The following is a 45,090-nucleotide window of genomic DNA, read 5'->3' as shown; positions in this document are numbered from 1 at the left end:
GGCCCCCGGGGGCGGCGCCCGGGGCCCCACCGGCGTACGGGTGGAAAGCGTGACCGTCCGCGGTGACCGCATCGCCGGGGTGCGGACCACGGCCGGGGATTTCAGCGCCGGGGCGGTGGTGTTCGCGACCGGGCTGGTGCCGCCGCCGTGGGACGGGAACGTCGAGCAGCGGTGGGTCAAGGGGCACATGGTGGCGGTGGCGCCGGGACCCTGGCGGCTGGGAAGTGTGCTGGCCGGGCCGCTCGGTGGCGGCACTCCCCTGGCCGACGGGAGCATCGTCTGCGGCGGGACGTTCGACGAGGACGACGACTCGCCTGAGGTGCGGCCCGAGGTCTCGGACCGGCTGGCGAAAGACCTGGCCACCGTCGTGCCCGCGGTGGGCGGCGCCGCGGTCGCCGCGCGGTGGTGCTGCTTCCGGCCGTACGTCGTGGGCCGCCAGCCGGTCGTCGACCGGTTGCCGGGCCTGGTCAACGGCTGGTTCGCGGCCGGCCACTTCACGACCGGCATGATGATGGCGGCCGGAACCGCCGGCGCCGTCGCCGAATGGATCACCACCGGCCACGCGCCGCATCTGGTACGAACCTTCGGGCTTTAACGCAGGCGGGCTTTCTGGATCTTGCCCATGGCGTTGCGGGGCAGGCTGTCGACCAGGTGGACCTGGCGCGGGCGTTTGTGGGCGGCCAGCCGGGCGGCCACGAACGAGATCAGGTCGTCCGGCGTGACCGGGTCGGCGACGACGAACGCCGTGATCTGCTCGCCCAGGTCGGCGTGGGGCAGGCCGATCACCGCGGCCTCGTGGACGGCCGGGTGCAGCAGCAGGGCGTCCTCGACCTCGCCCGCGCCGACCCGGTAGCCGCCGGTTTTGATCAGGTCGGTGGAGGCGCGGCCGACGATGCGGTGCCAGCCGTCCGGGGCGATCGTGGCGACGTCGCCGGTCGGATACCAGCCGTCGGCCAGCGGGGCCGGGTCGACGCCGCCGCCGCGCAGGTAGCCGGAGAGCAACGTCGGACCGTTCACCTGCAGGTGGCCGATGGTCGTGCCGTCGGCGGGAAGCACCTCGCCGGCCTCGTCGACCAGCCGCGTCCCGACCCCGGACACCGGCCGCCCGACCTGGCCGGCCCGGCGTTCGCCGTCGGCGCGGGCGCTCACCGTGATCAGGGTTTCGGTCATGCCGTACCGCTCGACCGGCGCCTGCCCGGTGAGCTCCCGAAGCCGGTCGAAGACCGGGGACGGGAGCGGGGCGCTGCCCGAGACGAGCAGACGGGCCTTCGAGAGTGCCCGGGCCGCGGCGGGAGCGGCCGCGATCCGGCTCCAGACCGTGGGGACGCCGAAATACATCGTGCCGGTGCTCCCGGCGTACGCCTCCGGGGCCGGCCGCCCGGTGTGCGTGAGTTTCGATCCCAGCCGAAGGGGTCCCAGGACCCCGAGGACCAGGCCGTGGACGTGATAGAGCGGCAGACCGTGGACCAGATGGTCGCCGGGGGTCCATTGCCACGCCTCGGCGAGCGCGTCGAGGTCGGCGGCGATCGCGGCCCGCGAGACCACCACGCCCTTGGGCGGGCCGGTGGTGCCGCTGGTGTATAGCACGAGGGCGGGCTTGTCCGCGCTCACCTCGGCCGGGATGTCACCGGCCCGCCGGGACCGGGTGACGGCGGGCATCAGGACGGCACCCGAGTCGCGCAGAATGTGGTCCCGCTCGAGGTCGCCCGCGTCCGGCGGGATCGGCACGATCGGCACGCCGGCCAGCAGCGCGGCCGTGACCGCGACCACGGTCTGGATGGTCGGCGTCGCGCGGACCGCGACGATCGGAACGCCGGAAAGGCCGGCGGCCACGGCCGCCGACCATCCGAGCAGTTCGTGCCGGGAGAGCGACCCCTCGGCCGTGGTGAGCACGGCCGGGACGTCGTCGGGCTGCGTCAGGGCGTCGAGAAGGGGCACCCCTGCACTTTAGTGACGCTCCTCAGTAACGGAATCGGGCGACCAGACCCTGCAGCTGGGCCGCGGTGGAGGCCAGCTCGTCGGCCGCGTGCCGGGTGTCGCCGACCGTGTCGGTGGTGCGGCGGGTCGCGTCGGAGACCGTGCCGATCGTCGCGGCGATGTTGCCCGCGCCGGCCGCCGCGTCGGAGAGCGTACGGTTCATCTCCTGCGTGGTCGCCGTCTGCTCCTCGACCGCCGAGGCGATCGTCAGCTGGATGCCGTTGATCCGCTCGATGATCGACGAGATCTCGCCGATCGCGGCCACCGCGCCGTCGGTGTCGGCCTGGATCGCCTGCACCCGCCGCGAGATGTCCTCGGTCGCCTTCGCCGTCTCCTGCGCCAGGTCCTTGACCTCGCCCGCGACGACCGCGAAACCCTTGCCCGAGTCACCGGCCCGCGCCGCCTCGATGGTCGCGTTCAGGGCCAGCAGGTTGGTCTGCTCGGCGATACTGGTGATCACCTTGACCACGGTCGCGATCTCGGACGACGACTCGCCGAGCCGGGCCACGATCGCGTTGGTCTGGGCGGCGACCTCGACCGCCTGGGCGGCCACCTCGGACGCCTCGGTCGTCGACACGCTGATGTCGCGGATCGACGAGCCCATCTCCTCCGAGCCGGCCGAGACGACCTGCAGGTTGTTGGAGACCACGTCGGCCGCCGACGCGACCGAGCCGGCCTGGGCCGACGCCTGGTTGGCGGCCTCGTCGACCGAACTCGACACCGCGGTGAGCTGTCCGGCCGCGTTGTGCAGGGTGGTCGCGTTGCCGGCCAGCTGGACGACGTCCTCGCGGAGGCGGGCGATCGCCCGGTCCAGTGAGGCGGCCATCTCGCCGACCTCGTCCTTGGTGGTCACCCCGGACGTACGGGTCAGGTCGCCCTCGGCCAGCCCGTCGGCCACGCTGGAGACGTTGCGTACGGTCCCGCGGACCCGGCCCGCCACCCGGAAGCCGATCAGGAGGCTGCCGATCACGCCGATCGCGAGCAGGATGCCGATCCACCAGCTCGCGGTCCGGGCCTTCGAGTCGGCCGTGGCCAGGCTCTCGTCGGACAGCGTGCTGGCCCGTTTCTGCAACGCGGTCTCGTCCGCGCCGAGCGCGCCGTAGAGGGCGTTGTACTTCTTCAGGGTGTCGGCGAACGCGGCGGCCGTGGTCGCCTGACCCCCGGAGACCGAGGGCGTGCTCATGAACGACAGGAAGGCCTGCCAGTCGTTCTGCGCCTTCGCCACCTCGGCCGCGGCGGTCGGGTCCGATCCGAGCGTCGACTGCAGGGTGGTGAGGGCGGTGGCGATCGCAGCCTGATCGGCCTTCATGCCCTGCTCGATCGTGTCCTTGATGGCCGGGTAGAGCTGCAGCGCCGACACGCTGCCGCCGTACGCCTCGATGTTCTTGCTGAACGCGCCGGAGGCTTCCTCGACGGCGATGGTCCGCCGCTGCGCGGCAGCCGAATCGGTGTTCTGCTGGTGAATCATGCTCAGCGCCAGCCCGCCGACGGCCACACCGCTCACCACAGCGGTCAGTACGGCGGTTCCGATCTTCGTCCGCAGGGAGCGGTCGTCGAACACCCCACTCAGTCCCATATGAGCCTCTTCCGGTCGCAGTCTTCGCGTCCCTGTTATCGGCATCACAATTTCTGAGCTGAGGATCCGGCCGACGGCCTAAGCGTGCCGCACGGCATCCTTCGCGAACTGCTGAATCGGAAACTATCTCCCCAGACACACGAACCCGGTCCCGGCCGCGGCCTGGGCCAAAGCCTCGGCCGGGGTCCGCCCGGCGGCGAGCCGGCGGTGAAGTCCGACCATCGCCTCGCTCGCCGCCTCATCGGCGACCCGGCACACGCTGGCGATCACGGTGGCGGTGCCGGCCGCCAGCAGCGCCGACGCCATGCCGAAACTCTCGTCGCCCGGCCGCACCTCACTCAACCCCAGTTCGCACCCGGCCAGCACGACCAGCTCGGGAGGCTCCTCCAGCCGCTGAAGGTCGTAGCCGAGGACCGGCCCGCCATGCAGTTCCAGGCTCGAGAACAGCGCGTTCTGCGCCTCGTGCCGGCCGTGGGTGGCCAGGTGGGCGACGGCGGCGCCGTCGATCGCGGCGAGCGTGGCGGCGGGCGTCGCGCCGGCCCCGGTGAGGACGGTCGCGCCGGGCCGGCGGCCGGCGATCGCCCGGACTTCGGACGGCCCGCGCTGGTTGCCGGGCCCGGCCACCAGGACCGTACGCCCATCGCCCCGTCGCCGACCGCGCCGGGCCAGCCACGCCGTCGCCGAGGGCGCCACGGTGACCGGCCTCCGGGCCAGTCCGGGCAGCACCGACCAGGGTGCGGTGGCCAGCAGCCAGGTCGTCGTCCCGGATCCGCCGCCGGATCGGATCGATCACGATCGCGGCCAGCCCCCTGGCGTCCTCCTGGGTCGCCTGGCCGACCGCCTTGGCCAGCCGCTCCGGCATGGCCCGCCCGGCCGCGGTGTCAAGGTCGGCCCGCAGCCGGAGAACCGCCTCCTCGGCCGCGCGGCGCTCCCCCAACTCGACGACCGTCGCCGTGTGCCGGCCGAGCACGACCGCGGCCAGCCGCTCGCCGGTGTCCAGGTAGGCGACCAGGACGGCGTCACCGAGAGCGGCCCTGATCGCGGCCGGCGTCGCGATCCTCGCCCCGGCCCGGGTCGCGCCCGGCACCGACCAGGACGCCTCACGGATCACCCGGCTCAGCTCCTCGGCCCGCGCCCGCAGCCTCGGCGACGGCCGGGTCCCCGTGAGCTCGGCCGTACGGATCGCCTGCCTCGTCTGCCGCAGGTCCTCCAGCGCCGCCGCCGTAACCGGGTCGGCCGGCGGCCGCACCGGTGGCAACAGAAGCGCCTGCGCCCGAACCCGTTCCGACCAGCGGAAGACAGCCCCGAACCGGCCGCTCTCCAGCGCCGCCCGGAGCCCGGCCCGCGCGAGGTCCCGTCCGTGCGCCGAAGCCCCGGTCTGCAGGTCGAGACACCCGAACCGGCCCCGCTGCCGGTGAAGCGTGACCATGCCGGCGGCGAGTTCCCGCTCGGCCCGGTCCGGTTGCCGCTTAGCACGGGCCAGTTCGGCGCGCGTCAGCCGCCACAGCAGCCGCGTGTCGAGCCGGTCGTGGCGCCGGGGCCGGCCGTAGCGCGCGATGAGCTGCTCGGCGGCCCTGTCCCGTCTGTCAGCGATGAGCGCGCGGGCCGTGACGAGTGCGGCGACCCGGGCGTCCTCGGGAAGTTTCAGCTTCTGTAGTTCGGCGGCGAGTCGCCGCCCCCGGGCCACGAATTCGCCATTGCCTGTGGACAACCGGCGAAGTTTGTCGGACCCGGGTGTTCTACTCGACCCCGCCCAGAACGGGGTGGGGGTGGACGCGGCCGTTGGGGTGGGGGTGGACGCGGCCGTTGGGGTGGGGGTGGACGCGGCCGTTGGGGGGGGGGTGGTGGGGGGCTCGGCTGCGGGGGTCAGCTCGGCTGCGGGAGTGGGCGCGGCGGCCGGCTCGGCTGCGGGGATCGGCACGGCTGCGGGAGTGGGCGCGGCGGTCGGCACGGCTGCGGCGATCAGCACGGCTGCGGACGTCGGCACGGCTGCGGGAGTCAGCTCGGCTGCGGGCATCGGCACGGCTGCGGACGTCGGCGCGGCGATCGGCACGGCTGCGGACGTGAGCGCGGCGGTGGGCTCGGCTGCGGAGATCGGCACGGCAGCGGAGTTGGGTGCGGCTGTGGACGTCGGCGTGGACGTGGGTGCGGACTTGGGCGCGGCCGCGGGAGTCGGCTCGGCTGCGGGCGCGGGTCCGGCTGCGAGGGTCGGCTCGGCTGGGGGCGTGGCGAGCTGGGCGGTTGCGCGGAGTGACAGCAGCGCGGCCAGTGCGGCGTGGCGGGGGTTGCCGCGGCGGCGGAAGGCGGCGCGGGCGGTGGCCGACCAGGTGGCCGCCGCGAGCGGGTTGCCGGCCAGCAGGGCGGCCTCGGCGCGTACCTGGAAGGCGTCGGCCCGGGTGTGGTCCTGGCCCTGGGCCGTGGCCTGGGCCAGGGCGGTGGCCAGGCAGCGGTCGGCCTCGCGGAACAGGCCGGCGGCGACCAGGGCGCGGGCGCGTTCGATGTCGACGACGGCCACCCGGCCCGGCACGACCGACTCGTAGACCGGGCGGATCGCCGAGAAGGTGCCGAGGGCCGTCGGGAGGTCGCCCGACACGTACTCGAGGCAGCCCAGGTTCATCTGGGCCACGGCCGCCATCATCGTCAGGTCGTGCCGGCGGGCCAGGGTCAGGGCGCGGCCGAGGTCTTCCCGGGCGGCCGACACGCGGCCGGTGTCGAGGCGGAGCAGTGCGCGGTTGTTCAGGGCCTTGACCAGGTCGAGCGGGTCGGTCAGGCCGGCTATGGCGCGGTCGAACTCGGGGGCGGCCCGGTCGGTGCGTCCGTTGCGGCGCAGCAGGACCGCGCGCTGGGCGTGCAGCAGCGGAAGAGCGGACGGCGGTAACAGCAGGGATGCCTCGTCGAGCAGGCGGAAGCCGAGGTCGACGCGGCCCCGCTCGGCTTCGGCCCAGGCGAGGCTGACGAGCAGGCGGCCGCGTACGGGATCGGGGTGATCGGCGGCGAGCCGGAGGGCCGCGCGGAGCCGGCGCACCGCCAGGCCGGGGCGGCCGTCCTCGCTGGCCGCCAGTCCGGAGTGGTAGAGGCGGTCGAACCGGGAGGTCAGAGCGCCAGCGATGGCGTCACCACCGACGGGGTGCCGTCCACCAGGAGCTGGGCCAGGCCGTGTGGCACCTCGTCGAAGACGAAGCGGCCGGTGGAGTCGGCGGTGATCGTGCGGACCGGCGCCGGTTCCGGGAAGCGTAGCGAGACCCGGGCCGCTTCGGCCGGGGCCAGCCAGCCGTCGATGCGGACGAGGTTGTCCGGGCGCTCGACCACGGTGATCATGACGGTGCGGCTGTCGGCGTCGAAGGTGATGGTGCGGGTGCGTTCGCCGGCGCGGGCGCCGCTGCCGGTGAATTCCTCGGCCGACAGGCGGGCCACCTGGGCGTCGAGGTCGTCCAGGGCGAGGGCGAAGAGCACCCGGTCGTCGAGGTCGGCCGGCGGTGGGTCGTAGCGGGCGATGCGGGACAGGATCTCGCGGTCCAGGGGATCGTCCATCATGTGCTCCAGGCCGGGTCGGCGAGGAGCATGTCGCGGAGTTTGGCCAGGCAGCGGCTTCGGGTCGGGCCGATGCTGCCGTGCGGCATGCCGAACGCCGACGCGATGACCGTGTAGTCGGGGCGGTCGACCTGGGCGACGATGCGCAGCAGGTCGCGGCAGCGTTCCGAGAGGCGTTCGAAGTGATGCCAGAGCACGCGGTCGCGCTCGTCGGCGAGCAGTCGTTCCTCGGGGGCCGGTCCGGAGGCGACCGCCGCCTCCAGGAACGGTGCCGGGTCGTCGGCCTCCCGCCGGGAGCGGGCCCGGCGCTGCCAGGCCTCGCGCCGGGTCGCGGTGATCAGCCACGCGGTGACCGCCCGCGGGTTGCGGATCTCGTCGAGCCGCCGGACCAGTTCCAGCCAGGATGTCTGCACCACGTCGGCGGCGTCCTCGGTGTTCAGGCCCTGGGCCCGGGCGACCCGCCAGAGCACCGGGTTGAGGACCCGGACGAGCTCGCGCAGCGACTCCCGGTCGCCGGCCCGGGCCCGTTCGAGGAGACCGCCGAGGTGCGCGTCGTCAGGCGACATGGGGGTGGGCGAGGTCGGCCGCTAAGACCGCGGCGGAGAACGAGGTGCCGCTCCATCGGCCCCACCCGTCGCCGGGGAGGATGCTGAGGGCGTTGACGCCCTCCCGGTAGCGGTCGACCCAGTCGCCGTGGTTGCTGAACTTCGCGTGGTATTCGCCGAAGCCCGCGCCGACCGCGGTCACGTCGTCGAAGAGGGCCGGATGGATGCCGCGGCTCTGGTGGTCGTTGCCGGCCGACGCCACGAACGCGACCCCCTGGCCGGCGAGCCGTTCGATCGGCGCCCGCAGCTCGTCGAGCGTGCGGTCGTCGTCCATCTCGTCGTCGGGTGACCGCCCGAACGGCATCAGGACCACGTCGACCGGACGGGTCCTGCGGTAGTCCTCGAGCCAGAGCAGGGCGTCGACCACATTCGACTCGTCGACCATGCCCTCGCCGTCCATCACGCGGATCGACAGCACCTGGGCGCTCGGGGCGTTCATCCGGATCAGTCCGGCGTTGAAGGTGGCGTGCCCGGCCTTCGGCTCCCCGGCCGGGGCCTCGGGTACGGGCGAGGACCACTGCCTGCTCAGTGCCGGGTCGTCCGGGTGCAGCACGAACGGATCGTCCGGGTCGGCGTCCGGCAGCCATTCGTGCTCGCGTACGCCGGAGTCGAACAGCGCGATGACCGGGCGCCGCAGGTGGCCGGCGGGCCGTTTCCAATCCGGTTTCGCCGGCGGCTCGTAGTCGGGCGGCAGTGGGGAGTAGAGCAGGCCGTGCCCCACGTCGTTGCCGATCAGGAACAGGTGGTGGTCGGCGAAGCCGCCGGGCGTCTCGCGAATCTGGTTGGTGCCGCTGAAGAAGACGAGCTGGGGCCGGGGATCGCCGGGCGCCCCGGCGGCGCGTAACACGGTGGACACCTCGACCGGGTCGTGCCCGCGCACGGGAACCACGGTCCGGCGGCCGAAAGTGCGGACGGGGCGGCCGAGCGGCCGCTTGTGGATCGCGCTGTCGATGATGTCGTTGAGACGTTCGATGTCGTCGGGGCTGTCCCCGGCGATCGTGATCGTATCCGCGCTGTACCGGTTGTCCATCTCCGCCTCCGGGACCTGGGGTCGACGTTGAGGGGGCAGTGCGACGGGCGTAGATACTGATCCTCGCGGATGCGGCACGCGGAATGCAGTCGCCTTTCGGCTAGGACTGCTCGAAGACCTTGTCCACCATGGCCAGCAGGGTGGTCGCCAGCAGCTGGTGGACCTGCGCGCGGGTCAGCACGCCCCGCTGCAGCCACTCCCGGGCGGTCGAGGTGCCGAGCCAGACGTACGACCGGGCCATCGCGTGCAGCGCCTCGGTGCGCCGCCCGGCGAACCCGGTCGCCTCGAGCACCCCGTCGGCGGCGGCGTCGATCGCCTCGCCGATCACCCGGTCGACGTCCGGGTCGCCGGCCATCCCGCCGGCGTTGATCGCGGACAGCCACGACGTCGAGTGCCGCGACACCACGTCGAGGAACCAGGTCACCAGCGCGTCGACCCGGGTCGGCAGGTCACCCTCGGGCAGGCCCGCGACGGCGCCGGACGGGACGGTCAGCATCACCCGGACCACTGCCAGGTAGAGGTCTTTCTTGGTGCCGAAGTAGTGGTTGATCAGGCCGCGCGCGACCCCGGCCCCGCGGGCCACATCGGTCGTGGAGACGTCGGCGTAGCCGCGCTCGCCGAACAGCCGGACCGCCACCGAGAGGATCTGCTGGCGGCGTGCGTCGGGCTCGAGACGACGCCGCTGACCTGCCTCGACACTCACAACGGAAACCTTACGACACGACCTTGTTGACAGTGTGCCAATAACCGGCGAGGGTGTTGGTCATGGTCACGCCCGGACTCGACGGGTACCGCCCGTCGTGGCAGCGGCCCGAGCACGACGATCTCGCCGAGCTGGCCCGCGCCTTCTTCACCAAAGAGGTCATCCCCCACACCTCGCGCCTCGAACAGCAGGGCCATCCCGATCGTGAGCACTACCGGCGGGCCGGCGAACTGGGCCTGCTCGGCCTGTCGGTGCCGGCGGCGTACGGCGGCGGGGACGGTGACTTCACGCACGAGGCGACGCTGTTGCACGAGCAGGCCCACACCGGCGAGGGCAGCCTCGGCCTGGCCGTGCACAGCGGCATCGTCACCGGCTATCTGGTCGCCTACGGAACCGAGGAGCAGAAGCGGCGCTGGCTGCCCGGGCTGTGCGACGGGTCGCTGGTCGGGGCGATCGGCATGACCGAGCCGGGCGGCGGCTCCGACCTGCAGGCGATCCGCACGCGGGCCGAGCGGGACGGCGACGTCTACATAGTGAACGGCTCGAAGACGTTCATCACGAACGGCGCCGTCGCCGACCTCGTCATCACGGCCGTCAAAACGGATGTGACCGGGAAGGCCGGCGGCATCAGCCTGCTGATCATGACGGAGTTCACCCGCGGCAAGAAGCTCAGCAAGATCGGCCTGCACGCCAACGACACCGCGGAGCTCTTCTTCGACGATGTGCGGGTGCCGGTCGCCGACCGCCTCGGCGAAGAGGGCACCGGCTTCTTCGCGATGATGCGGCAACTGCCCCAGGAACGGCTCGTCATTGCAGTGACCGCGGTCGCCGCCATGCAAAGGGCCGTCGAGCTGGCAACCGCGTACGCGAAAGAGCGTGAGGCTTTCGGGAAGCCTCTGATCGCCCACCAGAACACCCGGATGGTCCTGGCCGAGTGTGCGACGCGCACCCGGGTCTCCCGGGTCTTCCTCGACGACTGCATCGAGCGGCACCGGCGCGGCGAACTCGACGTGGCGACCGCCGCGATGGCCAAGAGCTGGCTCACCGAGGGCCAGTGCGAGGTGGTCGACCGCTGCCTGCAGATCTTCGGCGGCTACGGCTACACCACCGAATACCCGATCGCCCGGATGTACGCCGACGCGCGCGTCCAGAAGATCTACGGCGGCACCAACGAGATCATGAAGGAGCTGATCGCCCGTGCCCTCTGAGGCGTACGTCTTCGACGCGGTACGGACCCCGCGCGGCCGGGGCAAACCGGGCGGCGCCCTGCACGGGGTCAAGCCGATCACGCTGACCACCGGCCTGATCTCCGCTCTGCTGGCCCGCAACCCCGGTCTCGACCCGCGCCGGATCGACGACCTCGTGATGGGCATCGTCACCCCGGTCGGCGAGCAGGGCGGCGTGCTCCCCCGCTCGGCGGCGCTGCTCGCCGGCCTGCCCGACACGGTCGCCGGGGTGCAACTCGACCGGTTCTGCGGCTCCGGCCTCGAGGCGGTCAACCAGGCCGCGGCGCGCATCCGGGGCGGCTGGGAGCACCTGATCCTGGCCGGCGGCGTCGAGTCGATGTCGCGCAACCCGATGGGCTCGGACGGCGGCGCCTGGTTCCTCGACCCGGAGACCGCGCTGGCCACCGGCTTCGTACCGCAGGGCATCAGCGCCGACCTGATCGCGACGATCGAGGGGTTCACGCGGGACGACGTCGACGCGTGGGCGCTGCGGTCGCAGGATCTCGCCGCCAAGGCGTGGGCGGGCGGGCACTTCGCACGCTCGGTGATCCCGGTCCGCGACCCCAACGGCCTCGGCATCCTGGCCGTCGACGAGCACATGCGGCCCGACACGTCGCTGGCCGGGCTGGCCGCGCTCAAGCCGTCGTTCGCCGCGCTCGACGCCTTCGATGCCGTTGCGCTGCAACAGTTTCCGTGGGTGGAGAAGCTGGATCACGTCCACCACGCGGGAAACTCGTCCGGCATCGTGGACGGGGCCTCACTGGTCGTGATCGGCTCCGGAGCGATCGGCCACGAGCTCGGCCTGACGCCGCGGGCCCGCATCGCCGGCGCCGCGGTGACCGGCACCGATTCGACGCTGATGCTGACCGGGCCGGCCCCGGCGACCCGCAAGGCGCTGGCGGTCGCCGGGCTGAGCCTGGACGACATCGACCTGTTCGAGATCAACGAAGCCTTCGCGGCGGTCGTGCTCCGCTACATCCGCGACCTCGACATCGACCCTTCCCTGGTCAACGTCAACGGCGGCGCGATCGCCCTCGGCCACCCGCTCGGCGCGACCGGCGCGATGCTGCTCGGCACCGCCCTCGACGAACTCGAACGCCGCGACCTGCGCCGGGCCGTCGTCACCCTCTGCATCGGGGGCGGCATGGGCGTCGCCACGGTCCTGGAAAGGCTCTCATGATCTCCTACGAGCGGGGCGCCGACGGCATCGTGGTGCTGACGATGGACGATCCGGCGCAGAGCGCGAACACGATGAACGAACGCTACGTGGACGCCATGACCGCCACGATGGACCGGCTCGAGGCGGAACGCGACGAGGTCACCGGCGTCATCGTCACCAGCGGCAAGACCACCTTCTTCGCGGGCGGCGACCTCCCGCTCATGAGCCGGGCGACCCGCGAGGACGCTCCGCGCCTCGCAACCATGCTGGGCACGATCAAGAGAGACCTGCGGCGCCTCGAGACGTACGGGCGTCCGGTCGTCGCCACGATCAACGGGGCCGCCCTTGGCGGAGGGCTCGAGATCGCGCTCGCCTGCCATCACCGAATCGCCCTCGACACGCCGGCCACGCGCGTCGGCTTCCCCGAGGTGACGCTCGGACTATTGCCGGGCGCCGGCGGCGTCACGCGCACGGTCCGCATGCTCGGCCTCGCGCCGGCCCTGACCACGTGGCTCCTCACCGGCCACCGTCTCCGCCCCGCCGATGCCGCGGCCGCCGGCCTGATTGACGAGGTGATCCCGCCGTCAACATTGACTGCAGAATCAACATTGACGACATCAACACGTCCACACGACGCCGCGGCCGCGCCCACCAACGCCCAACCGACCGGCACCCAACCGACCGGCACCCAACCGACCGGCACCCAACCGACCGGCACCCAACCGACCGGCACCCAACCGACCGGCACCCAACCGACCGGCGCACCGGCATCAACATTGACGGAATCAACACGTCAACACGAGGCTGCCGCCGCGCCCACCAACGACCAACCGACCGGCGACCAGCCACCAAGCCCGGCGGCATCAACATTGATGGAATCAACACGTCAACATGTGCCGGCGGCTGCGCTCTCCGGTAGCCAGCCTCCGTTCTCGCCCGGGCGGTCGGCGGCGGGAACCGACGCGACGCGCGAGCGCCTCGCCCGCGTTGACGCCGCCCGCGGCGACGCCGCCCGCGTTGACGCCGCCCTCATCGAGCGGGCGCGGGCCTGGATCGCCGCCAACCCGGACGCCGCTCAGCCGTGGGACCGGCCCGGCTATCGCATGCCCGGGGGCACGCCGGCGTCGCCGAAACTCGCCTCGCAGCTGCCGGCCTTCGCGGCCACGCTGCGCAAACAGCTCAAGGGCTGTCGCCTGCCCGCGCCCGAGGCGATCCTGGCCACCGCGGTCGAGGGCGCGCAGGTCGACTTCGAGACCGCCCAGACGATCGAGACGCGGCACCTGATCACGCTGCTCACCGGGCAGATCGCCAAGAACATGATCGGGGCGCTGTTCTTCGACATGCGGGCGGTCAACGGTGGCCTGGCCCGGCCGCCGGCCCAGGTGCGGCCGGCGGCCAAGGTCGCGGTGCTCGGCGCCGGCATGATGGGGGCCGGCATCGCGTACGCCTGTGCCCGCGCCGGCCTCGACGTGGTGGTCAAGGACGTCTCGCTCGCCGCCGCCCGGCGCGCGGTCGCGTCGGGTGACCCGTCGGTGCTCGCCCGGATCACCCCGACCGACTCGCTGGACCTGCTGGCCGGCGCCGACGTGGTGATCGAGGCGGTCTTCGAGGATCCCGGGCTCAAGAAGTCGGTGTTCGCCGAGGTGCTTCCGGTCGTCGCCCCGGATGCCCTGCTCGCCTCGAACACGTCGACGCTGCCGATCACCGGGCTGGCCGCGGGCGTCGACCGGCCGGCCGACTTCATCGGCATGCACTTCTTCTCCCCGGTCGGCCGGATGCCGCTCCTCGAGATCGTGGCCGGCTCGTCGACCGGCGACGCGGCGGTGGCCCGCGCCTTCGACCTCGGCCGCCGCATCGGCAAGACGCCGATCGTGGTCAACGACGGGCGCGGCTTCTTCACCAGCCGGGTCATCGGCAAGTTCATCGACGAGGCCCTGCTCATGCTGGCGGCCGGTGTGCCCGCTCCGACGATCGAGCAGGCGGCGCTGCAGGCCGGCTATCCGACCGGGCCGCTCGCCCTCGCCGACGAGGTGAGCCTCGCGCTCGTGCAGCGCATCCACCGCGCCTCGGGCGCGTCGGGGCCCTCCCGGGAGCTGGTCGACACGATGGTCGACGGCCACGACCGGCCGGGCCGGGCGGGCGGGCGCGGCTTCTACGCGTACGCCGAAGGCCGCCGGACCGGTCTCTGGACCGGCCTCGCCGAGCTTGCCACCGCGGCCGGTTGCGAAGTTCCGTTCGGGGATCTGCAGGAACGGTTCCTATTCAGCGAGGCGATCGACGCGCGGAGATGCCTGGCCGAGGGCGTGCTGCGGACCGCCGAGGACGGCAACGTCGGCTCGATCCTGGGCATCGGCTTCCCGGCCTGGACGGGCGGCGTGCTCCGCTACGCCACGCAGCATCGCGACTTCGCCGGGCGGGCGCGCGAGTTGGCCGCCCGCTACGGTGACCGGTTCTCGCTCGCATGACCGCGCTCGCCGGAATCCGCGTCGTCGAACTGGCCGGGCTCGTGCCGGGGCCGTTCGGGTGCATGATGCTGGCCGACCTCGGGGCCGACGTGGTGCAGGTTTCCCGGCCCGGCCCCCGCGCGGTGCCGGTCGGGCCGCTCGACCGCGGGCGCCGCACCGTGACCCTCGACCTCAAGTCGCCGTCCGGGGTGTCGTCGTTGCTGTCGCTGGTTTCGCGGGCCGATGTGCTGGTGGAGGGGTTCCGGCCGGGGGTGGCCGAGCGGCTCGGGTTCGGGCCGCCGGTGTGCACCGCGGCGAATCCGGGCCTGATCTACGCGCGGATGACCGGCTGGGGCCAGGACGGGCCGCTCGCCTCCCGGGCCGGGCACGACATCGACTACATCGCCGTGTCCGGCGCCCTGGCCCCGCTCGGGCGCTCCGGCTCGCCGCCGCCGGCGCCGCTCAACTACCTCGGGGATCTGGCCGGTGGCGGCATGCTGCTGGCGGTCGGCGTGCTGGCGGCACTGGTCTCGCGGGCGCGCTCCGGACGCGGCCAGGTGGTGGACGCGGCGATGGTCGACGGGGCCGGGTTGCTGACCACCTTCCTGCACGGGGCCGTCGCGTCGGGCTTGTGGCCGGGGCCGCGGGGTTCCAACCTGCTCGACGGCGGAGCGCCCTTCTACGACACCTATGCCACCGCCGACGGCGGCTTCGTCGCGGTCGGGGCGATCGAGCCCCAGTTCTATGCGGCCCTGCTCGCCGGGCTCGGCCTGGACTCCGACCCGGCGCTGCCCGCCCAGCACGACGTTTCCGGCTGGCCCGAGTTGCGCGCCCGGTTCGCCGCCGCCTTCGCCACCCGGACCCGCGACGAGTGGGCCGAGGTCTTCGACGGCGTCGACGCCTGCGTGGCGCCGGTGCTGTCCCCTTCGGAGGCACCGTCCCACCCGCACCTGAAGTCCCGCTCGTCCTTCGTCGCGGTCGACGGCCTCACACAGCCCGCCCCGGCGCCCCGCTTCTCCCGGACCCCGGCCGCACCGCCCGCTCCCCCGGTCACCACCACCGTCGAGGCGGTGCTCGACTCCTGGTCCTAGACGGTCGGCGGCTGGTCGGGCCACGGCACCGCGTAGGCCGGATCTCCTCCGCCGGTCGCCCGGCTGAAACGCAACAGCTCGCGCACGATGCCGGCGTTGCCCATCGCCCATCCGACGTGGGGTTCGAGCGCGCTCGGCGTCGCGCGGTGCTCGTGGTTTGACCAGCGCACCCCGTCCGCGTCGACCGTCGCCCGGGCAGCCAGGTCGTCGACCAGCACACCGGCGAAACCGGACGGCTGCCCCCGCTCAACCGTCGCCCGAGAGGCCAGCTCGTCGGTGAAGCCGGACGGCTGCCCGAGCTCGACGTGCCGGTCGCAGGCCAGCGCGAGAACGCCGGCCGTCCCGCAGCAGCGGCCGTTGTTGTCCCAGAAGCCGGGGCGTACGCGGCGCGGCAGGCCGGAGTGGATGACCGTGTGCCAGCAGCGGTCGGCCCGGGCGGCCCAGGCGGCGTCGCCGGTCACGGCGCCGAGCAGCCGGAAGGCCTGGGCGTCGCCGGCCGGCCCGTTGCACCAGCCGTAGCTGTAGCGCTCGATCAGCTCGGGCCGGTGCGGCGGGTCGGAGTGCGGGACGAGGAAGCCGGCCGGCCGGGCCTCGTCCCGGGACACCACGTCGGCGGCGCCGGCCAGGGCCATCTCGATCAGGTCGGCGCGGCCGGCGGCTGAGCCGACGGCCGCTAGGGCGTACGCGATGCCCAGCGTTCCGTGCGCCATGTGGTGGGACCGCGGCGGGCTGGGGCGAACCGCCCAGTTGACTCCGCCGGCGGTCGGGTCGGCGGTGTCGAGGTACGGCCGGACCGCGAGGACGGCCAGTTCGAGGTCACCCGCGTTCAGGGCACCGAGCGCGATGCCGGCGTTGCCCCCGAGCAGCTCGAACATCGGGCCCCAGCGCTGCCCGTCGAAACGCGCACGCACGCGTTCCAGCGCCCGGTCCGCGGCCCGGTCCGCCGCCTCGTCGCCGAGCAGGCGGTGCACGGCGCGCAGGGCGAACGCCGTCCCGGTCAGACCGAAGTACAGCGAGCAGTCGTCCTGGTCGTCGACCGAGGCGGCCAGGGCGGCCGCCCCGCGCAGGGCCGCATCGCCGTACCGGTCGTCCCGGAAGTGGCGCTGACCCTCCAGCAGCGCGAGAACGACACCCGCCCCGCCGGAGTACAGCGTGTGGTCGGCCTCGGTGCCGCGCGCCGACCGGATCATCCAGTCCAGAGCACCCGCGGCCAGGCTCTCCGCCGCTTCCATCGGTCCATCACACCAGATCGATGGGCCCGAGCCGGACGGGGTGGGCGTGCGGGCGGCGGAGAATGGCCGGATGGAGCGGATCGTCGTGGTTACCGGGGCCAGCCGAGGGATCGGGCGGGAGGTGGTGCGGCAGTTCGCCGCCGCCGGCGACACCGTGCTGCAGACGGCGCGCGGTGCCACTCCGGCCGAGGCGGGGGCGGTGCTGATGCGGCTCGACGTCGCGGATCCGGCCTCGATCGCCGCGTTCGCCGAGGAAGTCGGCGGCCGTTATGCGCGCGTGGATGTGCTCGTGAACAACGCGGCGATCCACTGGGACACGTGGGAGCGGGCTTCCACCGCGGATCTGACCGTGGTGCGGGAGGCGCTGGAGACCAACCTGCTCGGTGCGTGGGGACTCACGCTCGCGTTGCTGCCGGCGCTGCGGAAGAGCCGGCACGGGCGGATCGTCAACGTGTCGAGCGAGGGCGGCTCGCTGGCGTCGATGGGCGGCGGCACACCGGCCTATTCGGTGTCGAAGGCGGGGCTCAACGCGCTGACGCTCATGCTGGCCGACGAGCTGCGGAGCGACCGGATCCTGGTCAACTCGATCTGCCCGGGCTGGGTCGACACCGACATGGGCGGGCCGGGTGGCCGGCCGGTCGCCGAGGGCGCGGCCGGCATCCTGTGGGCCGCGAACCTGCCCGACGGCGGCCCGACCGGCGGCTTCTTCCGGGACGGGCGGCGTCTGCCCTGGTGAGCGGTCAGCGGAGCAGGTCGGCCCGGGCGTCGCGGCGGCGAATGGGAACCGGTTGCTATCCGGTTCGAGAGGCGGAAAGCACGCCGTCGAGCAGCAGGGCGATCAAACGGGTGGCGAGAGCGCGCTGGTTCTCCGAATCAGCGATCAGGGTGATGCCGCCGAGCGACAACAGGAGGTCGTTCGGGTCGATCGAGGCGCGTACGGTCCCGTCGGCCACGCCCGCCGCCAGCAGCACCGCGATGGCCGCCCGCAGCTCGTCGCGGGTCTGCTGCCTCTCGTCGTCCGAGGTGAGCGCGGGGCGGACCAGCTCGCGCTTGGTGCCCATGAAGTCGACGAACTGTTCCATCCACGCCCGCAGCGCCGCCGCACCTTCGAGCTCGGCGGCCAGGGAGGGCGCCGCGGCGCACAGGCGGGCGACCTCCTGCTGGTAGACGGCCTCGATCAGGGTCTCGCGGGTCGGGAAGCGGCGGTAGACCGTACCGATGCCGACGCCCGCCTCGCGGGCGACCGCCTTGAGCGAGGCGCCGGTGCCCTCGCGGGCGAAGGCCCGGGCCGCGACCTCGAGGAGGCGGTCGTGGTTTTCCTGGGCGTCGGCCCGCATGGCGCACCTCACAGGACAATCGGACCGCGGTCCGCTTATGCTTCCGGTAACAAACGGACCGAGGTCCGGATATTCACCCTAGCAGGAGGACCACAGCCATGACCACGATCCCGTCGGCGCGAGCACCACCGCGGCCGAGGTCGTCGCCGGCCTCGACCTGACCGGGAAGCGCGCGGTCGTCACCGGCGGCGGCTCGGGCATCGGCGCCGAGACCGCCCGGGTGCTCGCCGCGGCCGGCGCCGACGTCACCGCCACCCGGCGCGACGATCTCGATCTCGCCGACCCGGCCTCGGTCGACCGTTTCGTCCGCGCCTGGAGCGGCCCGCTGCACATCCTGGTCAACAACGCGGGCGTCATGGCGACGCCCGAGACGCGTACGCCCGAGGGCCGTGAACTCCAGTTCGCCACCAACCACCTCGGCCACTTCCAGCTCGCCCTCGGCCTGCACGACGCCCTGGCCGCCGCCCGGGGCGCGCGCGTGGTCGTGGTCAGCTCCGTCGGGCACATCAACGGCGAGGTGCTGTTCGACGACGTCGACTTCGCGCGCCACCCGTACGACCCGTGGGCCGCCTACAGCCAGTCCAAGACGGCCAACATCCTGTTCGCGGTCGAGGCGGCCAAGCGGTGGGCCCCCGACCACATCGCCGTCAACGCGCTCAACCCGGGCCGCATCCGGGGCACCAACCTGAGCCGCCACCTGGCTACCCCGCCCGAGTCGTTCGACCCGGCCGGCGCCACCGGCGTCTCGGTCAAGACGGTGGAGCAGGGGGCGGCCACGTCGGTGCTGCTGGCCGCGTCCCCCCTGGTCGAGGGCGTGACCGGGCAGTACTTCGAGGATTGCCGGATCGCGCCCGAGCACACGCCGGGGGTGCGGCGGGGCGTCGCCGCGTACGCGATGGACCCGGAGAAAGCCGCCCGGCTCTGGAATCTCTCCCTTGATCTTGTGAATCACCCGGCCGGGCCGGGTAACTGACCTTCATGACTTCTGACAACTCGCACGACCAGGTGGCCGAGACCGCGGGCGCCAGCACCGACCAGCACGTCACCAGCACCGGGGAGACCGGCGAGTCGATCGTCGACCGGCCGCCCACCTCGGCGACCCCGGCCCACGGCAGCAGCAACAAGGGGATCAACGACCTCAAGGCGAACCGGCACACCGACGACAAAGAGTGACACCGCCGAGCCCGGATAGATTGGCCACCTGGAGATTGGGCGGTGGTCTTGATGGGAAGTGGTGCGGGCATGCGGATCTGGCCCGGTAACCCCTACCCCCTCGGCGCGACCTACGACGGCGGCGGGACGAACTTCGCCCTGTTCTCCGAGGTCGCGGAACGGGTGGAGTTGTGCCTGTTCGACGACGACGGCACCGAGACGAGGGTCGATCTGCCGGAACGCGAGGCGTTCGTCTGGCACGGCTACCTGCCGCGGCTCGTGCCCGGCCAGCGGTACGGCTACCGGGTGCACGGCCCCTACGACCCCGGACAGGGCCTGCGGTGCAACCCGAACAAACTGCTGCTCGACCCCTACGCGAAGGCGATCGACGGGGAGAACGCCTGGAGCGAGGCCCTGTTCGCCTACCGGTTCGGCGACCCGCTGTCGCGCAACGACGCCGACTCGGCGCCGTTCGCCCAGAAGAGCGTCGTCATCAACCCGTTCTTCGACTGGGGAAACGACCGGCCGCTGCGCATCCCGATGCACCAGACCGTCATCTACGAATGCCACGTCAAGGGCATGACGATGCAGAACCCGGCCATTCCCGAGGATGTGCGCGGCACGTACTCCGGGCTCGCCCACCCCGCGATGATCAGGCATTTCAAGAACCTGGGCGTCACCGCGGTCGAGCTCATGCCGGTGCACCAGTTCGTGCAGGACAGCACGCTGCTCGACCGGGGCCTGCGCAACTACTGGGGCTACAACACGATCGGCTTCTTCGCGCCGCACAACGAATACGCCTCGTTCGGCGGGCACGGCGGCCAGGTGCAGGAATTCAAGTCGATGGTGAAGGCCCTGCACCAGGCCGGCATCGAAGTGATTCTCGACGTCGTCTACAACCACACCGCCGAGGGCAACCACCTCGGGCCCACACTGTCGTTCCGCGGCGTCGACAATCCCGCCTACTACCGGCTGGTCGACGAGGACAAACAGTATTACTACGACACCACCGGCACCGGAAACAGCCTCAACGTCCGGCACCACGAATCGCTGCGGCTCATCATGGACTCGCTGCGCTACTGGGTGACCGAAATGCACGTCGACGGGTTCCGGTTCGACCTCGCCGCCTCGCTGGCCCGCGAATTCCACGAGGTCAACCGGCTGGCCGCCTTCTTCGACCTGGTCAACCAGGACCCGATCGTGTCGCAGGTCAAGCTCATCGCCGAGCCGTGGGACGTCGGCGACGGCGGCTACCAGGTCGGTGGATTCCCGCCGTTGTGGACCGAATGGAACGGCAAATACCGCGACTCGGTCCGCGATTTCTGGCGGGGCGAGCCGGCCAGTCTCGGCGAATTCGCCTCCCGCTTCACGGGAAGCAGCGACCTGTACGAGGTGGACGGCCGCCGCCCCCTGGCCAGCATCAACTTCGTGACCGCGCACGACGGATTCACCCTGACCGACCTGGTCTCCTACAACGACAAGCACAACGAGGCGAACGGCGAGGACAACCGCGACGGCGAAAGCCACAACCGGTCCTGGAACTGCGGCGTCGAAGGCCCGACCGAAGACCCGGCGATCGTCCAGCTGCGCGAACGCCAGAAACGCAACTTCCTGGCCACGCTGCTCCTCAGCCAGGGCGTGCCGATGATCGCGCACGGCGACGAACTGGGCCGCACCCAGCAGGGCAACAACAACGTCTACTGCCAGGACAACGAGCTGAGCTGGGTCGACTGGGCGGACGCGCGCCACCAGGACGTACTCACCACGTTCACCCGGCAGCTGACCCGCCTGCGCGCCGACCACCCGATCTTCCGGCGCCGCCGCTTCTTCACCGGCGAGCCGACCGGCGACACCAAGGTGCCCGACATCGCCTGGCTGCGCCGCGACGGCGAGGCGATGACCGAGGCCGACTGGGGCACCCGCAGCGGCATGACGATGACGGTCTTCCTCAACGGCCACGGCCTGCCCGAACGCGACGCGCTCGGCGAGGAGATCGTCGACGACTCCTTCCTGCTGCTTTTCAACCCGCTGGGGGAAGAGCTGCGCTTTTCGCTGCCGGGCCGCGATTTCGGGCGTACGTGGGAGACGGTCGTCAATACCGCTGACCCCTTGCTCGCGAACCGCCGGAAGACCACGAAAGCGGGCGGCCAGATCGACGTGCCGGGAAACACGCTCGTGGTTCTGCGCTGCCGCTACTGAAAGCAGCTGCTCGTGAGGTCCGGGCTCGGCCTTGTGCGTACGCCGCGCGCCGTGCCCAGGGTGCGGGCGGACGAGCGTGACGCACTGGGGAAGTCCCGGCCGAAATTGGACCGCCCGGCGCCCGGTCCTTCCCCGGCGCGCCGACGGCAGCCCTACCAGCCGGAGCCTCCCCCGACCGGCCGGCGGACAATCGGGAAGCCTTACCAACCTCTTCGTGGCCGCCGGCTACGCGACCTGGACCATCTCTACGACTTCGTCACCCACGACCCGGCCGACCTTGACGTCCCCGCCGTCGACACCCTGATCATCGGCGACTCCATCAAGCGCCGCCGGGCTGGTAGGGGGCCAGCCCCGGCCCGCACCCGCAAACCTCGCCTCTGAACCGACGCCCCGAACCCGCGCCCCAACCCACACCCCTCAGCCCGCGCCCTGAGCTCAACCCACGGCCCTCAGCCCACGCCCCGGGCGACAAAGAACCGCCATATCACCCCGGCCAGGCCGGGCGGCCACTCGTGCGCCGCCCCCCGGATAGAGCCGCACCACAACGGGCAGTCCCCGGCGCCGGTTCGCCGCCGCGTAGATCTCCGCCTGGCCCACCACTGACGGCTCCACGAAGCCGCCGACCACGTGCGGGATGCCCGCCACCGGGACCGTCAGTTCGGGGTCGTCGGTTCCGGCCGCGATCAGGATCGGCATCGGGGGTGGACGAGGGCACGGAAACGCGCTCACCGCCCCGAACAGCGCGGGTCGCTCACACGCCAGCCGGCAGGCCATCCGGCCGCCGTTGCTGTAGCCGACCAGGTAAACCGGGTGACCCGGCGGCACCCGCTCGATCACCGCGGTCAGGAAGGCCACGTCGTCGACGGTGGCCGAGCCGCAGCAGGCGCCCGCGTTCCAGTGTTCGTCGTAGCCGGCCGGATAGACCAGGATCGCCGCTCCCCCGGTCGCCGGGACGAAGCCGCTGCGGGCCAGTTCGGCCCACGGGGTCGTGCAGCAGCCGTGCAGCTCGACCAGCACCGGCAGCGGGCCCGGCGCACGGGCGGGGCGGACGACCACGTACGACCGGGTCAGCCCGCCCGACCGCAGCAGCACCGTGCTGAACACCAAACCGCCCGGCACGGCCGCGCAACTCGACAGCAGGATCAGCGGGACGGCCAGCCGGCGCATCAGAACTGGAGGCGCGGGTCCTCGTACTGCTTGAACTCGGGCACGTTGTGCGACGGGTCGACGAGGAAGATGGTGCGATGCTCCTCGGCCGTGCCCTCGAACCGTGACGACGGGCCGGAGAGCACCCGCAGCTTGCGCTGCTCGACCAGCCGCCGCCGGTGGGCGGTCACCGCCGGGCCGTGCAGCGCGACCATGCCGGTCTCCCCCGGCGGCAGCAGCTGGCCTTCCGGGCCCAGCACGACCAGGTCCACACCGACCGGCCGGCCGACCGAGCCCTCCCGCCGGGCTGACGGGTCGAGCGGGTTGGCCGTGATCTGGCCGGCCGCCTCGGTCATCCCGTACGTCTGCAGCACCGAGATCCCGGTGGCGGCCGTGAAGGCCCGCGACACCGGGACCGGCAGCGGCGCCGAGGCCGACCGGGCGAACCGGATCCGTTCGGCGACCGGCGACGGCGGCCCGGTCCGGGCGGCCAGTGCGGCGAGGATCGCGGGCACGGTGTTGAGCCAGGTCGGCCGCCACTGTTCGACCCGGTCCCAGTACGAGCCGGCGTCGAACCGCGGGTCGAGCACCAGCGACGCCCCGCTGACCAGGGCCACGAGCAGCCCCATCACCTGGGCGTTGACGTGGAACAGCGGCAACGGGCTGTATCCCCGGTCGCCCGGGCCGAGCCCGTGGTGCCGGGCGACGCGCCGGGCGGCCGCGACCAGTTGCGCCTCGGACAGCGCGATGCCCTTGGGGTGCCTCGTCGTTCCCGAGCTGGTCAGCAGCACCGCGGGCGGCTCGATGACGTGGCCGTGGGGCAGGCGGGCGTCGCCGCGTACGGAATTGTCGGGAAGCGTGAGATCGACGCGCAGCCGGACCACCGCGGCTTCCCGCTCGTGCGGCGTCAGCCGCGGGTCGAGCGGCACCACGGTGCGGCCGGCCGCGAGAAGGCCCAGGTAGAGGGCTGCGAACTCGAGCGGATCGGCGGTCGAGAGGCCGATCCGCGCCTGCGGCGCGAGATTCAGAGCGCGCGGGCGCGCCGCCCGCCGGGCGAGATCGGCCCAGGTCAGCGTGCGGCCATCAGGCCCCGAGACGTACGCGGTCGCGTCCGGCCGCTCGTCCGCCCGCTGCGCCAGCGGGCGCGCCACCTCGGCCATGCGACCACCCGTCCCTCGAAGTACCGACGGATTCGAGGTTTCCCGGTGGCCCTACCAAGATCATGTGAGACGACGATGAGTTTCCTGAACGCCGCTCAGGGCTCGCGTCCCTCGGCCACGAAGCGGGCCAGCATGTCGCGCAGCGCGACGAGCTCGTCGGGATCCATCGTCGCGAACAGCGTCGCCGAGGCCTTCGTCGCGGTCTGCTCGGCGGCGGTCAGGCGCTCCTGGCCGGCGGCGGTGAGCGCGATGATGCGGGCGCGGCGGTCACCGGGAACGGTCTGGCGCTCGACCAGTCCGCGCTGCTCGAGGTCGTCGACGGTGCGCAACATGGCCGACTTGTCGGCGTCCAGCTCGGTGATCAGCCTGGCCTGGGTCGACGGGCCGAGCCGGCCGAGCGCCGAGAGCACGCCGAACAGCCGGCCGTCGATGCCGAGCGGGATCAGGGCCTCGCGGAAGGTGCGGGCGGCGCGCTGGTGGGCCAGACGCAGGAGCAGTCCGACCTGGGGGCCGATCGCGGCGACGTCACTCACGTCACACAGCTTACGTCCAGCTAGGTGCGACTGAGAAATAACTCCGATAAGAACTTCTCGTCTGAGAATTTCTTGCTAGCCTCCAAGGTATGAGTCATTGGCCGTTCCGGGTGACCATGACGGTTGCCGCCGTACTCCTCTTCGACCAGGCGATCTTCGCCGGGCGAATGCTGTCGGGCTCCTTCCCGGCCCTGCACACCCACCGCGAGAACGCGACCTACGCCGGCATCGCCGTGCTGGTGGCGGCGGTCTGCGCGATCCCGATCCGGTGGCGGGGACGCGGGCCGCTCTGGCCGGTGTTCGCCGGGCTGGGGCTGTTCGCGCTGATCGGGCTGCAGATCCTGCTCGGGTTCACCCGGGTGCTGATCGTCCATGTGCCGCTCGGCGTCTCGATCATCGTGCTCGGGGTGTTGTTGACCATCTGGGCGTGGCGCTACCGGCCTGCTGAAGAGCCAACCAGGTCGGCGGGGGCAGCGAAGGCCGCTTCCCCGACAGCGCACGCCGAGCCCGTTGCTTCCGAGACGGCCGCCGCCGAAACCTCTGCTTCCCGGACGGCGGCGGCCGGACCCTCTGCTTCCCGGACGGCCGCCGAACCCTCTGCTTCCCGGACGGCGGCGGCCGAGCGCGCCGCGGCCGAGGCGGCGGTGCGCGAATGAACCGGCGTTCCGTGCTCAAGGCGCTCGGCGGCGCGGGGGCCGCCGCGCTCGTCGGGGTGCCGCTCCTCGACGGCCTGCGTGGTTCCGGATCGACCGGCGCCGTGCTGGAGAGCCGCCTCCGCCGGCCGAAGCCGTTCCAGCTGCCGCTGCCGATACCGCCCGTGCTCACGCCGGTCCGCCAGGACGCGGACGGTGACCACTACGAGATCACCCAGAGTGCCGGGACGGCCGAGATCCTGCCCGGCGTCGCCACCCGGATCTGGGGCTACGACGGCATGTTCCCCGGCCCGACGATCGTCTCGACGAGCGGCCGCCCCACGACCGTCCGCCATCGCAACGCGCTGCCGGTGCCCGTCGTCGTGCACCTGCACGGCGGCCACACCCCGGCGAGCTCCGACGGCTTCCCGACCGACTTCGTGCTGCCCGCCGGCCCCGTTCCGGCCCACGATCACGGCGGCGTGGTCACGCACGGCGTCCGCGACTACGTCTACCCGATGAACCAGCCCGCGGCCACCCTCTGGTACCACGACCACCGCATGGACTTCACCGCCGCCTCGGTCTGGCGCGGCCTGGCCGGCTTCCACCTCGTCCGCGACGCCAACGAGCGCTCGCTCGGCCTCCCGGCCGGCGACCGCGAGATCCCGGTCATGATCGCCGACCGGTCCTTCGACTCCGACGGCTCGATGCTCTACCCGAGCCTCGACCCGACACTGCTGCACACACCCGGAGTCACCGACACCTACCGCGGCGGCGTTCTCGGTGACGTCATCACGGTGAACGGTGCGGCTTGGCCGGTGGCCAAGCTTCCCCGCGTACGCCATCGGCTGCGCCTGCTCAACGGCTCCAACGCGCGGCGTTACCGGCTGTCGCTTTCACCACCCGGAGCGGGCTTCGTCGTCATCGGCACCGACGGCGGCCTCCTCCCCTCGCCGGTCCGGCGCGACACCGTCGACCTGGCCCCGGCCCAGCGCTGCGACGTCGTGGTCGACTTCGCCGCGTTCGCCGACGGTCAGCGGGTCACGATGCGCAACGAGTTCGGGGACGACGGCACCGGGCAGGTCATGCAGTTCCTGGTCTCGGGCACCACCGACGACCCGAGCCGGGTCCCCGACCGGCTGGCACCGGCCCCGGTCTTCGCCGCGCCGGCCGTGACCCGGACGCTGCATTTCGGGCTCGGCGCCCACAACACCTGGAAAATCAACGGGCGGTACTTCAACCCGGCCCGCGCCGACACGACTCCGCGACTGGGCACGACCGAACACTGGCAGCTGACGTCCGACTTCGATCACCCGGTGCACCTGCATCTGGGCCACTTCGAGGTCGTGTCGCGGGGCCTGTCCGGCCCCGGGGCGAACGACCTCGGCCTCCGCGACACGATCGACCTGCGGGCGTCCGAGCAGGCGACGATCCGGGTCGCGTTCGCCGACTATCCGGGCCGTTACGTCTTCCACTGCCACAACTTGGAGCACGAGGACATGGCCATGATGGGCACGATGCTGGTCACATGACCCGGTCCGGTCCCGCGACTCGCGCCCTGACCGACCCGACGCCGGTGACGCAGCCGGCCCGATGCGCGCGACGCACGACCGACCCGATGCCCGCGACGCACGACCGGCCCGGTGCCCGGGACGTGACCGCCCGGTAGGGTGACGCGATGGAGCGCACCGCGTTGGTCACCGGCGCATCGTCCGGCATCGGCAAGGCGACCGCGGCCGCGCTGGCCGCCCGGGGTTACCGGGTGATCGGCACCAGCCGCAAGGCCGGCTCCCAGCCGCCGGGCGAGATCGAGTTCGTCTCGCTCGACCTGACCTCGCCGTCGTCGGTCGAAGCGCTCGCCCCGACGCTGGAAACCGTCGACGTCCTGGTCAACAACGCCGGCGAGAGCCAGTCGGGCCCGTTCGAGGAACTGCCGGGCGACGCCCTGCGGCGCCTCTTCGAGATCAACGTGCTCGGCCCGGTCCGCCTGGCGCAGCTCGCCCTTCCGGGCATGCGCCGGCGGGGGTACGGCCGGGTCGTCATGGTCGGCTCGATGCTCGCCTCGTTCCCGCTGTCCTACCGGTCCTCCTATGTGGCCTCGAAGGCGGCCCTGCGCGGCTTCGCCAGCGGCGCCCGCCACGAATACTCACCCTTCGGCGTGTGGCTGACCACGGTCGAACCGGGCTCGATCAGCACCGGCATCAGCGAGCGCCGCACCCGCTACACCACCCCCGACTCCCCGTTCCGCGCCGACTTCGACCGCATGCTGGGCGCCCTCGACCGCAACGAAACCGCCGGCACCTCGCCCGCCCAGGTCGCCGCCACCATCGTCAAGGCGATCGAGGCCCCGCGTCCCCGACAGCGGTACGCCGTCGGCAGCCGAGCCCCGCTCGCCTTCACCCTGCGCCGCCTCCTGCCCGCCTCCGCCATGGAAAAGCTGACCCACCGCCAGCACGACCTGCGCCGCTGAGGCCGTCCTTCGTCCGGGACGCTCCCGGGAACCTCAGCCACGAGCGCGGCGGCGTTCGCTGGCAGCGCATCCAGGCCGGGCCTACCGGGGCGGCCGGGCGCATAGCGTAGGGGCATGACGATCATCGGTACCGCCGCCGGCGTACCCTTCACCGCCCTGCCACCCGCCGGCGGCGGGCCCGCCCCGCTGGTCGTGACCTGGCACATGATGGACGCACCGTGCACCGACGCGGCGTTCGCCGCCGCGCTGCCGCTGTCCGGTGTCGCGGCCTGGCGCATCCATCTGGGCATGCCCTGGTGCGGACCCCGCTCCTACCCCGAAGGCCGCGAGCTGTCACGGCGCGATCCGATGATGCTCTACGTGGACCCGGTGGTGCGCCAGGCCGCCGACGAGTTCCCCGCCGCCCTGGCCGACCTGCGGGCGCGGTTCCCCATCGCCGGCGCGCCGGTCGGAGTCGTCGGTGCCTCGCTGGGCGGCGCGGTCGCCCTCACGGTGACCGCGAGCGGTGTCGTGCCCGTGGCCGCGCTGGCCGTGATCAACGCCGCCATCCGCGCCGAATCCGTCGTCGCGCTCATCTCGGAGCGGCCCTATCCGTGGGACAGTTCCTCACGGGCGGCCGCCGATCGGCTGAACTTCCTCGCCCGTGCCGCCGACCTCGGCAGCACAGCCCTGCTGGTGGTCAGCGGCGACGAGGACTACCCGGCCTTCCGCGCCGACGCCGCCGCCCTGGCCGCGGCCGTGCCCGGCGCACACCTCACCACGGTGCCCGGACTGGCCCACCCCCTCGCCGAACGCCCCGGCGACCAACCCGCGCCGCAGACACCACAGGCGAAGACCGTCGACGAGGCGGTCACCGACTGGTTCGCCACCCACCTCGCGACCTGAATCAGGCCTCGACCTGCGCTTCGGCCCTCTCGCGTTCGGCGATGGCGGCTTGGATGCGACGGAGCGTGCGCAGCGCCTTCTTCGCCGCCGTGCGGACCTCCCCGTCGAACACGGTCACGCCGCGGTCGCCGGCCATCAGCCGCTCCAACACCGGTACCGCCCGATCATCACCGGTCGATCCGAGCGCGACGGCAGCCCAGTACCGCTGATCCGGATCCGTGCTGTCGACCGCGGCCAGCAGCCGGGGCACCACTTCCGGAGTAAACAGGGCCAGCGTGCTGGCGATGTAGCCGATCCGGGGGAACCGCCGGTGCTCGAACTCGTGCCAGAGCGCCTCCAACGCCGCGTCGCCGCCGATGCCGGCCAGGGCGTCGGCGGTCCGCTGACGCAGCCAGTCGGCCGGGTCCCCGAGCAGCGGCCGCATCGCGGGCACGACCGACGCGTCGCCGAGGCGGCCGAGCGCGGTCACCGTCTCACCCCGGACGATCCACTGCGGGTGGTCGAGCAGCGTGACAAGCTGCGGCACGGCGGCCCGAATGTCCATCGCCGCGCACCCCATCACGGCCCACGCCTGACAGTTGTACCGCGTGTCACCGAGCGCGGCGAGCAACGGCTCCTGCAGCCCGGCGTCGGCGAACACGGCCGCGTGGTTCATCGCCCGCGAATACAACGACCGGTGAAACTCCCGGTAGTCGCGAACAAGCACGTGCAGCGCCGCAACGGCCGACTCGTCACCGCGCGTCCCGGCCCGCTCGAGCAGATCGTGCACATGCGCCTCACGCGTCGCGAGGCTTCCCGTTCGAAGCCCCTGCAGGTCAGCCGAATTCACCGCCCGACAATACGCGCCACCACCCCCACGGCCGGACTCGGTCGCCCAGCCCGCCGGCGATCGCCGAGACGACGCCACCACCTCGCAAATCGACAACCCTCCGGAGCGCGAGGAAACCGCGACGACCATTAACATTTTCGACCCTTGCAAGGACGCACTGTCGTGCCGACGAAAATGCGCCCGCTGAGCCGCCAAAATCGAGTGCCGGCGTAAAATAGAGTCGCGCCCAACGCCGACCCACCTGGGTGCCGCTGAGGGCACCTTGACGACGAGTTTCTAATCCCTCAGACCCGGATGAGAACCATTGTCTCCACGATTCCCCAAGGCGCCGCACCGCGCATTCGGCAATCGTTGCGGACTGGCCCGCGAGCCATCCCCGCCATCACGGCCACGGGCGCCTCTGATCGATCAGGCCGCGCCGCGCTCCCAAGCCGCGCCGCGCTCCCAGGGTCGACGGTGCTCCCAGAGGCGGTGGTGCTCGCAGGGGCGGCGATGCTCCAAGCTGCGTCGCGCTCCCAGGGGCGGCGGTGCTCCCAGGGCGGCGCTGGCGCCCGCCCGCCGGGCGACACCGAGCGGATCGGTCGGTCGAGCCGGCACGGCCCGCCGGGAGGACGTTCCCAGCCTGATCGGCGGAGCCCTCCCCATCGGCGAAGCCATCTGGTCCACGGCGCTGCGCGGATTACCCACCAGCAGGGGCCCGACCGCGCCGATCTGACCGGCTTGCCTGGGCACTTCCCTATCCACCAGCTCGCTGCGTTCGACCCGATCAACCGGGTCGGCCCGGTCGGCGGATGCTGCCTGACCAGCAGGCACAGCCCGACCAGCAGGCACAGCCCGACCAGCAGGCACAGCCCGACCAGCAGGCACAGCCCGACCAGCAGGCACAGCCCGACCAGCTGGTACGTCGTGATCGGTCGACGCAGCAGTTCCCGCAGGAGCGGTCTTATCGTCCGGATCGACCGCGCCCGCCTCGGCGCCGGCGAGCACCCGACCGCGGGAGACGTTCCCGGTCGAAGCGTGAGCTGGCGACTGCTCGGTGCGGGCCGGCTCGGACACCAGGGCTGAGCGCTCGGATGTCCGGCCGCCGCTGGCTCGATCGCCCGGCGCGACGACGTCACCGTAGAGACGCAGGTTCATCGCCCGGCGACCGTGCCGCTGCCGCAGACCCCATTCACGGTGCCGCTCGTGCTCCCGGCGAAACCGCTCAGCCTCGAGCGAATAATTGCGCGCCACAGTCCGATCACGCCACGACGCCACTTGCGACCGGGAAAAGAACTCGAGCTGCGGCATAGGCTATTTTCCCGCACCCCGACCGGAAGATGTCAGCCCCACCGGCGTGTCGATCATGCCAAATCGGCACTGCAATGGAATCATCGGTTTGCGGTGCCATGAGAATTAGATCTGCGGAAGCCGCCAAACCTGATCACGAACGTGGTCATAGGGCCAGACCGCGATCATGGCCGTTGTGCCAGATGCCACGGAGTCCTCTTGATTCGAGCGCGAGTGCCAGAGATCTTCGACGTCGTTCCGCTCGTCGAGGTGGTGCAGTGCCGCGCCCTGAGCGAGGGTGACGAGGAGTCGGTAGTCCGGTCGGCCGTCACGGCGGGTGAAGTGCTCTCCCAACCACGCGTAGGAGCGGCCGGCGGAAGCTGAACATCAGATCACGCCTGCGTGACCGGCACCTCCAGCCGCGCGGCCAGCTCGTCGAAGGTGATGCCGAAGGTGTCGCGGACGCGGACGCCGTCCGGCTCGATGAGGAACGTCGCGACGTCGGTGTAGACCCGCCGGATGCACGCCCGGCCGGTCAGCGGGTAGGTGCAGGCCGGGACCAATTTGGGTGAGCCGTCCTTGGCGAACAGGCTCATCATCACGAAGACCTGTTTCGCGCCGATTGCCAGGTCCATGGCGCCGCCGACGGCCGGGATGGCGTCGGGGGCGCCGGTGTGCCAGTTGGCCAGGTCGCCGCCGGCCGAGACCTGGAAGGCGCCCATCACGCAGACGTCGAGGTGGCCGCCGCGCATCATGGCGAACGAGTCGGCGTGGTGGAAGTAGGCGGCGCCCGGCAGTTCGGTGACCGGCTGTTTGCCCGCGTTGGTCAGGTCGGGGTCGATGGCGTCGCCGGTCGCCAGCGGGCCCATGTTGAGCATGCCGTTCTCGGTGTGCAGCACCACGCCCTGGGAGGGCGAAAGGTAGTCGGCGACCATGGTCGGCTGGCCGATGCCCAGGTTGACGTAGGAGCCGGCCGGGATGTCCCGGGCCACCACCGCCGCCATTTCGGCTCGCGACAGGCTCATGCCGGCACCTCCACCAGACGGTCGACGTAGATCGACGGGGTCACGACCGCCTCGGGGTCGAGGTCGCCGACGTCGACGATCGCGCTGACCTGGGCGATCGTGATGCGGGCGGCGGTCGCCATGACCGGGCCGAAGTTGCGGGCGGTCTTGCGGTAGACCAGGTTGCCCATGCGGTCGGCCCGGTGGGCCTTGATCAGGGCGACGTCGCCGTGGATCGGGTATTCGAGCAGGTATTCGCGGCCGTTAATGGTGCGGGTCTCCTTGCCGTCGGCGAGCGGGGTGCCGACCGCGCTCGGGCTGTAGAAGGCGCCGATCCCGGCCCCGGCGGCGCGCATCCGTTCGGCGAGGTTGCCCTGCGGCACGACCTCGAGCTCGATTTTCCCGGCCCGGTACAGGCCGTCGAACACCCACGAGTCGCTCTGGCGCGGGAACGAGCAGATCACCTTGCGTACGCGACCCGCCGCGAGCAGCGCGGCGAGGCCGGTGTCGCCGTTGCCGGCGTTGTTGCTCACGATCGTCAGATCGCCGGCGCCGTGTTCGATCAGCGCGTCGATCAGGTCGACCGGCATGCCCGCCATCCCGAACCCGCCGATCAGCACGGTCGCGCCGTCCTCGACCGCGGTGACCGCCTCGGCGGCGGTGTGGGCCGAGGCGGTCATTCGGCGAGCACCTTCCGCGCGATGCGGAAGGCCGTGTTCGCGGCCGGGACGCCGCAGTAGACCGCTGTCTGCAAGAGCACTTCCTTGATCTCGTCGTCGGTCAGCCCGTTGGTGCGGGCCGCGCGGACGTGCATGGCCAGTTCTTCCTGGTGGCCGAGGGCCACCAGCGCGGTCAGGGTGATCATCGAGCGGCTGCGGCGGTCGAGGCCGGGGCGGGTCCAGATGCCACCCCAGGCGTACGCCGTGATGTAGTCCTGGAAGTCGCGGGTGAACTCGGTCGTGCCGGCCTGGGACCGGTCGACGTGGGCGTCGCCGAGGACGGCCCGCCGGACCGCCACGCCGGGGTCGTCGCCGAAGTGGCCGTCGAGCAGCGCGGCCACGCCGTCGGGCAGTTCGGCCGGGGCCAGGTGGGCGACGTCGTCGAGGACGACCAGGCGGCCGTCGAGGACCTCGTCGGCGATCAGGCGGAGGCCGGCGACCGGGGTCGGCTTGTCGTGGGCGCCCGCGACCGCCAGGACGGGCTGTTCGATGCGGGAGAGCTCACCGCGTACGTCGAAGAGCGCCAGCGCCTCGCAAGCGTAGGCGTAGCTCTCCGGATCGGTCGCGCGCAGCGCGCCGAGCAGGGCGCCGGCGGCTTGCGGCCGGCGCTCCATGAAGCCGGGGGCGAACCAGCGTTCGATCGAGCCGGCCACGACCGCCTCGGTGCCCTCGGCGCGGACCAGGGCGGCCCGCTCGTGCCAGGCCGCGGCCTCGCCGATCTTGGCGCCGGTGCAGAGGACGGCGGCCTTCATGACCCGGTCGGGGGCGTCGAGCAGCAGCTGGAGGCCGACCGCGCCGCCGATCGAGTCGCCGGCGTAGTGGAAGGGCTGGCCGGGGCGCTGTTCGTCGGCGACCGCGAGCGCGGCGCGGGCCAGGTCGGCCATGGTGTAGCCGGAGGTGGCGGGCGCGCTGAGGCCGTGACCGGGCAGGTCCCAGCCGACGATGTGGAAGTCGCCGCGCATCCGGGACGCGCAGCGGGCCCACAGCGTGTCGGCCGATGTGCCGACCGAGGGGCCGAGGAGCAGCAGCGGCCGCCCGGGCGCGTCGGCCAGCACCGTGGTGCTGAGAATCATCCTTCACCTCTCTGCGGAGCGGCCCGCGCCAGCGCGGCATCGATGATCTCGTCGGTGGCGCCGCGGTAGGAGCCGTCGCCGTCGTCGTATTTGCGCTGCTCGGCGTCGATTCCCGGGCGGGCCGCCGCCAGCGTCGACGCCATCGCGCCGGCGTCGACGCGCAGGCCGGACAGCAGCTCGGCGGTCTGGGAGACCGCGACCACCGTACGCCGGGCCAGCGTACGCAGGGTGGCCCACTCGACGTGCCAGGAGCCGTCGGGGCGCTCGTCGACCGCGGCCGCGGCGGCGGCGTGCAGGGTCGCGGCGAGGGGCGGCCCGGCGAGGGCGGCTCGCTTGATCAGGATGGCGAGGACCGGGTTCTGCTTGTTGGGCATGGCCGAGGAACCGCCGCGGCCGCCCTCCGGACTCTCGGTCAGCTCGTGGATTTCGGGGCGGGCGCTCAGGAGCACGTCGTTGGCCAGGTGCCCGCACGCGTCGGTGCACGTGACCAGGGCGTCACCGGCGGCCGTGACCGGGCTGCGGGTGGTGTGCCAGGGCGCGCGTACGGTCAGACCGAGGTCTTGGGCCGCCGCCGTGACCCATTCGCGGGTTTTCTCCGGTGAGCCCGCGAGGGCGGCCGGCGCGGCGAGGCTGCCGGCCGCGCCGCCCAGCTGGATGGGCAGGTCGGTGTCGGGCAGCCGGTCGCGGGCGTCCAGGAGTCCCTGGAGCCAGCCGCTCGCCTTGAGTCCGAAAGTGATCGGGATGGCGTGCTGGGTGAGCGTGCGCCCGGCCATCGGGGTGTGCCGGTGCCGGTCGGCCAGCGCCGCGCAAGCGATGACCGATCTGTCCAGATCGTCGCGGATCCGGGCCGCCGCATCGCGAAGGCACAGCGCCAAAGCCGTGTCGAGCACATCCTGACTGGTCAGGCCTTTATGCAGCTCCGGCGGCGCATCAGAGATTCCGGAGAGAAGCGGAATGACCGGATTGCCACCTTCCTCCGAGGCGATGCTCAAGGCCTCGAGGTCGCCGACATATCTGATGTCTCCGTCAAATCCCCGAGCCCGCAGCCACGCCTGCTCCACCCGGATCATCGCCGCCACGAATGCCCGGTCGCTGAACACATCTCCGGCCCGGTGATCACCGGGCCACAACAGATCGGTCACGCCCAAGATTGTCGCTGCCCCGGGTAGCCGAGGAACACGGTCTCCCCCTCGCCCTGCAACCGGATGTCGAACCGCAGCCCCCGCGCCTCACGGATCGTCACCAGCGTGGCCTGGCGCTCCGGAGCCAGCGCCGACAGCACCGGGTCGGCCCCGAACAGCTCCGGACCCGGCAGGTAGGCCCGCGTGAACAGCCGGTCGAGCAGCCCGCGCGCGAACACCGTGACCGCGAAGAACGGCGGCCGCCCGGCCCCGGTCGGGCCGGGTTCGACCGTGGAGAACCAGTAGTGCCCGTCCGGGTCGGTCGCGGCCCGCCCCCAGCCGGTGAAGATCCAGCCGTCGCGGCTCAGCGACCCCGGCTCCTGGACGACGTTGCCCTCCGGGTCGGCCTGCCAGATCTCGACGACCGCGTCCGGCACCGGGTTGCCCGCGCCGTCGAGGACCCGCCCGTGCAGGCGGATCGCGTCCGGCGCGCTGGACGGCACCAGCTCGTTGCCGCCGTCGATCGGCAGCCCGAGATGGAAGAACGGCCCTACGGTCTGTCCGGGCGACGGGTTCACTCGGCGTCCTCTTCCAACGGGGTTCGGTGACTGCCGGTCAGCACGATGTCCCAGCGATAGCCGGCGCTGAACTCGGGCGTGGTCAGGTCGTGGTCGTAGGCGGCGATCAGCGCCTCGCGGGCCTCCGGGTCGGTCACCGACTGGAAGATCGGGTCGAGCTCGAAGAGGGGGTCGCCCGGGAAGTACATCTGGGTGACCAGCCGCTGGGTGAAGTCGGTGCCGAACAGCGAGAAGTGGATGTGGGCCGGCCGCCACGCGTTGAGGTGGTTGCGCCACGGGTAGGCTCCCGGCCGGATGGTCGTGAACCGGTAGGAGCCGTCGGGGCCGGTCAGGCAGCGCCCGGCCCCGGTGAAGTTCGGGTCGAGCGGCGCCGGATGCTGGTCGCGCTGGTGCCAGTAGCGCCCGGCCGCGTTCGCCTGCCAGATCTCCACCAGCTGACCGGCGACCGGCCGGCCGTCCCCGTCGAGCACCCGGCCGCCGACCGTCATGCGCTGCCCGATCGGCTCGCCCGCGTGCTGGATCGTCAGGTCGGCCTCGGCGTCGCCGACGTCGCGGTGGCCGAAGACCGGCGCCCACAGCTCGACGCCCTCCGGGTCGACCGGGTGCGGCTCGTGGATGGGGTGGCGGAGCACGCTGCTGCGGTACGGCGGGTAGTCGAGGCGCGGCTGCGACCCCTTCTCCCCGGCCCGCGCGGCGATCTCCGCGTTGATGTCGGCCTGGGTGTCCACCTGGCTGACGCTAGGCGCTGGAGTGGCCGGGCGCGATACTTGCCTTCCGTTCAGTGGAAGGACCCGATGATGCCGCCCAGCGTCACCTCGCGCGCGCTCGACGTGCTGGGGGCGTTCGATCCCGACCACCGCAGCCTGACCCTGACCGAGCTGGCGAAGCGGGCCGGCCTGCCCCTCGCGACCGCCCACCGGCTGATCGCCGAGCTGCAGAAGTGGGGTGCTCTCGACCGGCTGCCCGGCGGCGAATACGTCATCGGCCGGCGGCTGTGGGACCTCGGGCTGCTCGCGCCGGTCCAGTCCGGCCTGCGGCAGGCCGCGTCGCCGTTCCTCCACGACCTCTACGGCGCGACGCTCGCGACCGTTCATCTGGCCGTCCGCGACGGAACCGAGGTGCTCTACGTCGACCGGCTGTCGGGCCACGTGTCGGTGCCGGTGGTCAGCAAGATCGGTTCGCGCCTGCCCATGCACGCGACCGGGGTCGGCAAGGTCCTCCTGGCCTTCGCCCCGCCGCCGGTCATCGAGGCCGTTCTCTCCGACTTGTCGCGCGTCACGGCATACACCCTGACCAACCCGGCACGGCTGGTAGCTCAACTCGAACGCGTCCGCCTCGACGGCTACGCCACAACCGGCGACGAGATGAGCCTGGGCGCCAGCTCGATAGCCGTCCCCGTCTCCTCGGGCACCGAGGTGGTGGCCGCCCTGGGCATCGTCGTCGCCGACCTTCGCCGCGACAAGCCCCGCCTCGTCTCCGCCCTGCAGGTCGCAGCTCGCGGCATCAGCCGCACCCTGGCTTCCGCTGGGTGGAAATAGGCCCTTGCCGGTCGGCCCGCACTGCCGTTGGCTTGGAGGATGAGAACCGAGGTCGCCATCGTCGGCGCCGGCCCGGCCGGCCTGCTGCTCGCCCACCTGCTGGCCCGCGGCGGCATCTCCTCGGTGGTCGTCGAGACGCGCTCGCAGGACTACGTCGCCTCCCGCATCCGCGCCGGCATCCTCGAACACTCCAGCGTCGAACTGCTGACCGAGGCCGGCCTCGGCGAGCGCCTCCACGCCGAGGGCCACGAACATCGCGGCGTCTACCTGCAATGGCCCGGCGAACGCCACCACCTGGACTTCGTCGACCTGACCGGCCGCAGCGTCTGGGTCTACGGCCAGACCGAGGTCCAGAAGGACCTGGTGGCCGCCGGCACCGCCGAGGTCGTCTACGAGGTCACCGACACGGTCCTCCACGACGTGGCAACCGACGCCCCCTACCTCACCTACACCGACAAATCCGGCCGCAGCGCCCGGCTCGACGCGCAGGTCATCGCCGGCTGCGACGGCTCCTTCGGCCCGAGCCGCCACGCCGTCCCCGCCCACCACTACGAACGCACCTACCCCTATTCGTGGCTGGGCATCCTGGCCGACGTGGCCCCCTCGACCGACGAACTCATCTACGCCTGGCACCCCAACGGCTTCGCCCTGCACTCCATGCGCTCCCCCACCGTCAGCCGCCTCTACCTCCAGGTCCCCAACGGCACCGACCCGGGCGACTGGCCCGACCAGCGGATCTGGGACGAGCTGGCGACCCGCCTCGGCCACGGCCAGGACGGCTGGAAACTCACCCCCGGCCCGATCACCGACAAGAGCGTGCTGCCGATGCGCAGCTACGTGCAGACCCCGATGCGCCACGGCCGCCTCTTCCTGGCCGGCGACGCCGCCCACATCGTGCCTCCGACCGGCGCGAAGGGCCTCAACCTGGCGATCGCCGACGTGGCCCTGCTGAGCCGCGCCCTGACCGCCTGGCTCCGCGAAAACAATGCCGGCCCGGCCGGCTCCTACTCCGACGACGCCCTCCGCCGGGTCTGGCGCTGCACCCATTTCTCCTGGTGGATGACGACGATGCTGCACGCCTCCGGCGACGAGTTCGACGCCCAACTGCAGCTCTCCCAACTCCGCTGGGTCACCTCGAGCGAGGCGGGTGCGCGCGGCCTGGCCGAAAATTACGCCGGCCTCGACATCGGCTTTTAAAACCCTTTTCCGTACGCCCGACCAACTCCCCAACCGCACGTTCCCAGCCCCCGGCTGCGCCGCTGCCGCACGCGACGAGAGCGGCGGGTCAAGGCCGCAGCGCGACATCGGCGCATAGATCTCCTCGTGACGTGGCGGCCGGGTGTCGATGCCACATCGGCGATCGGCAGGCAGGGCGCGGCCGGGCGGCCGATGCAGTGCACGGCGACACCAGGTGTTCCCCGGGCTCGCGGTGGGCAGGGGGAGGATCACCACCCGGTCGCGGTCGGCCGGGGCGGTAAGCAGTGGTCACCACCGAGACCCGCCTGCGGGAGGTGTTCGACAAACCCGCCCGCGACGGTTCGGTGCTGGACGTGGTCGTGGTCGACCAGCCGGCCACCCCAGCCCGGAACCCGCATCCGGCGACAACATCAACCACAAGGCCGTCCTGGACCTCTGGCCACGGTGCGGCGCGCCCACCGCCACTTGGCGACACCCATCGGGGCTCCGCCCTTTCAGCGTTACCCAGGGACTGCCGAACCCTGGGTAAACGGGTCCTGCCTCTCCGCCGACCAGCGGTCCACGATCAATACAGAACGGCCGACCGCGCCGTCGAAAAACAGGAAGCCGTCGAAAAACAGGAAGAGGCAACCCATGCCCAGCAAGATCGCGCTCGTCACCGGCGGCAACCGTGGCCTCGGCCGGGCCGCCGTCGAAGCCCTCGCCGGAGCCGGCGTCGACGTCGTCTTCACCTACCGGTCGCACGCGGACGAGGCCCGGGAGGTGATCGAGGCCGTCGCCGCCCGCGGCCGTACCGCCGAGGCGATCCAGCTCGACACCGGCGTGCCCGGCGACTTCCCGGAGTTCACCGAGACGCTGCGGGCGGTCCTCAAGGGCTGGGGCCGCGACAGCTTCGACGTTCTCGTGAACAACGCCGGATTCTCCGGCAACACCGTGCTCGGCGCGACCGACGAGGCGACCATCGACCAGCTCTTCGCCGTCCACTACAAGGGCGTCTACCTGCTGACCCAGGCCCTCGCCACGGCCGCCCCGGGCGAGCAGCCGCTGCTGGCCGACAACGGCCGCGTCATCAACATCTCGACCGGCCTGGCCCGCTTCGTCACGGTGCCCTACGCCGTCTACGCCTCGATGAAGGGCGCCGTCGAGGTGCTGACCCGCTACTGGGCGACCGAACTCGGTGCCCGCGGCATCACCGTCAACACGATCGCCCCCGGACCGGTCGCGACCGACTTCGCCGACGCCTACCTGCGCAACAGCGAGCAGGCCCAGACCGCGATGAGCGGCATGACAGCACTCGGCCGGATCGCCCAGGCCGAGGACATCGGCCCGGCGGTCGCCGCCCTCGCCTCCCCCGACACCGCCTGGATCACCGCCCAGCGCATCGAGGCCAGCGGCGGCTTCCGCCTCTGAGACACCAGCGGGGTACGGCTAGCCCTACCGCAAGGAGGGCGGCCTCCCCCAATGACCCCGGCCGCCCGCCACCCTAGCGTCATAGCCATGACGACAACGACCATGACCAGGGCTGACGCGGCCGTGACACTGCGCGGCGTGACCAGGGTCTTCGGCCGGGGCAGCGCCGTGGTCCGGGCCGTCGACGACGTGACACTGCAGTTTCCCCGGGCAAGCTGGACGGCCGTGATGGGGCCGTCCGGCTCCGGCAAGTCCACCCTCCTGCACTGCGCGGCCGGCCTCGAGCGGGTCGACGCCGGCCAGGTCCTCATCGGAGACACCGACCTCACGACGGCCCGCGAGCACGAGCTGACCGCTTTGCGGCGCACGCGGATCGGCTTCGTGTTCCAGAGCTTCAACCTGATCGGCTCACTGACCGCCGCGCAGAACGTGGCGCTGCCGTTGCGGTTGGCCGGCCGTCGCCCGCGTACGTCGGAAGTGCGAGAGACTCTCGCCGCGGTCGGCCTCGCCGACCGGGCCCGGCACAAGCCTCGCGAGCTCTCCGGCGGCCAGCAGCAGCGGGTCGCGATCGCCCGGGCCATGGTGACCCGGCCCGAGGTGCTGTTCGCCGACGAGCCGACCGGCGCGCTCGACTCGTCGGCCGCCCGGGTCGTGCTCGACCTGTTGCGCCGCATGGCCGACGCCGGCCAGAGCATCGTCATGGTCACCCACGACCCGCTCGCCGCGGCCCGGGCCGACGCCGTGGTCTTCCTGCGCGACGGCCGGGTCGTCGACCGTCTGGCCGGCGGAAGCGCCCGCGAGGTCGCCGACCGGCTCGCCGGATGGGAGGCCGCGCGATGATGGGCCTGAGCCGGGCCGGCCTGGCCGAGCGCTGGCCCCTGTTCGCGGGCGCGTTCGTCTCCGTCACCCTCGGCGTCGCTCTCGTCCAGTCCTCGCTGCTCCTGCTGATCTCGGCCGCCACCATGGATCCGCCGGCCGTCCTGAGCGCCACCGCCCGCCTGGAGTTCTCCGACAACATCGCGGCCGTCGTCTCCATGCTCGGCATCGTGCTGGGCATCGCCACCTTCCTGGCCGGCTTCGTGATCAGCTCGACCTTCGCGTTCACGGTCGCCCAGCGCCGCCGCGACCTCGCGCTGTTGCGCCTGGTGGGCGGCAGCCGCGGCCAGTTGCGCCGGCTGCTGCTCGGCGAGGCCCTGCTGCTCGGCGGTCTCGGTGCCGCCGCCGGCGTCCCGGCCGGCCTCGCGGTGATGGCCACCCAGGAGTGGCTGCTGCGCACCCTCGGTTTCGTGCCGGACGGTTTCCACGGCCAGTGGCGCGAGTGGATCCTCGCCGTCTCCTTCGGAGCCGGCATCGGCCTGGCGGTCTCCGGCGCGGCGGTTGCCGCGAGGCGCGCTTCCCGCGTACGCCCGTTGGAAGCGCTCCGCGACACCGGCGACGCGGCGCGCGTCATGACCGTCACCCGCTGGATCGCCGCGCTGTTCTTCTTCGGCGGCGCGCTCGCACTGGTCATCGTCGCGCCGCACGGCGGGGTCGACGGCGGAGCGGCGATGGCCATGAACGTGCCGTTGCCGGCCGCGGTGGCCGCGGCCGCGCTGAGCCCCCTGATCGTGCCGCTCGTGGCCCGCCTGCTCCCGACCGGCGCCGGCGCCACCGGCCTGCTCGCCCGGGCCAACCTGTGGGACGCCCGCCGCCGCAGCGCCTCGGTCGCCGCCCCGGTCATCGTCCTGGTCGCCCTGGTGGCGGGCACGGCCGGCGCCCAGGCGACGTTCACCGCCTCCGGCGTCGACCAGATGCGCGCCCAGACCCACGCCGACCTCGTCGTCGACGCCACCGGCCCGGTCGGCGCCCGCGTCGCCGCCGTGCCCGGGGTCGCCGCCGCCTCGACCGAGACCTCGGTGCCGGCCACGCTCGTCACCGGCCACGGCGAAGACGAGGAGTCGGACACGGTCAGCGCCCTGGTGATCGACCCCCCGGCGTACGCGAAAGCGCACGGCGCCGGCAGCGCCCTGACCGCGCTGAAGGGCCGCTCCGTGGCCGCCGGGCCGGGCGGCGAGGTCCCGTCGAGCGGCAGCGCCCGGGTGAAACTGCCCGACGGCGACCTGACCGTGCTTCCGGTCGCGGGCGGCGTGCCGGCCACGATGAGCGGCGGCGCCAACCTCCTGCTGCCCTCCGGCCTGGTCCCGCCGAGGCTGCTGGCCGACGCCCCGACCCAGTCCTTCGTGTCCCTCGCACCCGGCGCAGGGCCGGCCGCCGTACGCTCGGCCCTGTCCCGCATCGGCCAGGTCTCCGACGTCGACACCTGGCTGAAGGCCGATGCCGCCGCCCGCAACTCCACCAGCAACAAGATCGAGCTGGTCGTGATGGGCCTCGGCGGCCTCTACGCCCTGATCGGCGTCATCAACTCGATCGTCATCGGCGCCGCCGCCCGCCGCCGCGAGTTCGCCGAGGCCCGCGTCACCGGCCTCACCCGCACCCAGGTGATCCGCTCCACCCTGGTCGAGTCCTCAGCCGTCACCGTCGCCGGCCTGCTCCTGGGTGGCGTGGCCGCCACCGGCGCCCTGATCGCGGCCGCCGCCTCGACGTCGGCCGTCACCGGGCACGCCACCCTGTCCCTGCCGTGGCCGCTGATCGCCGCCCTCTGCGCGGTCGCCCTCCTGGTAACCGCCGCGACCAGCCTCATCACCGCGTGGTCGGCCACCCGGCGGCCGCCGGTCACGCTGCTGGCCGCCCGCGAATAGCCCACCGCCCCTCCGCACGGGAACTGCTCGGTCGCTCGGTCCGGTACGACTTACCGCCCCCGTTCGCATGATCCGGGGGTGTTGTCGCCGGGCTGAGTGGCGTCGGCGGACCGCTGAGAGACCGGGCCACCCCTGGGGTCGGTCTGTTCGTAACATGGCTGCCGGCAGGTCGACGCTCTGACCAGCGGCCGAGTCGATGTGGACTTTGGGGAGGCGAAGCCTGCACAACCAGTACGGCGTGTTCCTGGCTGGGACATCGGCAAGACCGACCATCATGCGGTCGCCCTCGACCCGGTAGGCAAGCGGCTGCACGACGCCGCTGCCGAACACCGAGGCCAGGCTGTGGAAACTGTTCGACAGACTCGGCCGACACGGCCGGATCCTGACTGTGGTCGACCAGCCGGCCCCGATCGGTGCGCTGCCCGTCGCGGTCGCCCGGGCCTGCGGGCATCAGGTCGGCTCCCTGCCCGGTCTGGTCATGCGCGGCTCGCGGACCTGCACCCCGGTACGGCCAAGACCGACGCCCGCGATGCCTTCGTGATCGCTGACGCCGCCCGTACGCTGCCGCACACGCTGCGCCGGGTCGATGTCGGCGACGACACTCTCGCCGAGCTGGAGATGCTGGCCGGCTACGACGACGACTTCGCCGGTGCGGTCACCCCGCATCGCCGACCGGATCCGTGGCCTCCTCACCCCATCCACCCGCGCTTGGAGAGGGTGCCGGTCCCTAGAGTGCAGCCACCCGGCGGTCCTCGAAGCGCTGTCGCGGTGCGGCGGCCCCGCCGGGCTGCGCAAAGCCGGCCGCTCGCAACTCGCCGAGATCGTCAAGCCGGCGTGACCTGCTGAAACAATGTGATCAGGCCGCCGGGCAGGTCGAAGGGATGCTTGATGTGCCCCCTCTTTCCTCGGTCCTGACCTCGATGCCCGGCATCGGCATCAGGACCGCAGCCCGGATTCTGCTCGAAGTCGGCGACGGCAGCTCGTTCCCCACCGCAGAGCACAGGGCCGCCTACGCCGGACTCGCTGCGGTGACCCGCCGCTCGGGCACCTGCATCCGCAGCGAACACGCCGGCAAAGGCGCGTTCTTCCTGTCCGCGTTCGCAGCCCGTCCGACCCGCTCATCCGGGCCTACTACGACCGGAAACGCGCTGAAGACAAGAACCAACGCCGCGGTCATCTGCCTCGCTCCGCCCGCATAAACGAGTTCGACCCGCGCCAGCCGGCGCGCTGCGGCAGCACCTGGTCACCCCGCCGCCGGCCCACCGCGATGAGCTCGATCTGTGGGGGCTGCCCGGCGCGGCAGAACCTCGGCCGACCACCCGCACAACCGCCCGACGCGACTCCACCGCAGCGCTCCCGCGCCGCCAGCCGTTATCCGCTGTCCCGAAATTCCACGGAAGCCCCCGCCGGCGAGTTCTCTTCGGTCAGGATCTCGCGCCACCGGCCGGGCCGGCCGCGCCGAAAGAACGCGTCGCGGCCGGTGAACGGACCGAGCCTTTCGTGGGGCGCCGGCTCATCGCCCGGCCTTTCACGGCGCAGAATCCGGACGCTGAGACCATGGCGGCGCGTCACCGAGCCGGCCCGCCCTGCGCCGCGCCGCGCCTCCCTGCTGAGGTCGCTGCATACGCCGGCCCGATCACGTCCTCCGTCTGACCGATATCCGCCTCGAGAGAGACCGGCCGCATTGCTAGGCTGCCGCTGTCTGCGCTGCCCATTTCGGATGGAGCACACGATGGCCGCGTACGATCAATACAAGGTCTTGCTCGACGACGCCGCGCCCCGTCCCGGTCTGGGTTTCGCGACTTATGCCACCGCCCTGGCCGACCTGATCTCCAGCAGCACCCCGCAGTTCGCCGTCGGCATTTTCGGGGAATGGGGTTCCGGCAAAACCACCCTGATGCGCACCATCGAGCGGTTGCTGCGGCAGCGCGACGACGTGGTGACGGTGTGGTTCAACGCCTGGCGTTATGAGCGTGAACCGCACCTGATCGTGCCGCTTCTTGATCTGCTGCGCATCGAGCTTCTCGCCCGCGCCCAGTCGGTGGCCGACGAGAAAGAGGCCGGCGCCGCGCGAAAGGCCGCCGCCGCGGTGGCCCGCGCGGGCAAGGCGCTGCTCGCCGGCGCGACCCTCTCTGCCTCGTTCTTCGGGCTCGAGGCGAAGCTGGAACCCGCGAAGGTGCTTCAGTCCTTCATGGACGCTCCGGAGACCGAGCACCACGCCCTGTCGTTCTACCAGGCCGGGTTCCGTGCCCTGGACGATGCCACCCGGGAGTTCTCGCAGCACGGTTTCCGGCGGGTCGTGGTGTTCGTGGACGATCTCGACCGTTGCCTGCCGGACCGGGCCCTCGAGATGCTCGAGTCGATGAAGCTGTTTTTCGACATCGACGGCTTCGTGTTCGTGGCCGGCCTCGATCACTCGATCGTCGAGCGGGCGGTCACCTTGAAGTTCCAGGCGGGCGCGAGCGGCCCTCTCTCGTATTCGGACCGGACACCCCGCGACTATGTGAAGGACTATGTGAAGAAGGTGTTCCAGGTGCCGTTCGCGCTCCCTCGCATCCGCACGGAGCAACTGAACGACTACCTCGGAGCCTTGGCCGAAAATTCCGAGCTGTCGCCCGAGCAGCGCGCCGACTTCGATTCGAATGTCCGGCGGCACCTCACCTATCTGCCCGGCGATGACACCGTCAATCCGCGCGAGGTCAAGCGGCTGATCAATTCGTATCTGCTTCAGCTGAAGATGCTGCAGTCAAGAATTGAGGCGCTCGATCCGAACGTGTTGCTCGCGCTGCAGTGCATGAGTGCCCGGGGCGACTGGGAGGAGCTCTACCACCATCTGACGGCCGACCCTGAGCTGTTCCGGCGCGCGGTCGCCGAGGCCCGTTCATCGGCGCCTCCGCGCGACAACATCTGGCTGGGAGCCCGCAAGATAACCCTGCCCGCGTCGTTCATCCGCTACATCGACGGCGCGGCCCGGCCGCTGCTTTCCGAGCCCGACCTCGGCCTGTACGTGTCGGCGACGGAGACGACCCGGTCGACCGACCCCGTTCTGCTGGACGCCCAGGCGATTCTCGGCCGGATCCGGCGCACGGTCGACGATCTGGCCACGGGCAACGCGACGCTGTCCGACGCCGCGAGCGCCCTGGTCGGCCCGAGCCAGCGGCTCGCCGATCTCGCCGCCCGCAAACCCGATCGCGAGAGCGGCCTGACGAGCAGCGTCAGAGCGTTCCAGGACACGGTCCGCACTCTCGTCGACCACGCGAACGACGCCGCCGCCGCCGATCTCGACCTGACGGGGTGGGTCGCCACCGCGGTCACCACCTTGAACCGGGTCGACGACGCCTTGCGCGACATCCGCAGCCGAACCGGTGTCGGCGCCTACCTCTGACCGATGCCCCTACGTTGCCGCGGGGGGGGGCGGGCCCCCCCCGCCGGCCGCCACCACGGGTTGGCAAAAGCAGCCGGGGTAACCCCCCGGCCGGGGGGGCGGCGCCCCGGCGCGGCGCCCACGTGGGGGGGGGGGTGTGGG

Annotated in this window: 40 protein-coding genes and 2 pseudogenes; 22 read left to right on the top strand and 20 right to left on the bottom strand. The window is 72.2% G+C overall.

Annotation, left to right across the window (positions count from 1 at the left end; translation table 11 throughout):
- On the top strand, positions 1 to 595 hold a 595-nt coding region (locus AB0M88_RS23135; RefSeq protein ID WP_364105405.1), incomplete at its 5' end, for an FAD-binding oxidoreductase.
- On the opposite strand, the gene AB0M88_RS23130 is transcribed toward AB0M88_RS23135, so the two are convergent.
- From AB0M88_RS23130 to AB0M88_RS23120, 3 genes are all read right to left on the bottom strand, one after another.
- On the bottom strand, positions 592 to 1,938 hold the full coding sequence (locus tag AB0M88_RS23130) for an AMP-binding protein (protein WP_364105403.1): 1,347 nt from the start codon (positions 1,936 to 1,938) through the stop codon (positions 592 to 594). The genes AB0M88_RS23135 and AB0M88_RS23130 overlap by 4 nt on opposite strands.
- 22 nt (positions 1,939 to 1,960) lie before the next feature.
- Positions 1,961 to 3,553: a methyl-accepting chemotaxis protein gene (locus AB0M88_RS23125; protein WP_364105401.1), complete on the bottom strand. Its 1,593-nt coding sequence runs from the start codon at positions 3,551 to 3,553 to the stop codon at positions 1,961 to 1,963.
- Between the two features lie 123 nt (positions 3,554 to 3,676).
- On the bottom strand, positions 3,677 to 4,246 hold the full coding sequence (locus AB0M88_RS23120) for a CHAT domain-containing protein (RefSeq protein ID WP_364105491.1): 570 nt from the start codon (positions 4,244 to 4,246) through the stop codon (positions 3,677 to 3,679).
- Positions 4,247 to 5,828: 1,582 nt separating this feature from the next.
- Between AB0M88_RS23120 and AB0M88_RS23115 the strand changes: the two genes are divergently transcribed.
- Positions 5,829 to 6,431 carry a hypothetical protein gene (locus AB0M88_RS23115; RefSeq protein ID WP_364105399.1) on the top strand — a complete coding sequence of 201 codons (603 nt, stop codon included), beginning with the start codon at positions 5,829 to 5,831 and terminating at the stop codon, positions 6,429 to 6,431.
- 215 nt (positions 6,432 to 6,646) lie between these two features.
- On the opposite strand, the gene AB0M88_RS23110 is transcribed toward AB0M88_RS23115, so the two are convergent.
- The 4 genes from AB0M88_RS23110 to AB0M88_RS23095 all read right to left on the bottom strand — a co-directional run bounded on the left by AB0M88_RS23110 (position 6,647) and on the right by AB0M88_RS23095 (position 9,422).
- On the bottom strand, positions 6,647 to 7,084 hold the full coding sequence (locus AB0M88_RS23110; RefSeq protein WP_364105397.1) for a hypothetical protein: 438 nt from the start codon (positions 7,082 to 7,084) through the stop codon (positions 6,647 to 6,649).
- Complete coding sequence (locus tag AB0M88_RS23105) at positions 7,084 to 7,650, bottom strand: sigma-70 family RNA polymerase sigma factor (RefSeq protein ID WP_364105395.1); 567 nt, start codon at positions 7,648 to 7,650, stop codon at positions 7,084 to 7,086. Before AB0M88_RS23105 ends, AB0M88_RS23110 begins: the two co-directional genes overlap by 1 nt.
- Positions 7,640 to 8,719, bottom strand: a complete 1,080-nt coding sequence (locus tag AB0M88_RS23100; RefSeq protein WP_364105393.1) for a S8/S53 family peptidase — start codon at positions 8,717 to 8,719, stop codon at positions 7,640 to 7,642. The genes AB0M88_RS23105 and AB0M88_RS23100 overlap by 11 nt, the downstream gene beginning before the upstream one ends.
- 100 nt (positions 8,720 to 8,819) lie before the next feature.
- The gene (locus AB0M88_RS23095) at positions 8,820 to 9,422 is read right to left on the bottom strand and encodes a TetR/AcrR family transcriptional regulator (protein WP_364105391.1); all 603 of its coding nucleotides are present in this window, start codon (positions 9,420 to 9,422) and stop codon (positions 8,820 to 8,822) included.
- 62 nt (positions 9,423 to 9,484) lie between these two features.
- Between AB0M88_RS23095 and AB0M88_RS23090 the strand changes: the two genes are divergently transcribed.
- From AB0M88_RS23090 to AB0M88_RS23075, 4 genes are read left to right on the top strand one after another with little or no spacing between them, the layout of a single operon-like run.
- On the top strand, positions 9,485 to 10,630 hold the full coding sequence (locus AB0M88_RS23090) for an acyl-CoA dehydrogenase family protein (RefSeq protein ID WP_364105389.1): 1,146 nt from the start codon (positions 9,485 to 9,487) through the stop codon (positions 10,628 to 10,630).
- Positions 10,620 to 11,828, top strand: a complete 1,209-nt coding sequence (locus AB0M88_RS23085) for an acetyl-CoA C-acetyltransferase (protein WP_364105387.1) — start codon at positions 10,620 to 10,622, stop codon at positions 11,826 to 11,828. Before AB0M88_RS23090 ends, AB0M88_RS23085 begins: the two co-directional genes overlap by 11 nt.
- A complete protein-coding gene (locus AB0M88_RS23080) occupies positions 11,825 to 14,272 on the top strand; it encodes a 3-hydroxyacyl-CoA dehydrogenase NAD-binding domain-containing protein (protein ID WP_364105385.1) in 2,448 nt (815 codons plus the stop codon). The genes AB0M88_RS23085 and AB0M88_RS23080 overlap by 4 nt, the downstream gene beginning before the upstream one ends.
- Positions 14,269 to 15,342 carry a CaiB/BaiF CoA-transferase family protein gene (locus AB0M88_RS23075; protein ID WP_364105383.1) on the top strand — a complete coding sequence of 358 codons (1,074 nt, stop codon included), beginning with the start codon at positions 14,269 to 14,271 and terminating at the stop codon, positions 15,340 to 15,342. The genes AB0M88_RS23080 and AB0M88_RS23075 overlap by 4 nt, the downstream gene beginning before the upstream one ends.
- Here the strand turns inward: AB0M88_RS23075 and AB0M88_RS23070 are convergent.
- Positions 15,339 to 16,574, bottom strand: coding sequence for a lanthionine synthetase LanC family protein (locus AB0M88_RS23070; protein WP_364105381.1), 1,236 nt, complete (start codon positions 16,572 to 16,574; stop codon positions 15,339 to 15,341). The two genes, AB0M88_RS23075 and AB0M88_RS23070, sit on opposite strands and share 4 nt — an antisense overlap.
- A gap of 70 nt (positions 16,575 to 16,644) precedes the next feature.
- Here AB0M88_RS23070 and AB0M88_RS23065 point away from each other — a divergent pair, with 70 nt between their 5' ends.
- The gene (locus tag AB0M88_RS23065) at positions 16,645 to 17,310 is read left to right on the top strand and encodes an SDR family NAD(P)-dependent oxidoreductase (protein ID WP_364105379.1); all 666 of its coding nucleotides are present in this window, start codon (positions 16,645 to 16,647) and stop codon (positions 17,308 to 17,310) included.
- 55 nt (positions 17,311 to 17,365) lie between these two features.
- On the opposite strand, the gene AB0M88_RS23060 is transcribed toward AB0M88_RS23065, so the two are convergent.
- Positions 17,366 to 17,911 carry a helix-turn-helix domain-containing protein gene (locus tag AB0M88_RS23060; protein WP_364105377.1) on the bottom strand — a complete coding sequence of 182 codons (546 nt, stop codon included), beginning with the start codon at positions 17,909 to 17,911 and terminating at the stop codon, positions 17,366 to 17,368.
- Between the two features lie 157 nt (positions 17,912 to 18,068).
- Here AB0M88_RS23060 and AB0M88_RS23055 point away from each other — a divergent pair, with 157 nt between their 5' ends.
- The 3 genes from AB0M88_RS23055 to glgX all read left to right on the top strand — a co-directional run bounded on the left by AB0M88_RS23055 (position 18,069) and on the right by glgX (position 21,262).
- On the top strand, positions 18,069 to 18,884 hold the full coding sequence (locus AB0M88_RS23055) for an SDR family NAD(P)-dependent oxidoreductase (RefSeq protein ID WP_364105489.1): 816 nt from the start codon (positions 18,069 to 18,071) through the stop codon (positions 18,882 to 18,884).
- 5 nt (positions 18,885 to 18,889) lie between these two features.
- Positions 18,890 to 19,084: a hypothetical protein gene (locus AB0M88_RS23050; protein WP_364105375.1), complete on the top strand. Its 195-nt coding sequence runs from the start codon at positions 18,890 to 18,892 to the stop codon at positions 19,082 to 19,084.
- 69 nt (positions 19,085 to 19,153) lie between these two features.
- Positions 19,154 to 21,262, top strand: a complete 2,109-nt coding sequence (glgX, locus tag AB0M88_RS23045) for a glycogen debranching protein GlgX (protein ID WP_364105373.1) — start codon at positions 19,154 to 19,156, stop codon at positions 21,260 to 21,262.
- 435 nt (positions 21,263 to 21,697) lie between these two features.
- Here glgX and AB0M88_RS23040 read toward each other — a convergent pair whose 3' ends face one another.
- The 3 genes from AB0M88_RS23040 to AB0M88_RS23030 form a co-directional block, all read right to left on the bottom strand.
- Positions 21,698 to 22,429 (bottom strand): hypothetical protein, encoded by a 732-nt coding sequence (locus AB0M88_RS23040; protein ID WP_364105371.1) that lies wholly within the window; start codon positions 22,427 to 22,429, stop codon positions 21,698 to 21,700.
- Positions 22,429 to 23,568 carry an AMP-binding protein gene (locus AB0M88_RS23035; RefSeq protein ID WP_364105369.1) on the bottom strand — a complete coding sequence of 380 codons (1,140 nt, stop codon included), beginning with the start codon at positions 23,566 to 23,568 and terminating at the stop codon, positions 22,429 to 22,431. Before AB0M88_RS23035 ends, AB0M88_RS23040 begins: the two co-directional genes overlap by 1 nt.
- Before the next feature lie 95 nt (positions 23,569 to 23,663).
- Positions 23,664 to 24,101: a MarR family winged helix-turn-helix transcriptional regulator gene (locus tag AB0M88_RS23030; protein ID WP_364105367.1), complete on the bottom strand. Its 438-nt coding sequence runs from the start codon at positions 24,099 to 24,101 to the stop codon at positions 23,664 to 23,666.
- Positions 24,102 to 24,190: 89 nt separating this feature from the next.
- Here AB0M88_RS23030 and AB0M88_RS23025 point away from each other — a divergent pair, with 89 nt between their 5' ends.
- The 4 genes from AB0M88_RS23025 to AB0M88_RS23010 all read left to right on the top strand — a co-directional run bounded on the left by AB0M88_RS23025 (position 24,191) and on the right by AB0M88_RS23010 (position 28,088).
- Positions 24,191 to 24,757, top strand: a complete 567-nt coding sequence (locus AB0M88_RS23025; RefSeq protein WP_364105365.1) for a hypothetical protein — start codon at positions 24,191 to 24,193, stop codon at positions 24,755 to 24,757.
- Positions 24,754 to 26,265, top strand: a complete 1,512-nt coding sequence (locus tag AB0M88_RS23020) for a multicopper oxidase family protein (protein ID WP_364105363.1) — start codon at positions 24,754 to 24,756, stop codon at positions 26,263 to 26,265. Before AB0M88_RS23025 ends, AB0M88_RS23020 begins: the two co-directional genes overlap by 4 nt.
- 146 nt (positions 26,266 to 26,411) lie before the next feature.
- Complete coding sequence (locus AB0M88_RS23015) at positions 26,412 to 27,203, top strand: SDR family oxidoreductase (RefSeq protein WP_364105361.1); 792 nt, start codon at positions 26,412 to 26,414, stop codon at positions 27,201 to 27,203.
- 114 nt (positions 27,204 to 27,317) lie between these two features.
- Positions 27,318 to 28,088 carry an alpha/beta hydrolase gene (locus tag AB0M88_RS23010; protein WP_364105359.1) on the top strand — a complete coding sequence of 257 codons (771 nt, stop codon included), beginning with the start codon at positions 27,318 to 27,320 and terminating at the stop codon, positions 28,086 to 28,088.
- A gap of 1 nt (position 28,089) precedes the next feature.
- Here AB0M88_RS23010 and AB0M88_RS23005 read toward each other — a convergent pair whose 3' ends face one another.
- Positions 28,090 to 29,046: a HEAT repeat domain-containing protein gene (locus AB0M88_RS23005; RefSeq protein ID WP_364105357.1), complete on the bottom strand. Its 957-nt coding sequence runs from the start codon at positions 29,044 to 29,046 to the stop codon at positions 28,090 to 28,092.
- Positions 29,047 to 30,420: 1,374 nt separating this feature from the next.
- Between AB0M88_RS23005 and AB0M88_RS23000 the strand changes: the two genes are divergently transcribed.
- Positions 30,421 to 30,570: a hypothetical protein gene (locus AB0M88_RS23000; protein WP_364105355.1), complete on the top strand. Its 150-nt coding sequence runs from the start codon at positions 30,421 to 30,423 to the stop codon at positions 30,568 to 30,570.
- A gap of 8 nt (positions 30,571 to 30,578) precedes the next feature.
- On the opposite strand, the gene AB0M88_RS22995 is transcribed toward AB0M88_RS23000, so the two are convergent.
- The 7 genes and pseudogenes from AB0M88_RS22995 to pcaH form a co-directional block, all read right to left on the bottom strand.
- The gene (locus AB0M88_RS22995) at positions 30,579 to 31,211 is read right to left on the bottom strand and encodes a 3-oxoacid CoA-transferase subunit B (RefSeq protein WP_364105353.1); all 633 of its coding nucleotides are present in this window, start codon (positions 31,209 to 31,211) and stop codon (positions 30,579 to 30,581) included.
- Entirely contained in the window at positions 31,208 to 31,870 is a 663-nt protein-coding gene (locus tag AB0M88_RS22990; protein ID WP_364105351.1) for a 3-oxoacid CoA-transferase subunit A, read from the bottom strand. Before AB0M88_RS22990 ends, AB0M88_RS22995 begins: the two co-directional genes overlap by 4 nt.
- Positions 31,867 to 32,241, bottom strand: a complete 375-nt coding sequence (pcaC, locus tag AB0M88_RS22985; RefSeq protein ID WP_364105487.1) for a 4-carboxymuconolactone decarboxylase — start codon at positions 32,239 to 32,241, stop codon at positions 31,867 to 31,869. The genes AB0M88_RS22990 and pcaC overlap by 4 nt, the downstream gene beginning before the upstream one ends.
- A 42-nt stretch (positions 32,242 to 32,283) precedes the next feature.
- Positions 32,284 to 32,871, bottom strand: a pseudogene (locus AB0M88_RS22980) (alpha/beta fold hydrolase); the annotation flags it as partial.
- A gap of 107 nt (positions 32,872 to 32,978) precedes the next feature.
- Entirely contained in the window at positions 32,979 to 34,124 is a 1,146-nt protein-coding gene (locus AB0M88_RS22975; protein WP_364105349.1) for a lyase family protein, read from the bottom strand.
- Positions 34,121 to 34,681 (bottom strand): protocatechuate 3,4-dioxygenase subunit alpha, encoded by a 561-nt coding sequence (gene pcaG / locus AB0M88_RS22970; RefSeq protein WP_364105347.1) that lies wholly within the window; start codon positions 34,679 to 34,681, stop codon positions 34,121 to 34,123. Before pcaG ends, AB0M88_RS22975 begins: the two co-directional genes overlap by 4 nt.
- Positions 34,678 to 35,409, bottom strand: coding sequence for a protocatechuate 3,4-dioxygenase subunit beta (gene pcaH, locus AB0M88_RS22965; RefSeq protein ID WP_364105345.1), 732 nt, complete (start codon positions 35,407 to 35,409; stop codon positions 34,678 to 34,680). The genes pcaG and pcaH overlap by 4 nt, the downstream gene beginning before the upstream one ends.
- A gap of 66 nt (positions 35,410 to 35,475) precedes the next feature.
- Between pcaH and AB0M88_RS22960 the strand changes: the two genes are divergently transcribed.
- The 7 genes and pseudogenes from AB0M88_RS22960 to AB0M88_RS22930 all read left to right on the top strand — a co-directional run bounded on the left by AB0M88_RS22960 (position 35,476) and on the right by AB0M88_RS22930 (position 44,949).
- The gene (locus AB0M88_RS22960) at positions 35,476 to 36,219 is read left to right on the top strand and encodes an IclR family transcriptional regulator (RefSeq protein ID WP_364105343.1); all 744 of its coding nucleotides are present in this window, start codon (positions 35,476 to 35,478) and stop codon (positions 36,217 to 36,219) included.
- A 39-nt stretch (positions 36,220 to 36,258) separates the two neighbouring features.
- The gene (locus AB0M88_RS22955; RefSeq protein WP_364105341.1) at positions 36,259 to 37,416 is read left to right on the top strand and encodes a 4-hydroxybenzoate 3-monooxygenase; all 1,158 of its coding nucleotides are present in this window, start codon (positions 36,259 to 36,261) and stop codon (positions 37,414 to 37,416) included.
- 633 nt (positions 37,417 to 38,049) lie between these two features.
- On the top strand, positions 38,050 to 38,826 hold the full coding sequence (locus AB0M88_RS22950) for an SDR family oxidoreductase (RefSeq protein ID WP_364105339.1): 777 nt from the start codon (positions 38,050 to 38,052) through the stop codon (positions 38,824 to 38,826).
- Positions 38,827 to 38,928: 102 nt separating this feature from the next.
- Positions 38,929 to 39,666: an ABC transporter ATP-binding protein gene (locus AB0M88_RS22945; protein ID WP_364105485.1), complete on the top strand. Its 738-nt coding sequence runs from the start codon at positions 38,929 to 38,931 to the stop codon at positions 39,664 to 39,666.
- On the top strand, positions 39,663 to 41,564 hold the full coding sequence (locus AB0M88_RS22940; RefSeq protein WP_364105337.1) for an ABC transporter permease: 1,902 nt from the start codon (positions 39,663 to 39,665) through the stop codon (positions 41,562 to 41,564). The genes AB0M88_RS22945 and AB0M88_RS22940 overlap by 4 nt, the downstream gene beginning before the upstream one ends.
- A 220-nt stretch (positions 41,565 to 41,784) precedes the next feature.
- Positions 41,785 to 42,751, top strand: a pseudogene (locus AB0M88_RS22935) (IS110 family transposase); the annotation flags it as partial.
- Between the two features lie 80 nt (positions 42,752 to 42,831).
- Positions 42,832 to 44,949, top strand: a complete 2,118-nt coding sequence (locus AB0M88_RS22930) for a P-loop NTPase fold protein (RefSeq protein ID WP_364105335.1) — start codon at positions 42,832 to 42,834, stop codon at positions 44,947 to 44,949.
- Positions 44,950 to 45,090: the final 141 nt, after the last annotated feature.

The sequence above is a fragment of the Actinoplanes sp. NPDC051411 genome (genome assembly GCF_040682075.1).
Taxonomy (GTDB): Bacteria; Actinomycetota; Actinomycetes; order Mycobacteriales; family Micromonosporaceae; genus Actinoplanes.
The sequence above is the reverse complement of the archived record's forward strand: the minus strand, read 5'-3'. Positions and strand labels throughout refer to the sequence as shown.

Bases quoted from the DNA above. Each gene is read 5' to 3' on its own strand.
- AB0M88_RS23125 (WP_364105401.1), bottom strand. From the start codon at position 3,553: ATGGGACTGAGTGGGGTGTTCGACGACCGCTCCCTGCGGACGAAGATC.
- AB0M88_RS23110 (WP_364105397.1), bottom strand. From the start codon at position 7,084: ATGGACGATCCCCTGGACCGCGAGATCCTGTCCCGCATCGCCCGCTAC.
- AB0M88_RS23105 (WP_364105395.1), bottom strand. From the start codon at position 7,650: ATGTCGCCTGACGACGCGCACCTCGGCGGTCTCCTCGAACGGGCCCGG.
- AB0M88_RS23100 (WP_364105393.1), bottom strand. From the start codon at position 8,719: ATGGACAACCGGTACAGCGCGGATACGATCACGATCGCCGGGGACAGC.
- AB0M88_RS23090 (WP_364105389.1), top strand. From the start codon at position 9,485: ATGGTCACGCCCGGACTCGACGGGTACCGCCCGTCGTGGCAGCGGCCC.
- AB0M88_RS23080 (WP_364105385.1), top strand. From the start codon at position 11,825: ATGATCTCCTACGAGCGGGGCGCCGACGGCATCGTGGTGCTGACGATG.
- AB0M88_RS23075 (WP_364105383.1), top strand. From the start codon at position 14,269: ATGACCGCGCTCGCCGGAATCCGCGTCGTCGAACTGGCCGGGCTCGTG.
- AB0M88_RS23070 (WP_364105381.1), bottom strand. From the start codon at position 16,574: ATGGAAGCGGCGGAGAGCCTGGCCGCGGGTGCTCTGGACTGGATGATC.
- AB0M88_RS23065 (WP_364105379.1), top strand. From the start codon at position 16,645: ATGGAGCGGATCGTCGTGGTTACCGGGGCCAGCCGAGGGATCGGGCGG.
- AB0M88_RS23060 (WP_364105377.1), bottom strand. From the start codon at position 17,911: ATGCGGGCCGACGCCCAGGAAAACCACGACCGCCTCCTCGAGGTCGCG.
- AB0M88_RS23050 (WP_364105375.1), top strand. From the start codon at position 18,890: ATGACTTCTGACAACTCGCACGACCAGGTGGCCGAGACCGCGGGCGCC.
- glgX (WP_364105373.1), top strand. From the start codon at position 19,154: ATGCGGATCTGGCCCGGTAACCCCTACCCCCTCGGCGCGACCTACGAC.
- AB0M88_RS23040 (WP_364105371.1), bottom strand. From the start codon at position 22,429: ATGCGCCGGCTGGCCGTCCCGCTGATCCTGCTGTCGAGTTGCGCGGCC.
- AB0M88_RS23035 (WP_364105369.1), bottom strand. From the start codon at position 23,568: ATGGCCGAGGTGGCGCGCCCGCTGGCGCAGCGGGCGGACGAGCGGCCG.
- AB0M88_RS23025 (WP_364105365.1), top strand. From the start codon at position 24,191: ATGAGTCATTGGCCGTTCCGGGTGACCATGACGGTTGCCGCCGTACTC.
- AB0M88_RS23020 (WP_364105363.1), top strand. From the start codon at position 24,754: ATGAACCGGCGTTCCGTGCTCAAGGCGCTCGGCGGCGCGGGGGCCGCC.
- AB0M88_RS23015 (WP_364105361.1), top strand. From the start codon at position 26,412: ATGGAGCGCACCGCGTTGGTCACCGGCGCATCGTCCGGCATCGGCAAG.
- AB0M88_RS23010 (WP_364105359.1), top strand. From the start codon at position 27,318: ATGACGATCATCGGTACCGCCGCCGGCGTACCCTTCACCGCCCTGCCA.
- AB0M88_RS23005 (WP_364105357.1), bottom strand. From the start codon at position 29,046: ATGGTCGTCGCGGTTTCCTCGCGCTCCGGAGGGTTGTCGATTTGCGAG.
- AB0M88_RS22995 (WP_364105353.1), bottom strand. From the start codon at position 31,211: ATGAGCCTGTCGCGAGCCGAAATGGCGGCGGTGGTGGCCCGGGACATC.
- AB0M88_RS22990 (WP_364105351.1), bottom strand. From the start codon at position 31,870: ATGACCGCCTCGGCCCACACCGCCGCCGAGGCGGTCACCGCGGTCGAG.
- AB0M88_RS22960 (WP_364105343.1), top strand. From the start codon at position 35,476: ATGATGCCGCCCAGCGTCACCTCGCGCGCGCTCGACGTGCTGGGGGCG.
- AB0M88_RS22955 (WP_364105341.1), top strand. From the start codon at position 36,259: ATGAGAACCGAGGTCGCCATCGTCGGCGCCGGCCCGGCCGGCCTGCTG.
- AB0M88_RS22950 (WP_364105339.1), top strand. From the start codon at position 38,050: ATGCCCAGCAAGATCGCGCTCGTCACCGGCGGCAACCGTGGCCTCGGC.
- AB0M88_RS22945 (WP_364105485.1), top strand. From the start codon at position 38,929: ATGACCAGGGCTGACGCGGCCGTGACACTGCGCGGCGTGACCAGGGTC.
- AB0M88_RS22940 (WP_364105337.1), top strand. From the start codon at position 39,663: ATGATGGGCCTGAGCCGGGCCGGCCTGGCCGAGCGCTGGCCCCTGTTC.
- AB0M88_RS22930 (WP_364105335.1), top strand. From the start codon at position 42,832: ATGAGCTCGATCTGTGGGGGCTGCCCGGCGCGGCAGAACCTCGGCCGA.